At 74.6% G+C, this 56220-nt stretch carries 53 protein-coding genes and 1 riboswitch (1 of these 54 cut by a window edge); of the genes, 28 read left to right on the plus strand and 25 right to left on the minus strand.

Annotation, left to right across the window (positions count from 1 at the left end; all coding sequences use genetic code 11):
- Window positions 1–265: the end of a heme o synthase gene (locus ACF1BH_RS26755; RefSeq protein WP_391646418.1), read on the plus strand. The gene continues 692 nt to the left of window position 1, outside the view; the window shows 265 of its 957 coding nt (coding positions 693–957); its start codon lies off the left edge, out of view; it ends in the stop codon at window positions 263–265.
- Between the two features lie 126 nt (window positions 266–391).
- On the plus strand, window positions 392–769 hold the full coding sequence (locus ACF1BH_RS26760) for a hypothetical protein (protein ID WP_391646420.1): 378 nt from the start codon (window positions 392–394) through the stop codon (window positions 767–769).
- A gap of 93 nt (window positions 770–862) precedes the next feature.
- On the opposite strand, the gene ACF1BH_RS26765 is transcribed toward ACF1BH_RS26760, so the two are convergent.
- The 3 genes from ACF1BH_RS26765 to ACF1BH_RS26775 all read right to left on the minus strand — a co-directional run bounded on the left by ACF1BH_RS26765 (window position 863) and on the right by ACF1BH_RS26775 (window position 3836).
- Window positions 863–1855 carry a heme A synthase gene (locus ACF1BH_RS26765; protein ID WP_391646422.1) on the minus strand — a complete coding sequence of 331 codons (993 nt, stop codon included), beginning with the start codon at window positions 1853–1855 and terminating at the stop codon, window positions 863–865.
- 153 nt (window positions 1856–2008) lie between these two features.
- Window positions 2009–2779 carry an ABC transporter permease gene (locus ACF1BH_RS26770; RefSeq protein ID WP_391646424.1) on the minus strand — a complete coding sequence of 257 codons (771 nt, stop codon included), beginning with the start codon at window positions 2777–2779 and terminating at the stop codon, window positions 2009–2011.
- An 88-nt stretch (window positions 2780–2867) separates the two neighbouring features.
- Window positions 2868–3836, minus strand: a complete 969-nt coding sequence (locus ACF1BH_RS26775) for an ABC transporter ATP-binding protein (protein WP_391646426.1) — start codon at window positions 3834–3836, stop codon at window positions 2868–2870.
- 287 nt (window positions 3837–4123) lie between these two features.
- Here ACF1BH_RS26775 and ACF1BH_RS26780 point away from each other — a divergent pair, with 287 nt between their 5' ends.
- The 12 genes from ACF1BH_RS26780 to ACF1BH_RS26835 all read left to right on the plus strand — a co-directional run bounded on the left by ACF1BH_RS26780 (window position 4124) and on the right by ACF1BH_RS26835 (window position 14007).
- Window positions 4124–4957, plus strand: coding sequence for a helix-turn-helix transcriptional regulator (locus ACF1BH_RS26780; protein ID WP_391646428.1), 834 nt, complete (start codon window positions 4124–4126; stop codon window positions 4955–4957).
- On the plus strand, window positions 4954–6375 hold the full coding sequence (gene sufB / locus ACF1BH_RS26785) for a Fe-S cluster assembly protein SufB (protein WP_030282980.1): 1422 nt from the start codon (window positions 4954–4956) through the stop codon (window positions 6373–6375). Before ACF1BH_RS26780 ends, sufB begins: the two co-directional genes overlap by 4 nt.
- A gap of 86 nt (window positions 6376–6461) precedes the next feature.
- On the plus strand, window positions 6462–7643 hold the full coding sequence (gene sufD / locus ACF1BH_RS26790) for a Fe-S cluster assembly protein SufD (RefSeq protein ID WP_391646430.1): 1182 nt from the start codon (window positions 6462–6464) through the stop codon (window positions 7641–7643).
- Entirely contained in the window at window positions 7640–7969 is a 330-nt protein-coding gene (locus ACF1BH_RS26795; RefSeq protein ID WP_030282983.1) for a non-heme iron oxygenase ferredoxin subunit, read from the plus strand. The genes sufD and ACF1BH_RS26795 overlap by 4 nt, the downstream gene beginning before the upstream one ends.
- A 7-nt stretch (window positions 7970–7976) precedes the next feature.
- Complete coding sequence (gene sufC / locus ACF1BH_RS26800; protein WP_391646431.1) at window positions 7977–8741, plus strand: Fe-S cluster assembly ATPase SufC; 765 nt, start codon at window positions 7977–7979, stop codon at window positions 8739–8741.
- Window positions 8738–9994, plus strand: a complete 1257-nt coding sequence (locus ACF1BH_RS26805) for a cysteine desulfurase (protein WP_391646432.1) — start codon at window positions 8738–8740, stop codon at window positions 9992–9994. The genes sufC and ACF1BH_RS26805 overlap by 4 nt, the downstream gene beginning before the upstream one ends.
- Before the next feature lie 54 nt (window positions 9995–10048).
- On the plus strand, window positions 10049–10507 hold the full coding sequence (gene sufU / locus ACF1BH_RS26810) for a Fe-S cluster assembly sulfur transfer protein SufU (RefSeq protein ID WP_391646434.1): 459 nt from the start codon (window positions 10049–10051) through the stop codon (window positions 10505–10507).
- A complete protein-coding gene (locus ACF1BH_RS26815; protein ID WP_030282991.1) occupies window positions 10504–10845 on the plus strand; it encodes a metal-sulfur cluster assembly factor in 342 nt (113 codons plus the stop codon). The genes sufU and ACF1BH_RS26815 overlap by 4 nt, the downstream gene beginning before the upstream one ends.
- Before the next feature lie 116 nt (window positions 10846–10961).
- Window positions 10962–11282, plus strand: a complete 321-nt coding sequence (locus ACF1BH_RS26820; RefSeq protein WP_391646436.1) for a DMT family transporter — start codon at window positions 10962–10964, stop codon at window positions 11280–11282.
- Window positions 11282–11821 (plus strand): TetR/AcrR family transcriptional regulator, encoded by a 540-nt coding sequence (locus ACF1BH_RS26825; protein WP_391646438.1) that lies wholly within the window; start codon window positions 11282–11284, stop codon window positions 11819–11821. The genes ACF1BH_RS26820 and ACF1BH_RS26825 overlap by 1 nt, the downstream gene beginning before the upstream one ends.
- A gap of 186 nt (window positions 11822–12007) precedes the next feature.
- Window positions 12008–12997, plus strand: a complete 990-nt coding sequence (gene dapD / locus ACF1BH_RS26830; protein WP_391646440.1) for a 2,3,4,5-tetrahydropyridine-2,6-dicarboxylate N-succinyltransferase — start codon at window positions 12008–12010, stop codon at window positions 12995–12997.
- A 119-nt stretch (window positions 12998–13116) separates the two neighbouring features.
- On the plus strand, window positions 13117–14007 hold the full coding sequence (locus ACF1BH_RS26835; RefSeq protein WP_391646442.1) for an EI24 domain-containing protein: 891 nt from the start codon (window positions 13117–13119) through the stop codon (window positions 14005–14007).
- Window positions 14008–14085: 78 nt separating this feature from the next.
- Here the strand turns inward: ACF1BH_RS26835 and ACF1BH_RS26840 are convergent, their stop codons facing one another.
- The gene (locus ACF1BH_RS26840) at window positions 14086–15933 is read right to left on the minus strand and encodes an endonuclease/exonuclease/phosphatase family protein (RefSeq protein WP_391646445.1); all 1848 of its coding nucleotides are present in this window, start codon (window positions 15931–15933) and stop codon (window positions 14086–14088) included.
- Between the two features lie 219 nt (window positions 15934–16152).
- On the opposite strand from ACF1BH_RS26840, the gene ACF1BH_RS26845 reads away from it, so the two are divergent.
- The 3 genes from ACF1BH_RS26845 (at window position 16153) to ACF1BH_RS26855 (ending at window position 20414) form a co-directional block, all read left to right on the plus strand.
- Window positions 16153–17640: a hypothetical protein gene (locus ACF1BH_RS26845; RefSeq protein WP_391646447.1), complete on the plus strand. Its 1488-nt coding sequence runs from the start codon at window positions 16153–16155 to the stop codon at window positions 17638–17640.
- Between the two features lie 375 nt (window positions 17641–18015).
- Window positions 18016–19326 (plus strand): alkaline phosphatase PhoX, encoded by a 1311-nt coding sequence (locus ACF1BH_RS26850; protein WP_391646449.1) that lies wholly within the window; start codon window positions 18016–18018, stop codon window positions 19324–19326.
- Between the two features lie 59 nt (window positions 19327–19385).
- Window positions 19386–20414 (plus strand): MsnO8 family LLM class oxidoreductase, encoded by a 1029-nt coding sequence (locus tag ACF1BH_RS26855; protein ID WP_391646451.1) that lies wholly within the window; start codon window positions 19386–19388, stop codon window positions 20412–20414.
- Window positions 20415–20463: 49 nt separating this feature from the next.
- On the opposite strand, the gene ACF1BH_RS26860 is transcribed toward ACF1BH_RS26855, so the two are convergent.
- The 3 genes from ACF1BH_RS26860 to ACF1BH_RS26870 form a co-directional block, all read right to left on the minus strand.
- Complete coding sequence (locus ACF1BH_RS26860) at window positions 20464–21744, minus strand: TerD family protein (RefSeq protein WP_391646570.1); 1281 nt, start codon at window positions 21742–21744, stop codon at window positions 20464–20466.
- Between the two features lie 116 nt (window positions 21745–21860).
- Window positions 21861–22133 (minus strand): GlsB/YeaQ/YmgE family stress response membrane protein, encoded by a 273-nt coding sequence (locus ACF1BH_RS26865; RefSeq protein ID WP_391646453.1) that lies wholly within the window; start codon window positions 22131–22133, stop codon window positions 21861–21863.
- Window positions 22134–22284: 151 nt separating this feature from the next.
- The gene (locus tag ACF1BH_RS26870) at window positions 22285–23094 is read right to left on the minus strand and encodes an NAD-dependent epimerase/dehydratase family protein (RefSeq protein WP_391646455.1); all 810 of its coding nucleotides are present in this window, start codon (window positions 23092–23094) and stop codon (window positions 22285–22287) included.
- Window positions 23095–23420: 326 nt separating this feature from the next.
- Here ACF1BH_RS26870 and ACF1BH_RS26875 point away from each other — a divergent pair, with 326 nt between their 5' ends.
- Window positions 23421–24416, plus strand: coding sequence for a 5-dehydro-4-deoxyglucarate dehydratase (locus tag ACF1BH_RS26875; protein ID WP_391646457.1), 996 nt, complete (start codon window positions 23421–23423; stop codon window positions 24414–24416).
- A complete protein-coding gene (locus tag ACF1BH_RS26880; RefSeq protein WP_391646459.1) occupies window positions 24416–25624 on the plus strand; it encodes a hypothetical protein in 1209 nt (402 codons plus the stop codon). Before ACF1BH_RS26875 ends, ACF1BH_RS26880 begins: the two co-directional genes overlap by 1 nt.
- A 65-nt stretch (window positions 25625–25689) precedes the next feature.
- Here the strand turns inward: ACF1BH_RS26880 and ACF1BH_RS26885 are convergent, their stop codons facing one another.
- Window positions 25690–26283 carry a hypothetical protein gene (locus tag ACF1BH_RS26885; RefSeq protein WP_391646461.1) on the minus strand — a complete coding sequence of 198 codons (594 nt, stop codon included), beginning with the start codon at window positions 26281–26283 and terminating at the stop codon, window positions 25690–25692.
- Between the two features lie 396 nt (window positions 26284–26679).
- Window positions 26680–27450, minus strand: a complete 771-nt coding sequence (locus ACF1BH_RS26890; RefSeq protein ID WP_391646463.1) for an IclR family transcriptional regulator — start codon at window positions 27448–27450, stop codon at window positions 26680–26682.
- Between the two features lie 120 nt (window positions 27451–27570).
- On the opposite strand from ACF1BH_RS26890, the gene ACF1BH_RS26895 reads away from it, so the two are divergent.
- From ACF1BH_RS26895 to ACF1BH_RS26915, 5 genes are all read left to right on the plus strand, one after another.
- Window positions 27571–29124 (plus strand): aldehyde dehydrogenase (NADP(+)), encoded by a 1554-nt coding sequence (locus tag ACF1BH_RS26895; RefSeq protein ID WP_391646465.1) that lies wholly within the window; start codon window positions 27571–27573, stop codon window positions 29122–29124.
- Between the two features lie 54 nt (window positions 29125–29178).
- Entirely contained in the window at window positions 29179–29697 is a 519-nt protein-coding gene (locus ACF1BH_RS26900; protein ID WP_391646467.1) for a GNAT family N-acetyltransferase, read from the plus strand.
- 123 nt (window positions 29698–29820) lie between these two features.
- Entirely contained in the window at window positions 29821–30417 is a 597-nt protein-coding gene (locus ACF1BH_RS26905) for a GNAT family N-acetyltransferase (RefSeq protein WP_391646469.1), read from the plus strand.
- Window positions 30418–30753: 336 nt separating this feature from the next.
- On the plus strand, window positions 30754–31464 hold the full coding sequence (locus ACF1BH_RS26910; RefSeq protein WP_391646471.1) for a DsbA family oxidoreductase: 711 nt from the start codon (window positions 30754–30756) through the stop codon (window positions 31462–31464).
- A gap of 119 nt (window positions 31465–31583) precedes the next feature.
- Entirely contained in the window at window positions 31584–32648 is a 1065-nt protein-coding gene (locus ACF1BH_RS26915) for an aminotransferase class V-fold PLP-dependent enzyme (protein WP_391646473.1), read from the plus strand.
- 34 nt (window positions 32649–32682) lie between these two features.
- Here ACF1BH_RS26915 and ACF1BH_RS26920 read toward each other — a convergent pair whose 3' ends face one another.
- The 5 genes from ACF1BH_RS26920 to ectA form a co-directional block, all read right to left on the minus strand.
- Entirely contained in the window at window positions 32683–34002 is a 1320-nt protein-coding gene (locus ACF1BH_RS26920; protein ID WP_391646475.1) for an alpha/beta fold hydrolase, read from the minus strand.
- Between the two features lie 181 nt (window positions 34003–34183).
- Window positions 34184–35083: an ectoine hydroxylase gene (gene thpD, locus ACF1BH_RS26925; RefSeq protein WP_391646477.1), complete on the minus strand. Its 900-nt coding sequence runs from the start codon at window positions 35081–35083 to the stop codon at window positions 34184–34186.
- Between the two features lie 81 nt (window positions 35084–35164).
- Window positions 35165–35581: an ectoine synthase gene (locus ACF1BH_RS26930; RefSeq protein ID WP_391646479.1), complete on the minus strand. Its 417-nt coding sequence runs from the start codon at window positions 35579–35581 to the stop codon at window positions 35165–35167.
- Window positions 35582–35639: 58 nt separating this feature from the next.
- Entirely contained in the window at window positions 35640–36908 is a 1269-nt protein-coding gene (gene ectB, locus ACF1BH_RS26935; RefSeq protein ID WP_391646481.1) for a diaminobutyrate--2-oxoglutarate transaminase, read from the minus strand.
- Between the two features lie 110 nt (window positions 36909–37018).
- Window positions 37019–37582: a diaminobutyrate acetyltransferase gene (ectA, locus tag ACF1BH_RS26940; RefSeq protein ID WP_391646483.1), complete on the minus strand. Its 564-nt coding sequence runs from the start codon at window positions 37580–37582 to the stop codon at window positions 37019–37021.
- A gap of 454 nt (window positions 37583–38036) precedes the next feature.
- Between ectA and ACF1BH_RS26945 the strand changes: the two genes are divergently transcribed.
- Window positions 38037–39137 carry an amidohydrolase family protein gene (locus ACF1BH_RS26945; protein WP_391646485.1) on the plus strand — a complete coding sequence of 367 codons (1101 nt, stop codon included), beginning with the start codon at window positions 38037–38039 and terminating at the stop codon, window positions 39135–39137.
- Window positions 39138–39248: 111 nt separating this feature from the next.
- On the opposite strand, the gene ACF1BH_RS26950 is transcribed toward ACF1BH_RS26945, so the two are convergent.
- Window positions 39249–40193 carry a bile acid:sodium symporter family protein gene (locus ACF1BH_RS26950; RefSeq protein WP_391646572.1) on the minus strand — a complete coding sequence of 315 codons (945 nt, stop codon included), beginning with the start codon at window positions 40191–40193 and terminating at the stop codon, window positions 39249–39251.
- Between the two features lie 451 nt (window positions 40194–40644).
- Here ACF1BH_RS26950 and ACF1BH_RS26955 point away from each other — a divergent pair, with 451 nt between their 5' ends.
- The gene (locus tag ACF1BH_RS26955; RefSeq protein ID WP_391646487.1) at window positions 40645–41835 is read left to right on the plus strand and encodes an SCO1860 family LAETG-anchored protein; all 1191 of its coding nucleotides are present in this window, start codon (window positions 40645–40647) and stop codon (window positions 41833–41835) included.
- 292 nt (window positions 41836–42127) lie between these two features.
- Here ACF1BH_RS26955 and cobC read toward each other — a convergent pair whose 3' ends face one another.
- Window positions 42128–43201, minus strand: coding sequence for an Rv2231c family pyridoxal phosphate-dependent protein CobC (gene cobC, locus ACF1BH_RS26960; RefSeq protein ID WP_391646489.1), 1074 nt, complete (start codon window positions 43199–43201; stop codon window positions 42128–42130).
- Window positions 43185–44492, minus strand: coding sequence for a cobalamin biosynthesis protein (locus ACF1BH_RS26965; RefSeq protein ID WP_391646491.1), 1308 nt, complete (start codon window positions 44490–44492; stop codon window positions 43185–43187). The genes cobC and ACF1BH_RS26965 overlap by 17 nt, the downstream gene beginning before the upstream one ends.
- Window positions 44493–44644: 152 nt before the next feature.
- Between ACF1BH_RS26965 and ACF1BH_RS26970 the strand changes: the two genes are divergently transcribed.
- Complete coding sequence (locus ACF1BH_RS26970; RefSeq protein WP_391646574.1) at window positions 44645–45367, plus strand: ZIP family metal transporter; 723 nt, start codon at window positions 44645–44647, stop codon at window positions 45365–45367.
- 20 nt (window positions 45368–45387) lie between these two features.
- Here ACF1BH_RS26970 and ACF1BH_RS26975 read toward each other — a convergent pair whose 3' ends face one another.
- From ACF1BH_RS26975 to ACF1BH_RS27010, 8 genes are all read right to left on the minus strand, one after another.
- Window positions 45388–46059: a VOC family protein gene (locus ACF1BH_RS26975; RefSeq protein WP_391646493.1), complete on the minus strand. Its 672-nt coding sequence runs from the start codon at window positions 46057–46059 to the stop codon at window positions 45388–45390.
- Complete coding sequence (locus ACF1BH_RS26980; RefSeq protein ID WP_391646495.1) at window positions 46056–47435, minus strand: cobyrinate a,c-diamide synthase; 1380 nt, start codon at window positions 47433–47435, stop codon at window positions 46056–46058. The genes ACF1BH_RS26975 and ACF1BH_RS26980 overlap by 4 nt, the downstream gene beginning before the upstream one ends.
- A gap of 7 nt (window positions 47436–47442) precedes the next feature.
- Window positions 47443–48039, minus strand: a complete 597-nt coding sequence (gene cobO / locus ACF1BH_RS26985; protein ID WP_391646497.1) for a cob(I)yrinic acid a,c-diamide adenosyltransferase — start codon at window positions 48037–48039, stop codon at window positions 47443–47445.
- Window positions 48039–50189 (minus strand): putative cobaltochelatase, encoded by a 2151-nt coding sequence (locus ACF1BH_RS26990; protein ID WP_391646500.1) that lies wholly within the window; start codon window positions 50187–50189, stop codon window positions 48039–48041. Before ACF1BH_RS26990 ends, cobO begins: the two co-directional genes overlap by 1 nt.
- Before the next feature lie 112 nt (window positions 50190–50301).
- Complete coding sequence (locus tag ACF1BH_RS26995) at window positions 50302–51858, minus strand: cobyric acid synthase (protein ID WP_391646502.1); 1557 nt, start codon at window positions 51856–51858, stop codon at window positions 50302–50304.
- Window positions 51855–52853, minus strand: coding sequence for a cobalamin biosynthesis protein (locus ACF1BH_RS27000; RefSeq protein WP_391646504.1), 999 nt, complete (start codon window positions 52851–52853; stop codon window positions 51855–51857). The genes ACF1BH_RS26995 and ACF1BH_RS27000 overlap by 4 nt, the downstream gene beginning before the upstream one ends.
- 126 nt (window positions 52854–52979) lie before the next feature.
- Window positions 52980–53133: riboswitch (cobalamin riboswitch) on the minus strand.
- Window positions 53134–53311: 178 nt separating this feature from the next.
- Window positions 53312–53560, minus strand: a complete 249-nt coding sequence (locus tag ACF1BH_RS27005; protein ID WP_391646506.1) for a hypothetical protein — start codon at window positions 53558–53560, stop codon at window positions 53312–53314.
- Between the two features lie 25 nt (window positions 53561–53585).
- Entirely contained in the window at window positions 53586–54833 is a 1248-nt protein-coding gene (locus ACF1BH_RS27010; protein WP_391646508.1) for an anion permease, read from the minus strand.
- 658 nt (window positions 54834–55491) lie between these two features.
- Here ACF1BH_RS27010 and ACF1BH_RS27015 point away from each other — a divergent pair.
- A complete protein-coding gene (locus tag ACF1BH_RS27015) occupies window positions 55492–56193 on the plus strand; it encodes a class II aldolase/adducin family protein (protein ID WP_391646510.1) in 702 nt (233 codons plus the stop codon).
- Window positions 56194–56220: the final 27 nt, after the last annotated feature.

A 56220-nucleotide genomic window follows, 5' to 3' on the forward strand; every position in this document is an offset into this window, starting at 1 on the left:
CGTCGCCCGGCAGATCGTCACCTACAGCTGGGTCATGGTCGCGGTGTCGCTGCTGCTCCAGCCGCTGGGGTACACCGGCTGGTTCTACACGGCGGTCGCGCTGGCCTGCGGCGCCTTCTGGCTCCGGGAGGCGCACGCCCTCCAGGCCCGGGCCAAGGCCGGGATCACCGGGCCGAAGCTCAAGGAGATGCGGCTCTTCCACTGGTCGATCACGTACGTCTCGCTGCTCTTCGTCGCCGTCGCGGTGGACCCCTTCCTCCGCTGACTCCGCTCTTTCGTACCTCCTCGCTCCACGGCCCGCCCGGCACGCTCCGGGCGGGCCGTCGCGCTGCCCGGGGCCGAGGGGCGGGCGCCCCTCCCCAAGAGCCCTACCGGTGGGTAGCATCGGGGTATGGCAGACACCAAGCAGGCGGACGAGCAGCCGGCGGCCGAAGAGCGGACCGACGCGCGGGCGGAGAAACGGACCGGGCGGCACGCGGCGCGGCTCGCCAAGGAGATGCGGGCCTTCGCGGCCGCGCACGGCGGCAGCGCCGAGGGGCAGCTGGCGCACATCGGCCGCGGCCGGATCCGCGTCGCCCTCGTGGGCGCCGACGGCGAGTGGGGCAACCTCGTCGCCGACTCCCGGGAGGAGGCGCAGACGGGCGCCGAGCAGGCCGGGATCGCTCTCCAGGACGACTTCGACGGCGACCTCGCCGCCAAGGTCCGCACCGGCCGCTACGAGTGGACCCGGATGGCCGGTATCCAGGTCGGCGGCCCGGCCAACGGCTGAGCCCGCCGCCGCAGGAACGACGGAGCCCGCCGGGCGCGTGCAGGTCACGCGCCCGGCGGGCTCTTCCCGTACGGGTGCCCCGAGGGGCGCCGGTCAGCCGGCGGCGGCCGGTTCGGCGGGCCGGACCGCCTCGGCGGGGCCGCTCTGCTGCTCCGGCAGCTCCACCAGCGGCCCCCGGTCGCGCATCGCCAGCACCACCCGCAGCGCGGCGATCCACACCAGCGTCGAACCGAGCATGTGCAGCCCGACGACCAGCTCCGGCAGCCCGAAGAAGTACTGGACGTAGCCGATGACGCCCTGGAGGAGCACGCAGACGACGAGGTCGCGGACGGCCCGGCGGGGCGCGGCGGGCGCCTTGACCGCGCGCAGCGTGAACCACAGGGCGACCGTCAGGCCGACGACGATGTAGACGAAGTCGACGTGCAGCTGGGTCACCTCCTGCCAGTTCAGCGGGATGCGGTTGACCTTCCGGGCGTCGCCCGCGTGCGGGCCGGTGCCGGTGACGAGGGTGCCGACCAGCGTCAGAACGGCGGTCGCGCCCAGCAGCACCCACGCCAGCTGACGTACCGGCCGGGCGACCACGTCCCGGGGCGCGTCGTCGCCCTCGCGAGAGCGCCACCAGGTCACCACGGCCACCGTGAGCAGCCCGGTGGAGAGCAGGAAGTGCGCGGCGACGATGTACGGGTTGAGGCCGGTCAGGACGGTGACGCCACCGACGACGGCGTTCCCCATGACGATCCAGAACTGCGCCCAGCCGAGCCGGGTCAGCGACCGGCGGCGCGGGGAGCGGGCCCGGGCCGCGATGATGAACAGGCCGATCACCGCGCACAGCACATACGTCAGCAGGCGGTTGCCGAACTCGATCAGGCCGTTGATGCCCATCGCCGCCGTCGGCGTCAGGCTGTCCGGCGTGCAGCGCGGCCAGGTGGAGCAGCCGAGGCCGGACTGCGACAGTCGCACCGCGCCGCCCGTGACGACGATGATGACGGCCATCACGACGGTGGCCAGCGCGGCCCGCCGCACGAAGCGCGCGGACGGCTGGCAGCTGCGGGCGATCAGCTCTAGGGGGTTCAGCGTTTTCGGCACGGGGGACATCGTAGGCGCCGCCTTGTGCAAAGTTTCACGAGGGGTGCGCGGCGCCCAGGACGGTGCGTAGTGGTCCGGAGCGGCCCGCGCTCCGGAACGGGCCGGTGCCCCGGCGGGCGCGGGGCGCGGCCCCTGGCGCCGCGGGGCCGCCCGCTACTCCCAGCGGAAGAACCGCGCGGCCGCGCCGAGCCCGAGCACCGCCCAGCCGGCGAGGATGCCGAGGTCGCCCCAGGGGAACGCGGCGCCGTGCTGGAGGACGGCGCGCAGCCCGTCGGAGAGCGCGGAGATCGGCAGCAGCCCGAGGACCGTCTGCGCCGCGTCCGGGAACTTCGTCAGCGGCACGATGACGCCGCCGCCCACCAGGAGCAGCAGGAAGACGAGGTTGGCGGCGGCCAGCGTCGCCTCGGCCCGCAGCGTGCCGGCCATCAGCAGCCCGAGCCCGGAGAACGCCGCCGTCCCCAGGACGAGCAGCGCGGCGACCGCGAGCGGGTTGCCCTGCGGCGACCAGCCCAGCGCCAGCGCCACCACGGTCAGCAGCGCGACCTGGAGCACCTCGGTGACCAGCACCGCGCAGGTCTTCGCGGTCATCAGGCCCCACCGCGGCAGCGGCGAGGCGGCGAGCCGCTTGAGGACGCCGTAGCGCCGCTCGAAGCCGGTGGCGATGGCCTGCCCGGTGAAGGCCGTCGACATCACGGCGAGCGCCAGGACGCCGGGCGCCAGGAAGTCGACGGCGCGGCCCGCGCCGGTGTCGATGATGTCGACGGCGGAGAACAGCACCAGCAACAGCGTCGGGATGACGACCGTCAGCAGCAGCTGCTCGCCGTTGCGCAGCAGCATCCGGGTCTCCAGCGCCGCCTGCGCCCGGATCATCCGCCCGAGCGGCGCGGCACCGGGCCGCGGGGTGAAGGTCCCTGTCGCGGTCATCCCCGCAGCTCCTTGCCGGTCAGGTTCAGACGGTGTTCTCCCGGGGGGCGACCCCCGGACCCCCGGCCGGACGGCGTGTGGCACCAGGTCATCCCCGCAGCTCCTTGCCGGTCAGGTCCAGGAAGACGTCTTCAAGGGTGTGGCGTTCGACGGCGATGGCGTCGGGCAGGACGCCGTTCTGGGCGCACCAGGAGGCGACGGTGGCCAGCATCTGGGGGTCGACGGTGCCGGTGACGCGGTAGCTGCCGGGGGCCGGTTCGGCGGTGGTGCTGTCCTCGGGGAGCGCCTTGCGCAGCGACGCCAGGTCGAGTCCGGGGCGCCCGGTGAAGCGCAGGGTGTTCTCCGCGCCGCCCCGGCACAGCTCCTCGGGGGTGCCCTGGGCGATGACCCGGCCGCCGTCGATGATCGCGACATCGTCGGCCAGCTGCTCGGCCTCGTCCATGAAGTGCGTGGTCAGCACCACGGAGACGCCGTCGGCCCGCAGCTCGCGGACGAGGTCCCAGGTGGCGTGGCGGGCCTGCGGGTCGAGGCCGGCGGTCGGCTCGTCCAGGAAGACCAGCTCGGGGCGGCCGACGACGGCCATCGCCAGCGCGAGCCGCTGCTGCTGGCCGCCGGAGAGCCGCCGGTAGGTGGTGCGCCCGCAGCTGCCCAGGCCCAGCCGTTCGATCAGCAGGGCGACGTCGACGGGGTCGGCGTGCAGGGAGGCGGTGTGCCGCAGCATCTCCTCGGCGCGGGCGCCGCTGTAGACGCCGCCGGACTGGAGCATCACACCGATCCGGGGCCGCAGCCGCGCGGCGTCGGCGACCGGGTCCAGGCCCAGCACACGGACCGTTCCGGCGTCCGGGCGGCGGTAGCCCTCGCAGATCTCGACGGTGGTGGTCTTGCCGGCGCCGTTGGGGCCGAGGAGGGCGGTGACGCTGCCGCGCGCGACGGTCAGGTCGAGGCCGTCCACCGCGGTCTTGGGCGACCGGGAGCCGTACCGCTTGACCAGGCCGGCGACCTCTACGGCGGGCGCGCTGCCGGGGGTCCGGGGGCTCCCCGGGGAGGTGCTGGGCATGACCGGCAGTCTACGGAGCGCCCGGCGGAGAGCCGCCGCCGGGCCGGTTCTGCGGAGCGGGGCCGAGGCGGGGGTGGCCTCCCCCGGGCGCTCCGGTCCGGTGAAGATTTTTTCCGCGGATTTCCGGGCGTCCGCGCGGTGATCGCGGTCCGCGCCCGTTCCGCTCAACAGAGGGCTTCCGGGCCTCCGGACCCCCCTCGTTTAGGTAACCCTAAGTGATCGAGGACACCGTTGCGTGGCCCTGTCGAGGGTTGTCGCGGCTCGCGGAATTACGCAACAATGGCGTTGTGAAAAACGCGAGCGAGGAGCGGAAGGGATCCCCGGCCGGTACGGCCGCCGGGGCGCGCCCGGTCGTCTCCGGGCAGCCCGCCCGGGGCGCCGCCCCGCAGGACGAGCAGCAGGGCACGCGTAACCGCGTCGCCCGCTCCATCCTCGATCACGGTCCGTCCACCGCCGCCGAGCTGGCGCTGCGCCTGGAGCTGACCCAGGCGGCCGTCCGCCGGCACCTGGACGCGCTGGCCGCCGACGGCGTCGTCGAGCCTCGCGAGAAGCGGGTCTACGGCACCCGCGGCCGCGGCCGCCCGGCCAAGGCGTTCGCCCTCACCGACTGCGGCCGGGACGCCTTCGACCAGTCCTACGACGAGCTGGCGACCGACGCCCTCCGCTGGATCGCACGGTGCGCCGGTGGCGGCGAGGAGGGCGAGGCGGCGGTCGCCGCGTTCGCCCGCGCCCGCCTGGCCGCACAGGCCGAGGGGTACCGCCGGGCCGTCGAGGCCGCCGGGCCCGAGGGGCGCACCCAGGCCCTGGCCGAGGCATTGACCGCGGACGGGTACGCTGCTACGGCGCGCAGCGCGCCCAATTCCCAGCTCGGTGAACAGCTCTGCCAGCACCACTGCCCGGTCGCCCATGTCGCCGAGCAGTTCCCGCAGCTGTGCGAGGCGGAGACCGAGGTCTTCTCCCGTCTGCTGGGGACCCATGTACAGCGGCTCGCCACCATCGCCCACGGCGACGGGGTGTGCACGACCTTCATCCCGAAGGCGGGCGCGCACGGCACCACCGCGCCCGACACCACGAAGACCACCACAGCATCTGCAAGCACGGCCGGGAGGAACCCCGCATGACGCTCCCCACGGAGACTGCCCACCCCGAGCTCGACGGACTGGGCAAGTACGAATACGGCTGGGCCGACTCCGACGTGGCCGGAGCCTCCGCCAAGCGCGGTCTGTCCGAGGCCGTCGTCCGCGACATCTCGGCCAAGAAGAACGAGCCGGAGTGGATGCTCAAGCTCCGTCTCAAGGGCCTGAAGCTGTTCGGCAAGAAGCCCATGCCCAACTGGGGCTCCGACCTCTCGGGCATCGACTTCGACAACATCAAGTACTTCGTCCGCTCCACCGAGGAGCAGGCCGCCTCCTGGGAGGACCTGCCCGAGGACATCAAGAACACCTACGACAAGCTGGGCATCCCCGAGGCGGAGAAGCAGCGTCTGGTCGCCGGTGTCGCCGCGCAGTACGAGTCCGAGGTCGTCTACCACCAGATCCGTGAGGACCTGGAGGAGCAGGGCGTCATCTTCCTGGACACCGACACCGCGCTCAAGGAGCACCCGGAGCTCTTCCAGGAGTACTTCGGCACGGTCATCCCGGTCGGCGACAACAAGTTCGCGTCGCTGAACACCGCGGTCTGGTCCGGCGGGTCCTTCATCTACGTCCCCAAGGGTGTCCACGTCGACATCCCGCTGCAGGCCTACTTCCGGATCAACACCGAGAACATGGGCCAGTTCGAGCGGACGCTGATCATCGTCGACGAGGGTGCCTACGTGCACTACGTCGAGGGCTGCACCGCCCCGATCTACAAGTCCGACTCCCTGCACTCCGCGGTCGTCGAGATCATCGTGAAGAAGGGCGGCCGCTGCCGCTACACGACGATCCAGAACTGGTCGAACAACGTCTACAACCTCGTCACCAAGCGCGCCGTCGCCTACGAGGGCGCGACGATGGAGTGGATCGACGGCAACCTCGGCTCCAAGGTGACCATGAAGTACCCCGCGGTCTACCTCATGGGCGAGCACGCCAAGGGCGAGACGCTCTCCATCGCCTTCGCGGGCGAGGGCCAGCACCAGGACGCCGGTTCCAAGATGGTCCACATGGCGCCGAACACCTCCTCCAACATCGTCTCCAAGTCGGTGGCGCGGGGCGGCGGCCGCACCTCGTACCGCGGTCTGGTCGAGATCGGTGAGGGCGCGGCGGGCTCCAAGTCCAACGTGCTGTGCGACGCCCTGCTCGTCGACACCATCTCCCGCTCGGACACCTACCCCTACGTCGACGTCCGCGAGGACGACGTGTCGATGGGCCACGAGGCGACCGTCTCCAAGGTGAGCGAGGACCAGCTCTTCTACCTGATGGCCCGTGGCCTGACGGAGTTCGAGGCCATGGCGATGATCGTGCGCGGCTTCGTCGAGCCGATCGCCAAGGAGCTCCCGATGGAGTACGCGCTGGAGCTCAACCGGCTGATCGAGCTGCAGATGGAAGGCGCGGTCGGCTGACGGCCACGGAACACCCCTGACCGACGCGGCGGCCTTCCCCCGGGAAGGCCGAGTATCGCAACGAGAAAGCGAGCACGACGACAGCCATGGCTGAGGCTCAGAACATCCCGGCGGGTTCCACGACCACCGGTTCCATCGCGGTGGCCGCGGAGTCCACCGTCGCCACCCGCATGAGTGCGCCGCCCTCCTACGACGTGGCGGACTTCCCGGTGCCGCACGGCCGGGAGGAGGAGTGGCGGTTCACCCCCCTCGCCCGCCTGAAGGGCCTGCACGACGGCACCGCGGTCACCGAAGGCGGCGTCCTCGTCACCGTCGAGACCCCGGCGGGTGTCACCCAGGAGACCGTGGACCGCGACGACCCGCGGGTTGGCAAGGCGGGCACCCCCGTGGACCGTGTCGCCGCGCAGGCGTACACCTCCTTCGAGAAGGCGCACGTCGTCACCGTCCCCAAGGACACCCAGCTCACCGAGCCGATCCGGATCGGTGTGCAGGGCCAGGGCGGCACCGCCTTCGGCCACCAGGTCATCGAGCTGGGCGCGTTCGCCGAGGCGGTCGTCGTCATCGACCACACCGGCGACGCCACCCTCGCGGCCAACGTCGACTACCTCCTCGGTGACGGCGCCAAGCTGACCGTCGTCTCCGTCCAGGACTGGGACGACACGGCCGTCCACGTCGGCCAGCACAACGCGCTGATCGGCCGCGACGCGAGCTTCAAGTCCGTCGTCGTGACCTTCGGCGGCGACCTCGTCCGGCTGCACCCGCGGGTCAATTACGCGGCGCCCGGCGGCGAGGCCGAGCTGTACGGCCTGTACTTCACCGAGGCCGGCCAGCACCAGGAGCACCGCCTCATGGTCGACCACTCGGTGCCCAACTGCCGCTCGCACGTCACGTACAAGGGCGCCCTGCAGGGCGACGACGCGCACGCGGTGTGGATCGGCGACGTCCTCATCCAGGCGGCCGCCACCGGCACGGACACCTACGAGCTCAACCGCAACCTCGTCCTCACCGACGGCGCGCGGGTCGACTCGGTCCCCAACCTGGAGATCGAGACCGGCGAGATCGTCGGCGCCGGTCACGCCTCGGCGACCGGCCGCTTCGACGACGAGCAGCTCTTCTACCTGATGGCCCGTGGCATCCCGGCCGAGGAGGCCCGCCGCCTGGTCGTGCGCGGCTTCTTCGCCGAGCTGATCCAGCAGATCGGGCTGCCGGACGTCGAAGAGCGTCTGATGGCCAAGATCGAGGCCGAGCTGGAAGCGGCCGCGGCATGAGTTACGTACGTGTGGCGACGCTGGGCGAGCTGGCGGAGGACACCCCGAAGCGGGTGGAAATCGACGGCACGCCGGTCTCCCTCGTCCGCACCGAGGGCGAGGTGTTCGCGATCAACGACATCTGCTCGCACGCGAACGTCTCCCTGTCGGAGGGCGAGGTCGAGGACTGCTCGATCGAGTGCTGGCTGCACGGATCGAGCTTCGACCTGCGCACCGGCAAGCCGTCCGGCCTCCCCGCGACGCGTCCCGTCCCCGTTTACCCCGTCAAGATCGAAGGAGAGGGCCCGGAAGCTTCCGTGCTCGTCTCCGTCACCCAGGAGTCCTGAGTTCCCCATGGCAACGCTTGAGATCCACGACCTGCACGTCTCCGTCGAAGCCGAGAACGGCCCGCGCGAGATCCTGAAGGGCGTCGACCTGACCGTGAAGCAGGGCGAGACGCACGCCATCATGGGCCCCAACGGCTCCGGCAAGTCGACCCTCGCGTACTCCCTCGCCGGTCACCCCAAGTACACGATCACCGGCGGCACCGTCACCCTCGACGGCGAGGACGTCCTGGAGATGTCCGTCGACGAGCGCGCCCGCGCCGGCGTCTTCCTCGCCATGCAGTACCCGGTCGAGGTCCCCGGCGTCTCCGTCTCCAACTTCCTGCGCACCTCCGCCACCGCCGTCCGCGGCGAGGCCCCCAAGCTGCGGCTGTGGGTCAAGGAGGTCAAGGAGGCCATGGAGCGTCTCCAGATGGACCCCGCGTTCGCCGAGCGCAACGTCAACGAGGGCTTCTCCGGCGGTGAGAAGAAGCGCCACGAGATCCTCCAGCTGGAGCTGCTCAAGCCGAAGATCGCGATCCTCGACGAGACCGACTCCGGCCTCGACGTCGACGCGCTGCGCACCGTCTCCGAGGGCGTCAACCGCGTCCGCGAGACCGGCGAGGTCGGCACCCTGCTGATCACCCACTACACGCGCATCCTGCGCTACATCAAGCCCGACCACGTCCACGTCTTCGCGGCCGGCCGCATCGTCGAATCCGGCGGCGCCGAGCTGGCCGACAAGCTGGAGGCCGAGGGCTACGAGGAGTACACGAAGGGCGGCGCGACCCTGTGACACAGATTCCGGGCCTCCTCGACACCGAGGCGATCCGCAAGGACTTCCCCCTCCTGGACCGCCAGGTCCACGAGGGCAAGAAGATCGTGTATCTGGACAACGCGGCGACCTCGCAGAAGCCGCGCCAGGTGCTCGATGCGCTGAACGCCTACTACGAGCGCCACAACGCCAATGTTCACCGCGGTGTCCACGTCCTCGCCGAGGAGGCCACGGAGCTGTACGAAGGCGCCCGCGACAAGGTCGCCGCCTTCATCAACGCGCCGAGCCGCGACGAGGTGATCTTCACCAAGAACGCCTCCGAGTCGCTCAACCTCGTGGCCAACATGCTCGGTTGGGCCGATGAGCCGTACCGCGTGGACCACGAGACCGAGATCGTCATCACGGAGATGGAGCACCACTCCAACATCGTCCCGTGGCAGCTGCTGTCGCAGCGCACCGGCGCGAAGCTGAAGTGGTTCGGTCTCACCGACGACGGCCGGCTCGACCTCTCCCGCGTCGACGAGGTCATCACCGACCGCACCAAGGTCGTCTCCTTCACCCTGGTCTCCAACCTCATGGGCACCATCAACCGGGCGGAAGCGATCATCCGGCGGGCCCAGGAGGTCGGCGCGCTGGTCGTCATCGACGCCTCGCAGGCCGCCCCCCACATGGTGCTCGACGTCCAGGCCCTCCAGGCCGACTTCGTGGCCTTCACCGGCCACAAGATGTGCGGCCCGACCGGCATCGGCGTCCTCTGGGGCCGCCAGGAGTTGCTGGAGGACCTCCCGCCGTTCCTCGGCGGCGGCGAGATGATCGAGACCGTCTCGATGCACTCGTCGACGTACGCGCCCGCGCCGCACAAGTTCGAGGCGGGTACGCCCCCGATCGCGCAGGCCGTCGGCCTCGGCGCGGCCGTGGACTACCTCTCCGCGATCGGCATGGACAAGATCGCCGCGCATGAGCACGCGATCACCGAGTACGCCGTCAAGCGGCTGCTGGAGGTCCCGGACCTGCGGTTCATCGGCCCGTCCACGACCGAGGACCGCGGCGCGACGATCTCCTTCACGCTCGGCGACATCCACCCGCACGACGTCGGCCAGGTGCTCGACGAGCAGGGCATCGCGGTCCGGGTCGGCCACCACTGCGCGCGGCCGGTCTGCCTGCGGTACGGAATTCCTGCGACCACCCGTGCGTCGTTCTATCTGTACTCCACCCCGGCCGAGGTCGACGCCCTGGTCGAGGGCCTGGAGTACGTCCGCAATTTCTTCGGTTAGACAGACAGAGCGGTAGACCACGCACAGCGGATGAGGACGAGGACTGACTGAGCCGTGAAGCTGGATTCGATGTACCAGGACGTCATCCTGGACCACTACAAGCACCCGCACGGGCGCGGTCTTCGGGACGGCGATGCCGAGGTGCACCACACCAACCCCACCTGCGGGGACGAGATCACCCTGCGGGTGCGGCTGGACGGCACGACCGTCGCGGACGTGTCCTACGACGGCCAGGGCTGCTCCATCAGCCAGGCCAGCGCGTCGGTGCTCAACGACCTGCTGGTCGGCAAGGAGCTCGGACAGGCGCAGCAGATCCAGGAGACCTTCCTGGAGCTGATGCAGTCCAAGGGCAAGCTGGAGCCCGACGACGCGATGGAGGAGGTGCTGGAGGACGCCGTGGCGTTCGCCGGCGTCTCGAAGTACCCGGCACGGGTGAAGTGCGCCCTGCTCAGCTGGATGGCGTGGAAGGACGCCACGGCCAAGGCCCTTTCCGAGGAGGCGAAGACCGCATGACCGACACGCCCGAGAACACCCTGACCAAGCCGGCCTCTGAGGAAGAGGTCCGCGAGGCCCTGTACGACGTCGTCGACCCCGAGCTGGGGATCGATGTCGTCAACCTCGGCCTGATCTACGGCATCCACATCGACGACGCCAACATCGCCACCATCGACATGACGCTGACGTCCGCGGCCTGCCCGCTGACCGACGTCATCGAGGACCAGGCGAAGTCCGCCACGGACGGAATCGTCAACGAGCTGAAGATCAACTGGGTCTGGATGCCCCCGTGGGGTCCCGACAAGATCACCGACGACGGCCGCGAGCAGCTGCGCGCCCTGGGCTTCAACGTCTGACCGACGCCCCGTCACCCCGTACGGCCGTGCCCTCCGACACCTCGGAGGGCACGGCCGTCGGCGTGTGCGGCGCCGGGATGTGTACATCTGTACGCATCGCCGGTTAGGCTCCCGCCATGGGCTATCTGACGCTGGCCGGGGCGATCCTCTCGGAGATCCTGGCGACCACCGCGATGAAGTACAGCGACGGCTTCAGCAGGCTGTGGCCCTCGCTCGCCACGCTGGCCGGCTATCTCGTGGCCTTCACCCTGCTCGCCCGGACCCTCCGGACGATGAGCGTCGGCACCGCGTACGCGATCTGGGCCGGCGCCGGTACGGCGGTGATCGCGGCGATCGGCATGGTCTTCCTCGGCGAGAGCGCCGGCCCGCTGAAGATCCTCGGGGTGCTGCTGGTGATCGCGGGCGTCGTGGTGCTCCACATGGGCGGTGCGCACTGATGGCCCGGCGGCACGACCCCGAGCGGCGGCAGCGGATCATCGACGCGGCGATCGGCGTGGTCGCGGCCCGCGGCATCGCCGGGCTCAGCCACCGCGCGGTCGCCGCGGCCGCCGATGTGCCGCTCGGCTCGACGACATACCACTTCGCCACCCTCGACGATCTCCTCGTCGCCGCGTTGGAGCAGGTCAACGCCGGGTGGCTGGCGGACTTCGGCCGCTGGGTGGACGGGCTGGACGGTGACGCGCCGGCCGCCGACGACGTGCTGCGGCTGGTCGCCGACACGCTCGCCGGGGACCGTGCCCGGGTGACGCTGGAGTACGAGCTGTATCTGGCGGCGCTGCGCCACCCCCGGCTGCGGCCGCTGGCCGCCGACTGCCTCGACGAGATGGCCCGGGTGCTCGCCCGCCGCACCGGCGATCTGCCCACCGCCCGCGCGCTGGTGGCCTTCGCCGACGGGCTGATGCTCCAGCACCTGCTGACCGGCCGCCCGTTCGAACCGGAGGCGCTGCGGGCCGGGTTGACGGCGGCGCTGGTCTGAGCGGCGGGCGTCCGGCCGTCCGCGGCCGGCGGCCGGGCGGCGGCGCCGGGCGCGGGTCCGGACCGGGCGGGCGCGGGACCTGCGGTGGGCCGCTTTCCGGGCAGCGGACCGGGCGGGTCCCGGTCGCCGGGCCCGGGCGGTGAGACCGGTTCGCCTCGGCGGGGGCCCTCCGGTTAGGTTTTCGGCATGACCGATGCTGCTACCTCCCGTACGACCGGCGCCGTCGCCGCCGGGCTCGCCACCGTCACGCCCGACGGCACCGTCCTCGACACCTGGTTCCCCGCGCCCACCCTGGACGCCGCGCCCGGCCCGGCCGGTACCGAGCGGCTGACCGCCGAGCAGGCGGCCGAACTGCTGGGCGAGGCCGCGCCGCAGGCCGTCGGGCCGGACCCGGTCCGCGGTGTCGAGGTCGTGGCCGTCCGCACGGTCATCGCCTCGCTCGACGACAAGCCGCTCGACGCACACGACGTCTACCTGCGCCTGCACCTGCTCAGCCACCGGCTCGTCGCACCGCACGGCCTGAGCCTGGAGGGCCAGTTCGGGCTGCTGGCGAACGTCGCCTGGACCTCGCTCGGCCCGGTCGCCGTCGACCAGGTGGAGACGGTCCGCCTCAACGCCCGCGCCGCGGGCAAGCACCTCCAGGTCACCAGCGTCGACAAGTTCCCGCGGATGACCGACTACGTCGCGCCCGCCGGGGTGCGGATCGCCGACGCCGACCGGGTGCGCCTGGGCGCCCACCTCGCGGCCGGCACCACCGTCATGCACGAGGGCTTCGTCAACTTCAACGCCGGTACGCTCGGCACCTCCATGGTCGAGGGCCGCATCAGCGCGGGCGTCGTCATCGGTGACGGCTCCGACATCGGCGGCGGCGCCTCCACGATGGGCACCCTCTCCGGCGGCGGCAAGCAGATCATCGCCATCGGCGAGCGCTGCCTGCTCGGCGCCGAGTCCGGCATCGGCATCGCCCTCGGCGACGAGTGCGTCGTCGAGGCCGGCCTCTACGTCACCGCCGGGACCCGCGTCACGCTCCCCGACGGTCAGGTCGTCAAGGCCCTGGAGCTGTCCGGCGCCGACAACATCCTCTTCCGCCGCAACTCCACCACCGGAGCCGTCGAGGCCCGCCCGAACAAGGCGACGTGGGGCGGCCTCAACGAGGTGCTGCACAGCCACAACTGAGCCGCCGCCGCGTGCCGCGAACGCCCCCGTACCGCCGTGTACGGGGGCGTTCGCGTGTCCGCCGCGCGGTTGTCCACAGCCCTACCGGCCGGGCGCGGGCCGAACGTAGGGTTTGCGACATGCGTGATCTTGCAGCGGGGATGCGGTATCTGGCCAGGGGACAGCGGTGGGTCGCCGGGCACGGGCGGTGGTGGGGGTTCGGGATGATCCCGGCGCTCATCGCGCTGGTGCTCTACGGCGCGGCGCTGACCGTGCTCGCCCTCTTCGCGGGGGATCTCGCCGCGTGGGCCACGCCGTTCGCGGACGGCTGGGGCGCGCCGTGGCAGGGGCTGCTGCGCGGTCTGTTCGTGGCGCTGCTCGTCGCCGGGGGACTGATGCTCTCCGTGCTGACGTTCACGGCCGTGACGCTGCTGATCGGCGACCCGTTCTACGAGTCCCTGTCGGAGCGGGTCGAGGAGTCCGAGGGGCACTGCCCGAGCGCGCCGGACCGGTCGCTGTGGCGGGAGATCTGGATCGCGCTCCGCGACAGCGTCCATGTGCTGCTGCGCGCGGCGCCGTTCGGCATCGCGGTGTTCGTGCTGGGCTTCCTGCCGTTCGTCGGGCAGACCGTCGTCCCGGCCGTCGGCTTCTGCGTCTCCGGCTTCTTCCTCGCCGTGGAGCTGACGTCGGTGGCGATGCAGCGCCGCGACATACCCGTGCGGGAGCGGCTGCGGCTGCTCGGCGGCCGCAAGGCGCTCGCCGTCGGCTTCGGCACCCCCGTCGTCCTGCTGTTCCTCATACCCTTCGCCGCGGTGTTCCTGATGCCGGGCGCGGTGGCCGGGGCGACGCTGCTGGTACGCGATCTGGTGCCGGGGGAGCGGGAGCCGGAGGCGGGTGACGGACCGGGCGCGGAGGTGCCGGTGGGCGCCGGGCCGGCGGGCGCGGGCGCGCCGCCGGCGGCCGGGGCACCCGCCGCGGGAGGTGGCTTCGGGCCGCCGCCCGCGCCGTTCACCCCCGGCCCGGGGGCCTGACGGGGCCCGGGGCGCGGGCGGCGGCGGACGCCTCGCGGCGGCCCGCCGGCCGGTCACCGGCGCCCCGGGTGGGGTGGCTCAGGGGCGGATCCGCAGCACCTGCGGATCGTGGTCGCTGGCCTGGTCGGCGTACTCCGCGTTGAGGTGCACCACGTCGTAGTCGGTGCCGCGCAGCTGCGGGCTGGTGAGCATGTGATCGAGGACCTGGGAGTTGCCGGAGTAGACATAGCCGTAGCGCTCGGCGCGGGGCAGGCCGTTGACCTGGTCGGTGAGGACGCCGCCCGCGGTGAGGGTCTTCAGGGCGGGGGAGAACTGGTAGTCGTTGAGGTCACCGGCGACCACCACCTCGGCCTTGGCGTCCTTTGCCAGCAGGTCCTTGACGAAGCGGTTCACCAGACCGGCCTGGGCGGTGCGCTGCTTCTCGGAGCTGCGGGCGGGCTGCTGGAAACGGCTGTCGAGGCCCTGGTCGCCGCCCTTGGAGTTGAAGTGGTTGGCGACGACGAAGAACCGGCGCTCCGGGCGGCCCTTGACGGCGAACTGGCCCACCAGCGGCTTGCGGCTGTCCTGCCACGCCGGGTCGGTCGGCGCGATCCGCCCGGGCGAGGCGGAGAGCGTCGCCCTGCCGTGGTCGGCGCGGGGTTCGACGGGGGTGGTGGCGTTGCCGCCCGGGATATCGGTGAAGCTCACCGTCGCGGGGTTGTAGAGGAACGCGACGCGGATGTTGCCGCCGGGCTGGCCGCCGTCCTTGTCGTTCTCCGGGTCGATCTGCCGCCACGCGTAGGCGGGGCCGCCGGCCGCTTTGACGGCGTCGGTCAGCTTCTTCAGGGTGCCGTCCGCGGCGACGGTGCCGTCGTCGGTGGGCCCGCTGTTGTCCTGGACCTCCTCCAGGGCCACCACGTCCGGCGCGGCGAGGTTCTTGACCAGGCCCTTGGCCAGCCGGTCGAACTTCGCCTGCCCGGTGGCGGGGGAGAGGTTCTCGACGTTGTACGTCGCGACGGCCACCTCACCGGGCCGGGAGGCGCGGGTCGCCTCGGGCGCCGGGGCCTTGCCGGTGACCTTCCCCAGTGTGGTGGCCTGGAGGGTGTAGCCGCCGAAGTTGTCGTAGTCCAGCGGGCCTTCGGTGGTGCCGCCGAGGGTGGTGCCGACGTCCGCCACCGGGAAGGGGTCCGTGTCGAGCGGCAGCAGCGAACCGATCTTGATGCGGGCCGGGTTGGGGTCGGCGTACGAGCCGTAGAGGACGCCGCCGCGGGCGGTGCGGGAGTGCTTCGGGTCGGCGGTCACCCACAGCTCGTGGTGGGCGTTGGTCGGGCCGACGACGGGTGCGTCGGCGACCGAGACCCGCATGCCCTCCAGGGACTCGTACAGGTCCAGGGCATAGGAGCGGGGGCGCAGCGGCAGCGACTCGATGTTGCCGCCGTCCGCGTCGGGGGCGTAGGCGCCGGGTATCGCGGCGGCGTCCAGGCGGACGGCGGCGGGCAGCGGCCGGCCGGACGCGGTGACCTGCCAGGTGGCGCCGGTCAGCTCGGTGACGGACTGGAGCCCGGCGTCCTTGCCGCCGGGGTAGTACTCCTCGACCGTACCGGCGACGGTGACCGCATCACCGACGGCGACCTGCGGTGTCGTCTTCCCGGTGAAGACGAAGATCGCCTCGCTGGTCGCCGGGTCGTCGTCCGGCTGCGGGTCCTGCACCCAGAAGCCGCGGGCGGAGCCGAAGGTGCGCAGCGCGGTGACGACGCCCGGCACACCGGAGACCTGCTTCCCGGCGAGCGGGGAGACGCGGGTGGTGCCCTGGATGTCGTGGATGCGGGTACCGGCGGCGTGGGCGGTCTGCGGGAGCACCACCAGTCCGGCGGTGAGGGCGGCGGCCACCGCGGCGGCGACGGTGACCGGTCTGCGGAGCGGACGGCGGGACGGCGAGGACGGCATGGTGGTGCCTCCGGAGGGGGGAAGAAGCGGGTGCGGAGTGGGGGGTGGGCGCGTGATCCGCGCCTTCTACGCGCGTCAATCTCTTGTGTGCCCAGGGGAGTTGTCAAGGTGTTCCGGGTGACCGGCAGGGGGCCGCGGGGTGAACCGTCCGGCATGCGGCGAATTCCGTCTACGCTGGGGCGCGCACGAGCCGAAGTCCTCCGAGGAGCTGAGCCCCAGATGTCCGCAGACCGCCCGACCCTGCCGCCGGTGCGGCTGCACTCCGACGCGGAACTGGCCCGGGACGCGCTGAGCGCCCCCTTGATGGCGCGGGCGGCGCAGCTCGCCCGCTGGGCCGAGCGGGGTGTCCCCGTCGGCGTCGGCGGCGAGATCCTGGAGGAGTCGCTGGGCGCCGCCACCGAACACCTGGGCCTCACCGCCGACGAGGACGGCCCCGGGCTCACCGCGGAGGCGTGGCAGCTCGCCGTCGACACCGGCCTCGTCGAGATCGAGGAGACCGAGGAGACCGGCGAGGGGGACGACACGGAGGACGGCGCCGCCGTCGGCCTGGCCACGCCCGGTGAGGAGCTGGCGCAGCTCACCGGCGGCAGCCCGCAGGACGTCCTCGACATCTGGCTCGGCGGCATGGAGACGGTCCTCGCCGACGCGGTCGCCCCGGACCTCGCCGACCTCGCCGATCAGCTCGCCGACGGCGGTGAGCTCGACCTCGACGCCCTCGACTGGAACCCGGAGGAGGAGGCCGAACTCCTCGACGGCATCCTCGGCAACCTCTACCTGCTGACCGCGCTCGGCGACGAGCCCGGCCAGAGCGTGCCGCTGCCCGCGCTCGCCGCCTCCATGATCGTGCCCGACGACATGGACGAGCCGACCGACGACATCCTCGAAGAGGTCTCCGAGGCGATGATGCGCCTGGACGACCAGTTCCGGGTGCTGGAGCCCATCGGTCTGGTGGCGTACCAGCCGGTCGACGAGGCGCTCATCGAGGAGCTGGACGACGCGGGCGACACGGTCCGCGCCGCCGAGCCGCTGACCGACGAGGACGTCACCCGCTACGGCATGGTGCGGCTGACCCCGCTCGGCGTCTACGCGGTCCGCGCCCGGATGCAGGAGGCGGGCGTGTACGCCCCGGCCGTCGGCGATCTGCGGGACGCCGCCGCCGGGACGCTGCTGGAGGAGCTGCCCGACTACCCCGAGGACCTGGCGCGGGAGGAGTCCGAGCAGTGGCTCGCGCCCCGTACGCCGCTGGATGCCGCACGGGAGCTGCTGGTGGCGGCCCGCGGTGACGACGAGCGGGCGCCGCTGCGGCGGCTCGCCGCGCAGCAGACGCTGGCGCTGGTCGACGCGGCGGCGGAGCCCGCGCTCCGGGAGGTGCTGGACGACCGGCAGCTGGGCGGGCTGGCCCGGGTCTGGCTGGCCGAGCGGGGCCTCGCCGACATCCCCGAGCCGTCCCAGGACATGATCTTCTGGCTCACCGTCGACACCATCGCCGCCCAGCTGGGCACCGCGGACGAGGACACCGAGGAGCTGCGCGACCTGGTCGTGGGGCTGACGGGGCAGCACAGCGGCTTCTTCGACGCGGTCTGGCGGGTGGACCACCCGGCGACCGCCGACGTCCTGGAGGCGATGGGCCGGCTGCACCCCGACCGGAAGGCCGCCAAGGAGGCACGTAAGGCCGCCTACAAGGCGCGCTCGCGCGCGGGGAACTGACGCGGACGCCCGGCACAGGGCCCGGCACGGCGGGCGGCGCGGACACGAGGGTGTCGGCGCCGCCCGCCGGCGTGTCGGGGCAGGTGTGGCCCGGCGGCGGGCGCGTCCCGGGACCGTCCCGGACGACGTCATGCCCGGTCGCCCGGCTTCCGCGGCAGGTCGGGCCCGCGCCAGGTCGGGCCCCGGACGGGGCGGGCGGCGGAAGCCGGGGGCGCGGCCGGTTCCCGGGTGAGCGCCGCGGTCCCGGCTGCCGGGGCGCACGCGCCGACGCCCGGATCCCGGCCCGTCGTGCCCCGTTCAACTGCCGTTCGCGGGCGGGCGGGAGCGTGTGCCGGTAGCCGTACGGGACCGAATCCGGCCGTTCAGGAGATGACCATGCCGCTGACCCGGAGAGACCTCGCCGCGGGCGCCGCCACCGGTGCCGGGGGCGCCCCGGCCGGGAGTGCGGGGGTGCCGGTCGCCGGGCCCGAAGCGGGCGCCACGAGTGCCGGGCCCGCCAACGGAGTCGGCGCGCACGGCCCGGGCCACGGTCCGCTCGTCCCCGGCCCGGACGGCATTCTCGCGCTGCCTGCCGGGTTCTCGTACCGCATCGTCCCCCGCACCGGCGTCACCACGCCCGACAGCGGTGCGTCCACGCCCCCGCACCACGACGGCACCGGCGCCTCCGCGGGGCCGCGCGCCGCCACCCCGCCGGTCGACGGCCGCGAGCCGGCCGGCCCCCGGTCCGACCGGCCGCACCCGGTGCCGCCCGCCGAGGGGCCGGCCCACGACGATCATGCCTTCGAGAGCGTCCCGGACGATCTCGCCGCGGGCCGTGCCGCCCGGCCGCTCACGGCGCTGGGCCGCTTCGCCTGCGCGGCCGTCGTCGCCGACCCGCGCCGCGGCCACCTCTACCTCACCGAGAACGCCGGCACCGAGAACGCCGGCACCGAGAACGCCGGCACCGAGAACGCCGGCACCCCCGACGGGCTGCTCTACCGCTGGACCCCGCCGCCCGGCTTCCGGCACGGTCGCGGCCGGCTGCGGGACCTCGCCGACGACGCGGGGGTGCTCGCCGCGGCCCGCTGCTACGACTCCGGCGGCCGGTTCGTCGACGACCTCTCCCGGGCGACCCGGCCCGGCACGGTCCACGGCGTCGACTGGATCGAGGTCCCCGACCGCGCCGCCCGTACGGTCCCGGTGCGCCGGCAGTTCGACGACGGTGAGATCACCCGCGCCCGGAGGCCGGCGGGCATGTGGTGGGCCGACGGCGGCGCGTACCTCGTCTTCTCGTCCCCCTGCGCGCAGAGCCCGGGCCGGCACGCCGGGCAGGTGTGGTTCCTCGATCCGGGCCGCCGGACGCTCACGCTCACGCTGCGGTTCGGCGTCAACCCCGCCCCGGAGCGGGACGGTGCGTACGACGGCCCCGGCACCATCAGCGTCTCGCCGCACACCGGGCCGATCGGCGACGAGGACGGCGAGGGCGTCCGGCACCCCTTCGGTGCCACCGGCGACGGCCGGACCCGCCCGGTCGCCCGCGGCGGCATGGACAGCGGCACCGCCGGGGGGCCGGAGCACGGCGCGTTCACCGGCCCGGTCCTTCCGCCCGACGGGCGCACCCTCGTCGTCAGTCTTCAGGAACCCGGCCTGATGGTTGCCGTCACCGGTCCCTGGCGCCGTCAGGACCGCCCCGGCCACCGGCGGTGACGTCCGGGTGACCCCCGGGCACGGCGGAATCCTGGGCGCCCGCGGGCGTTGAAGGAGAGATGAGCCCGACGACACGGACGACCCGCTTCTCGGTCCTGGACCGCTCCCGCACCCGGCAGGGACACCCCGACGCGGCGGCGCTGCGCGACACGGTGGAGCTGGCGCGCCACGCCGAACGCCTCGGCTACCACCGCTTCTGGGTGTCCGAGCACCACGGCGTGCCGGGCGTCGCCGGTTCCGCGCCGACGGTGTTGGCCGCCGCGGTCGCCGGGGCGACGGACACGATCCGGGTCGGCACGGGCGGGGTGATGCTCCCCAACCACCGGCCGCTGGTGGTGGCCGAGCAGTTCGGGGTGTTGGAGGCGCTGTTCCCCGGGCGGATCGACATGGGGCTCGGCCGCTCGCCCGGGTTCACCGACGGCATCCGCCGCGCCCTGGGCGCGGACAAGGCGGACGGGGCGGGGTTCGCGGCGCAACTGGCCGAGCTGACCGGTTACTTCGACGGCACCCAGCGCGCCCATCCCCAGGTCCACGCCCGGCCCGCCGAGGGGCTCCGCGTCCCCGCGTTCGTCCTGGCGACGGGCGCCGGGGCGCAGGTGGCGGCGGAGGCGGGGCTGGCGCTGGTCATCGGCGAGGTGCGCGGCCGGCGCCGGATGCGGGAGGCGATCGACGGCTACCGCGCGGCGTTCCGGCCCTCGGCGACGTGGCCGCGGCCGTATGTCGTGGTGGCCGCGACGGTCGCGGTGGCCGCCACGACCGCGGCGGCTTACCGGATGCTGCTGCCGGAGGCGTACGCCATGGCCCATGCGCGGACCCACGGGGTCTTCCCGCCGTTGCGGCCGGCGGCCGGACCACCGGCGGAAGCGGCGATGGGCGCGCGCGAACGCGGTTACGCCGAGGAGGAGTTGCACGGCCGGATCCACGGCACGGAGGAGGAGGTCGCCGACGCGCTGGGGACGCTGATCGGGGAGACCGGGGCGGACGAGGTGCTGGTGAGCACCAGTACGTACGAGCGCGGGGCGGTGCTGGAGTCGTACGCCCGGCTGGCCCGGCTGGTGGGGCTGCCGGAGCGGGCGGCGGCGCGCTGACCGGCCCGGCGGCGGGCGGAGCGCCGCCGCCCGCCGCCGGGGTGCCGGCTCAGAGCGCCGCGCCGCCCGGCTTGGTCATCCCGCGGACCGTCCGCGCGTCGACGAACTCACCCAGCGCCGTCATCTCCCACTCGCCGGAGTACTGCCGGATGAGCTTGGCCATCAGGACGCCGGTGCGGGGCTCGGCCGAGGTGAGGTCGAAGCGGACCAGCTCCGCGCCGGTCTGTGCGTCGGTGAGGCGGCAGTACGCCTTGGCGACATCGGTGAACTTCTGGCCGGAGAAGGAGTTCACCGTGAAGACCAGGCCCGTGACCTGCGGCGGGATGCCGCCGAGATGGACGGTGATGGTCTCGTCGTCGCCGGAGCCGTCGCCGGTGAGGTTGTCGCCGGAGTGCTGGATGGCGCCGTCGAGGACGGTCAGCTTGCCGAAGAAGCAGTTGTCGATCTTCTTGCGGTCGGGGCCGTAGGCGATGACCGAGGCGTCCAGGTCGATGGACTTGCCACGGAAAGCGGGCTCCCAGCCCAGGCCCATCCGGACCGAACCGAGCAGCGGGCGGCCGCCCTTGACCAGCGAGACCGTCTCGTTCTTCCGCAGGCTGACCCGGCCCTTGTCCAGATTGACCTTCCCGGCGGCGGGCGGCGCCGGAGGGGCCGGGGGCGTGGCGCCCGGCGGCGGGGCCAGCGGGGCGGGGGCACCGGTCGGCGGCGCCCACTGCCCGGCGGGCGGCGTGGCGGGCGGGGCAGGAGGGGCGGGAGCGGCCTGCGGCGCGGGGGCCGGAGCGGGCGGCGCCGCCGGGGGTGCCGGAGCGGCGGCCGGAGCCGCGGGCGCCGCCGGTTCCTCGACGGTGACGCCGAAGTCGGTGGCGATACCGGCGAGCCCGTTCGCGTATCCCTGGCCGACGGCGCGGACCTTCCAGGCGCCGCCCCTGCGGTAGATCTCGACGACGACCAGCGCGGTCTCCGGGCCGAGCCCGGGCGGGGTGAAGGAGGCGAGAACGGCGCCGGTGTCGGCGTCGCGCACGGTGCCGGTCGGCTCCGTACCGGCGAAGGTGGCGCCGGGGGCGTCCGGGCTCGCGGTGACGACGATCTTCTCGATCTCCGCGGGGATCGCCGCGGTGTCGACGGTGATGGTGTCACCGCCTCCGGCCGCCCCGGCGCCGTGGGTCACCCCGGGGCCGCCGCTGGGCTGGTTGTAGAAGACGAAGTCGTCATCGGAACGCACCTTGCCTGCGGCGGTGAGCAACAGGCCCGAGACGTCCAGCCGCACGGGGGCGGTGACGTCCACCGCCACCCGTGCGGCGCCGAGCGGGAGATTCGAGCCAGGAGTCATTGCGGTCATGCCAGCAGTAACGAACGGCTCGCCTTTGCGGTTCCATTACCCGGGCCCGTCCGGGTGGTCCGGCTCCGCGGGCCCGCCGGACCGGCTCCGGCGGGCGGCCGGGCCGGTCAGCGGCGCTCGGTGGAGTTGCCGAAGAGCAGCCGGTAGAGGATCAGCAGCACGAGGGAGCCGGCGATGGCGGCGACCCAGGTGGAGAGGTCGAAGATGTCCTTCGGTATGGGCCGGTCCAGGACCTTGACGGACAGCCAGCCGCCGACGAACGACCCGACGATGCCGGTGAGCGTGGTGCCCACCAGGCCGCCCGGGTCCCGGCCCGGCAGCAGGATCTTGGCGATGACGCCCGCGATCAGCCCCAGGACGATCCAGCTGACGATACCCATGGTGTGTTTCCTCGTTCCTGCGCGCCGTGGCGCCGGTGTGACGTGCGGTTTCCGTATCTGGCGTGTCGCCCTCAAGGACGCCGTGGAGGGGGTGCGAGTTCCCTCCGCCGGCGGATCGGCGACGGACCGCCCGACCGTACGCGGGCCGGGCTCAGTGCGGCCAGCGGGGCGGGTCGGTGCAGAACGCGCCGCCCAGGTGGGCGTGGGCCGGTTCGTCCGGATCCAGCTCTCCCTGCGCCGCGATCAGCGCCGCCGCGTACGGCTCGGAGTCGTCCTGCGGTGCGTACCCCAGGGCGCGGGCGGTCGACAGGTCCCACCACAGACGGGTGTTGGCGGACGAGGCGTAGGCGACGGTGTGGCCGACGCCCTCGGCGGTGAGGGCGGCGTGCAGCAGCCGGGCGCAGTCCGCCGGGCTCAGCCAGATCGACAGCATCCGCACGCTGGTCGGCTCGGGGAAGCAGGAGCCGATGCGCAGCGAGACCGTCTCGATGCCGTGCCGGTCGTGGTAGAGGGAGGCGAGGTCCTCGCCGAACCCCTTGGACAGGCCGTAGAAGGTGTCGGGGCGGCGCGGGGTGTCGATCCCGATGGCGGCCGAACCGTCGGCCGGGCGCGGGGTGAAGCCGACGGCGTGGTTGGAGGAGGCGAAGACGACGCGGCTCACCCCCTCCTCGCGGGCCGCCTCGTAGAGCTGGTGGACGCCCTCGATGTTGGCCCGCAGGATCTGGTCGAACGAGGACTCCAGGGAGATCCCGGCGAGGTGGATGACCGCGTCGGTTCCGCGGACCGCCGCGCGCAGCGCCTCGCGGTCGGCGAGCGGTGCGGTGATCGCGTCGGGCGCGTCCGGCACCGGCCGCTCGTCGAAGAGGCGCAGCCGGTAGCCGTACGGGGGCAGCAGTTCGCGCATCAGGGTGCCGAGGCCGCCTGCGGCGCCGGTGAGCAGGACGGTGCGGGGTGCGGGCATGGGCGATCCTCCGGCGGAACGGCGCGGCCTCCGAACGCCGACCCACGCGGACGGAGTTCAGAGGTGTGGACAGGGTCGTCAGCACCGTAGGGAGCGTGCTCAGCGGCGGTCAATACGCCGATGAGGGCGGCGTGTTCGGCGGGTGCGCGGGACCCTTGACCGGTGGCGGCGTGCTGCTCTAGCGTGGCGCCGTTCAGAGATGTGGACGCTGGTCAGGCACATGCACGACGGATGGTGACCGCCGCGCGCCCGCGACCGGCCCCGCAGTCCGCCGGTGCCGCGGGAGCCTTCGCGCCGCGGTACGCACCGCACGCCAGGGAGAGCCCGTGACCCCAGCCTCACCGCTCGCCGACCGCCTCGACGGAGTGCTGTTCTTCCCCGTGACCACCTACGCGCCCGACGGCGAGGTGGATCTGGACGCCTACCGCGCCCATGTGCGGCGCGGCGTCGAGGCCGGGGCGGGCGCCGTCTTCGCCTGCTGCGGCACCGGGGAGTTCCACGCCCTGACGCCCGAGGAGTTCGCGGCGTGCGTCGGCGTGGCCGTCGAGGAGACCGCGGGGCGGGTGCCGGTGGTCGCCGGGGCGGGCTACGGCACGGCGCTCGCCGTCCACTTCGCCCGCCTCGCCCGCGAACGCGGCGCCGACGGTCTGCTCGCCATGCCGCCCTATCTCGTCCACGCGGGTCAGCAGGGGCTGCTGCGCCACTACCGGGCGCTGGCCGCCGCCACCGAGCTGCCGGTCGTCGTCTACCAGCGGGACAACGCCGTCTTCACCCCGGAGACCGTCGTCGCGCTCGCCCGCACCCCGGGCGTCATCGGCCTCAAGGACGGGCTGGGCGATCTCGACCTGCTCCAGCGCATCATGAGCGCCGTCCGCACCGAGGCTCCCGGCTCCGGCTTCCTCTACTTCAACGGTCTGCCCACCGCCGAACTCACCGGCCCCGCCTATCTGGGCCTGGGCGTGCGCCTGTACTCCTCCGCCGTCTTCGCCTTCGCCCCCGAGATCGCCCTCGCCTTCCACCGCGCGCTCACCACCGGCGACCGGGCGACCGTCGACCGGCTGACGGACGGCTTCTACCGCCCCCTCGTCGAACTGCGCAACCAGGGCCACGGCTACGCGGTCTCGCTCATCAAGGCGGGCGTCCGGCTGCGCGGACTGGACGCGGGTGAGGTCCGGCCGCCGCTCGCCCCGCCGGACCCCCGGCACGTCGAGGAGCTGCGCACCCTGCTCGCCCACGGACTCACCCTGCTCCCCGACGGCGACGGCGACGGCGACGGCGACGGCGACGGCCCGCACGGCGCGGCGCACGGGGACCGCGCCTGATGCGGGCCGCCGCCTTCCTCTACCCCTGGGACGTGGCCGGCGACCCCGGGGCCGCGCCCCGCCTCGCCGACCTGGGCATCCGCCAGGTCACCCTGGCCGCCGCCTACCACTCCACCCGCGCCCTGACCCCGCGCCACCCGCACCACCGCGTGGTCACCGCCCGCCACTCCGCCGTGCTCTACCCGCCCGACCCGCGGCGCTGGGCGGGCCGGGCGCTGCGCCCCGCCGTCCAGGACTGGATGCCGGGCCCCGACCCGTACGGGGAGGCCGCGGCGGCGCTGGCGGACGCCGGGATCGAGGTGCACAGCTGGGTCGTCCTCGCCCACAACTCCCGCCTGGGCGAGGAGCATCCGGACACCTCCGTCCGCAACGCCTACGGCGACCGCTACCCCTGGGCGCCGTGCATCGCCCGCCCGGAGGTCCGCGACCATCTCGTCACCCTCGCCGGCGAGGCCGCCGTACGGCCCGGGGCGCACGGCACCGAGCTGGAGTCCTGCGGCTGGTACGGCATGGCGCATCTGCACGCCCACGACAAGGTCGGCGGCGTGGAGCTGTCCGGCGCCGCGCAGTACCTGATGTCGCTCTGCTTCTGTACGGAGTGCCGCCGCGGGTACGCCGGACTCGGCCTGGAGGCGGACGAGTTGGGCGGCGCGGTGCGCCGGGCGCTGGAGCCGGTGTGGGCCGGGGCGGCGGCGCCCGTCGCGGCGGACCGGGCGGGGGAGTGGGCGGCCGTCGAGGCGCTGCTCGGCGCCGGCCGGGCCGCCGTGGTGCGGGCCTGGCGTGCGCGGGCGGCCGGGGCGCTGCGGCGCGCCGCCGTCACCGCCGTCCGCGAGGCCGCCGCCCCCGGCTTCCGGGTGCTGCTCCACGCCGACCCGGCCGCCCACCGCTGCGGCGCCGACGCGGGCACCGACCCGGCCGGGGTGTTCGGGTACGCCGACGGTGTGGTGGTGCCGTGCGGCCCGGACCCGGCGCGGCGGGCCGACGCGCTGACGCCGTTCGCCGCGGCCCCGGGCGCGGCCGGTGCCGTCCTCGCCGCCAACTTCACCGTCGTCTCCGGTATGGGCGGCAGCCCCGCCACCCTCGCCGCGGACGCCGCACACGCCGCCGCGCTGGGCGCCGGGGAGCTGCGGCTCTACCACGCGGGGCTGGCGAGCGACCGGGATCTGACGGCCGTCGGCGCCGCCCTGGAGTCCCTGGCCGCGCGCTGACGAACGGCTGGACCGGGGCGGCTCCCGCGGGCCGCCCCGGCCGTCTGTGGCCCCCCTGGGGGTGGCTATCCGGCGCCGGTGAGACGGTCGGGCACGACGCCGAGTCCCGCGTTCCCGCAGGTCAGCAGGGGGAACTCCGGCCGGATGGCCGCGTCGTGGGGGAGGTCGCCGAGGACGGTGTCCCGGTTCCGGGGCCCGGTCGCGTCGACGGTGAGGAGCGTGGTGCGGCCGTCCGCGCGGCGTACCGCGACGGTGCTGCGCGGCGGCAGCGCGGCCGGTCCGGGGGAGGCGGCGGGCCCGGAGACGGCGGCGCCCGGACAGCCGGGCGGGACGCCGTCGCGGAACCGGCCCACCGGTTCCGGCAGCTCGGCGGGCGGCGTCCGGAGCGCGCCCCGGGCGGCGGGGCCGGGGCCGGGCGGCGGGGCGCCGGTCCCGGCCGCCGGTATCCGGAGGCGGACCGGCGGGGAGGGCGGCGGGACGGCGTCCCGGGCCGCGGTGCGCGCCGCCGCGGGTCCCGGGGCGGCGGGCGGACGCTGCGGTGCGGTGGCCCGGGCGCCGACGGCTATCAGCCACCCCCCGGTCCCCACCGCGGCCAGCGCCAGCACCACCGCGCCGTTACCCGCCCCGCGTCGTCGCCTGCCGGGTACGGTCCCGGGCACGCCGGACATCTCAGGCCCGCCCGGCGGCGCGGCGGAGCGGCCCGCGGGTGCCGGCGGGGCGCCGCGGGGCGACGCCTGGGTACGGGCGGGTGGCGCACACGACGAACCTCCGTGAGGTACGGACGCGGCGCCCGTGCGCCGTCGGAAAGTCGGGTCCCGTACCTGCTCACTCCGAGATAAACCGCCCGGCGCGCCGCGAGCCTGCTGACATCATGTCAGAACGCCCCCGGCCGACCCGGCCGCCGCCCGTCACATCCACGATCTTCGCAGGTCGGACGGTGTGTCAACGGCGTGTCGGGGTCGCCGGGGCCGCGCTGGGGTGAACGGGTGAGCCGCCGCGGCCCGCCCACCGCTCCACCCGCAGGTGGCACGGCGTGGCGCGGCCCGTGGCCGGGGTCAGAGCCTGCGGGTCGCCAGCAGCAGCCGGTCGCGGGCGTCGAAGAGGGTGTCCTTGAGCAGCTGCTCGTGATCGGGCGTCAGCCGCGCCACCGGCACCGAGCAGCTGATCGCGTCGCGTGCCGGGGTGCGGTAGGGGATCGCGACGCCGAAGCACCGCAGCCCCAGCGTGTTCTCCTCGCGGTCGACCGCGTACCCCTGCTCGCGGACCGTGTGCAGCTCCTCGATCAGCTGCTCGCGGTCGGTGAGCGTGTGCTCGGTCAGCGCCGTCAGCTTCGCCGGGAGCAGCTCGCGGACCTGCTCGTCGGAGTAGGTGGCCAGCAGCGCCTTGCCCAGCGAGGTGGAGTGCGCGGGCAACCGCCGCCCCACCCGGGTGAAGGGGCGCAGATAGTGCTGGGACTGACGGGTCGCGAGATAGACGACGTTGACGCCGTCCAGCCGCGCGAGGTGGATGGTCTCGGTGGTGTCGTCCGAGAGGCGGTCCAGCGTCGGCCGGGCCGCCGCGACCACGTCGTCACCGTCGATGTACGACGTGCCGACGAGCAGCGCGCGCACCCCGATGCCGTACCGCGTGCCGGTCGCGTCGGTCTCCACCCAGCCCAGCTCGACGAGGGTGCGCAGCAGCATGTAGAGGCTGGACTTGGGGTAGCCGACGGCTTCCTGGACGGAGGCGAGGCTGTGCATACCGGGGCGGCCCGCGAAGTACTCCAGCAGCTCCACCGTCCGCACCGCGGACTTGACCTGCGCTCCACCCGTCTCCGCAGCTGACATCGCCCTTGACCCCTCTGATCGGCCCGCCCTAGAGTCCCAGGGATTCAGCATCCGGGACGCCGTTCACCATATCGAACAGCGTCCGGCCTGCGGCAAGAGCGCGCTCGGGAGGAATGCACGGTGGTCACAGCGGCGGCAGCACCAGTCTGGAGTGTCGACCCACGAACCGGGAAGCGGCGCGAACAGGTCGCGGTGGAGGCCACCGCCGCCGAGGTGGACGCGGCGGTCCGCGCCGCCCACGCCGCCCGCCCGGCCCTCGCCGACCGCACCGCCCGCGCCGCGCTGCTGCGCCGCGCCGCCGAACTGCTGGACGCCGCCGGGGCCCGCGTCATCGAGGCCGCCGACGCCGAGACCGCGCTCGGCCCCGGCCGCCTCACCGGCGAACTCGCCCGCACCACCCACCAGCTGCGGGCCTGCGCCGACGCCGTCGACGAGGGCGCCTTCCTCGACGTACGGATCGACCACGCCGACCCCTCGCTCACCCCGCCCCGCCCCGATCTGCGCCGCCACAAGATCCCGCTGGGCCCGGTCGCCGTCTACGCGGCCAGCAACTTCCCGCTCGCCTTCTCGGTGCCCGGCGGCGACACCGCCAGCGCCCTGGCCGCCGGCTGCCCCGTCGTCGTCAAGGCCCACCCCGACCACCCGGCCACCTCCGAACTGGCCGCCGCGCTGCTGCGCCGCGCCGCCGCCGACACCGGTCTGCCGGAGGGCGTCGTCGGTCTGGTCCACGGCTTCGACGCCGGGGTGGAGCTGGTCCGTCATCCGCTGATCGCCGCCGCCGGGTTCACCGGCTCGGTCCGCGGCGGGCGCGCCCTCTTCGACGCGGCGGCCGCCCGCCCGCACCCCATCCCCTTCCACGGCGAGCTGGGCAGCCTCAACCCCGTCGTCGTCACCGAGGCCGCGGCCGCCGAACGCGCCGCGGAGATCGGCGCCGGGCTCGCCGCCTCGATGACGCTCGGCGTCGGGCAGTTCTGCGTCAAGCCCGGCCTCGTCCTCGTCCCCGAGGGGCCGGACGGGGACCGGCTGCTGACCGCGCTCACCGCGGCCGTCAGCGACACCGAGGCGGGCGTCCTCCTCGACCACCGGATGCGCGACGCGTTCGTCGACGGCGTCCGCGCCCGCGCCCAACTCCCCGGCGTCGAGGCGCCGGTGACCCCCGGCGCGGGCGGTGACCACACCGTCGCCGCCGGCTTCCTGACCTTGCCCGCGGCCCGCCTCCTCGACGACCCGGACGGCTACGCCCTGCTGCTGGAGGAGTGCTTCGGCCCGGTGACCGTCGTCCTGCGCCACGCCGGGGACGACGCGGTCGGCGCGGTCCTCGCCCACCTGCCCGGCAACCTCACCGCCACCCTCCACCTCTCCGCCGAGGAGGGCGCGGGGGCGGACCCGGCGGGCCGCGGCGCCCATCTGCTCACCGAGGCCACCGCGCTCGCCGGACGCGTCGTCGTCAACGGCTGGCCCACCGGCGTCGCGGTCGCCCCCGCCCAGCACCACGGCGGCCCCTACCCGGCCACCACCTCCACCGCCACCTCGGTCGGCGCCACCGCGGTCGAACGCTGGCTGCGCCCGGTGGCGTACCAGGACACCCCGCCCGCGCTCCTCCCGCCGGAACTGCGCGAGGAGAACCCGCTCGGCCTGCCCCGCCGGGTGGACGGGCGGCCCGAACCGGCGTGAGGGGACGTCCTCGTGAGCGTTGACGGAGGAGCGCACCCCGGGAGGGCCCGGCCGGTGACCCCCGCCGGGCCCCGCGCCCTGACCATCCGCCCGGGCGGCGCCGCGGACCTGGCGCCCGCCACCGCGCTGCACGCCCGGGCCCGCGCCGCCTACGACCGGGCCCGCCACCCCGGCGCCGCCCCCGACCCGGACGCCCACCGGTCCGCGGCCCGGAACGCCTGGGACCGCGCTCTGGCCGGGCCGGACGTCCGGATGCTCTGCGCCGAGCGGGACGGCACGGTCGTCGGCGCCGCCTGCCACGGCCCGGCCGCCGCGCCCGGCACCGTCACCCTCCACCAGCTCCAGGTCGACCCCGCCCACTGGGGCACCGGCGTCGGCCACGCCCTGCACGCCGCCTGCCTGCGGGCCTGGCGGGCGGCCGGGCACACCGCGGCCACCCTCGACGTCCTGTGGCACAACCGCCGCGCCCGCACCTTCTACACCGCCCGCGGCTGGCATACCGACCCGTCCCGGGGGCCCGCGCCGGACGCCACCCACCTCACGCTCACGCTGCGGCTCGGCGGCGACGGCTGAACGGCGCCGGACCGGTCCGGCGCCGCCCGCCCGGACGCGCCTGCACGGGGCGGGAGTTCACGCTCCGCGGCGGTACCGGACCCCGCCGTTCCGTCCGGGACCACCCCGTGCAGAATGGCCCGTATGGCGATATCTCACGTGCCGTTGGCGGCCACCCTCGACGATGCCGCGCTGGTCAGCCGGACCCTGGTCCGCGCCTTCGACGACGACCCGATGATGTGCTGGTTCTTCCCCGACGACGCCACCCGGGAGGCGTCGCTGGGCCGGTACTTCACCACGCTCTTCACCCGGCAGTACGCCCACGCCGGGATGTGCGAGCGGACCGGCGCGGCGGTGTCGTTCTGGGTCCCGCCGGAGGCGCAGGACCGGGCGGTGCCCGACGCGGAGACCATCCAGGAGCTGACGGAGATCCTCGGCGACCGGGCGGGCCTCTTCGGCGAGGCGGTCGAGGCCGCCGCCGCGCACACCCCCGCCGAGCCGCACTGGTCCCTGGCGCTCCTCGGCGCCGACCCGGCCGTCCAGGGCCAGGGCCACGGCGCCGCCCTGCTCCGCTCCGGCCTGGCCAAGGCCGACGCGGCAGGTCAGCCCGCCTACCTGGAGTCCTCCAAGCCGGCCAACCTCCCCGTCTACGAGCACTTCGGCTTCACCGTCCGCGACGAGCTGAGCCTCCCGGGCGGCGGCCCGACGCTCTGGACGATGTGGCGGGAGCCGGCCGCGTAGCGCGGGCCTGCGCCCCGACCGCACCGCTCCGTCCGTACGGCCCTTCCCGCGGGAGGGGCCGTACGCGTTCCGTCCGCCGTCGGCGCGGGCGGTCGCGCCGGTGGCTCCGCACGTAAGCGCCGGGACTGCTGGGCACGCTGGGGAGAACCGTCCGGAAAACCGGGCGGACACGCCCCCCCCGCACCGGTGAACCGGCTCATGGAGAAGGCGCCCGGCGACCCGGCGCCGGGCCCCGCTGCCCGGCGCTCCGCCGTACGGCCCCCGCCCGACCGCGGAATAACCCACCGTTCCTCCCGGTTGTCCCGAGTCCGGTCCCCGTACGAGGAAAGTCACCCCATGCGCGTCGAAATCTGGTCCGACATCGCCTGCCCCTGGTGCTACATCGGCAAGGCCCGCTTCGAAGCGGGGCTCGCCGGCTTCGCGCACCGGGACGGGGTCGAAGTGGTGCACCGCTCCTTCGAGCTGGACCCGGCCGCGCCCGCGCCCACCGACGTCCCGGTGCTGGAGATGCTCGCCACCAAGTACGGCGTCAGCCGGGAGCAGGCCGAGGCGATGGAGGCGCGGGTCGCCGAGGCGGCGCGCGGCGAAGGTCTCGGGTACCGCTCGGACCGGGTCCACGGCAACACCTTCGACCTCCACCGGCTGCTCCACCTCGCCAAGGCGCACGGGGCGCAGGACGCGCTGCTCGGCGTGTTCTACCGCGCCAACTTCGCCGAGGCGCGCCCGCTCGGCGACCGGGACACCCTGGTGGCCCTCGCCACCGAGGCCGGGGTGCCCGCCGAGGAGGCCGCCCGGGTGCTGGCCGACCCGGACGCCTACGCCGACGCGGTGCGCGCCGATGAGCGCGAGGCGGCCGAACTGGGCGCCACCGGCGTCCCGTTCTTCGTCATCGACCGCCGCTACGGCATCTCCGGCGGCCAGCCCGCCGAGGTCTTCCGGCAGGCCCTGGAGCGCGCCCACCAGGAGAGCGCGCTCCAGCCGCTGCCGACGGCCGGCGACGCCGGGATCTGCGGCGACGACGGCTGCGCGGTGCCGCCGACGGCATAGCGCCCGCCGGCGGGCTCGTGGCGCCGCCCGGGGGGAGCCACACGGAACGCCCCGCCGGACGGGCCGCGCCGCCCGGAACCGCCATGGACGTGGCGATCCGGGCGGCGCACAGTGGTGTCATGCAGCGACTCACGTCACTCGGCGGAGCCGAGTTCGCGCCCGGTGCCCCGTATCTCAACACCGCCTCCGGCGGGCTGCTCCCGGCCCGCTCACGCGCCGCCGTCTGCGAGGCCGTCGCGGACGCCGCCACGTACGGCACGATGGGGCGCGACTACTTCGGCCCCGCGGAGGAGGCCCGGCGGGGCTTCGCCCGGTTGCTGGGGGTGCCGGCCGAGCGGGTCGCCGTCGGCAGCTCGGTGGCGGTGCTCTCCGCGTTCGTCGCCACCACGCTGGAGCCGGGCGCGGAGGTCCTGGTCCCGGAGGGCGACTTCAGCTCGCTGGTCAACCCCCTCGCCGCCACCCCCGGCATCACCTTCCGCACCGCCCCGCTCGACGCGCTCGCCGACGCCGTACGGCCCACCACCTCACTGGTCGCCTGCAGCGCGGTGCAGTCGCTCGACGGGCGGATCGCCGACCTCGACGAGGTCTGCGAGGCCGCCCGGGTGCACGGCGCCCGCACCTTCGTCGACGTCACCCAGGCCGCCGGCTGGCTGCCGCTGCGCCCCACCGGCTTCGACTACCTCGCCTGCGGCGCCTTCAAATGGCTGCTCTGCCCGCGCGGCACCACCTTCCTGGCGTTCGGTGAGGCCGCCCTCGCCGACGACGGTCCGCGGCCCCGGCACGCCGGATGGGTCACCGGCGAGGACCCGGGCGCCTCCTGCTACGGCCCGGTCGACCGGCCCGCCACCACCGCCCGCCGCTACGACGAACCGCACGCCCTGCTCCCCTACGTGGGCGCCGCCGCCTCCCTCGCGCTGCTCGGCGAGATCGGCGTGCCCGCGGTGCACGCCCACAACACCGCGCTGGCCGACCGCTTCCGCGCCGGGCTGACCGCCCGCGGGCTCGCCCCCCGCCCGGCGCCCGGCTCCGCGATCGTCTCCGTGGCGGGCCCGCCCGGCGCCGCGGAGCGGCTGGCCGCCGCGGGCATCCGGGTCGCGGTCCGCGGCGGTCTGCTGCGCGCCGCCTTCCACCTCTACAACGACGCCGACGACGTCGACCGCGCCTTGGCGGCCATCGCTCCCTGAGCGGACGGGGCGGGCCCGGCCCGTCCGCCCCGCCTCACACCTCCCCGCGCACCATCCGCAACAGCCGGTCCAGCACCGCCCCGTCGCTCACCCGCAGCCCGTCGTGCTCCCACTCGTTGGTCACCCACACCCGCATCCCGCGGATGCGCCCGGCGGTAGCCAGGGAGTGCGCGGTGTCGACGTACATGTCGTCGAAGTAGACCGCCGCGGCGGCCGGTACGGCGTTGGCCGCCAGCGCCCCGGCGTCGTACAGATCCGGCCAGTCCCCCCGTTCGGCCAGCTCCTGCGCGGTCTCCTTGAGCGGGCGCAGCGCCGGGTCGGTGTCGAAGAGCCACGGGTACATCATCTCGCCGGTGAAGTAGAGCGGCCCGGCGCCGTCCAGCACGGCGTCGACGTCGAACTGCGGATACGCCGTCAGCCCGTCCCGCACCCGCTGCGCCGCCCACGCCGTCGGGCCCGGATCCACCGACCGCTGCCCGTAGATCGCCTCGTGCACCACCGCGAAGAGCGGCGCCGCCGCATGCGACACCTGCGCCCGGACACCCTCCAGGAACGCATCGCCCAACTCCCGTCCGGCCGGGCCGGTGACCCAGGCGTCGGCGAGCAGATGGTGCAGGACGTGCGAGCCGTTGCCGGTGCCCAGCAGCATGCCCAGCGCCTGGAACGCCCGCGGCGTCAGCGTCCCGCCGCCCGGCAGCCGCACCTCCTTCTCGCACAGATGCGCCGCGATCTCCCGTACCGCCGCCACGTCCTGCGGATACCGGGCGTAGTGTGCGGCGTTCTTCCGGGCCACCCGGGGATACGCCGCCCGGTAGACGTCCTCGGCGCTCGCGTCGAGACCGGGCAGCCCGCCGGTCACCAGCGCCTCGCGCAGCCCCTCGGGCGCCTGCGAGAGATAGGCGACGGTGCAGAAGCCGCCGAAGCTCTGCCCCAGCACACTCCACGGGGTGTCCGCCCCCGCCAGCCGCCGCCGGAACAGTTCGGCGTCCCGCACGATCGCGTCGGCGCGGAAGTGTGCCAGGTACCCGGCCTGTTCCCGGGGACCGCCGCGCAGCGGCAGCGTCTGCCGGTTGGCGGGGGTGGAGCGTCCGGTGCCGCGCTGGTCGAGGAGGAGCACCCGGTAGTCCTCCAGCGCCCGGCCCAGCCACGACTCCCGGCCCAGCGGGCGCGGCGCGGCGTTGCCGGGGCCGCCCTGGAGGAACACCAGCCACGGCAGCGCGGCGCTCTCGCGGCCCGCGGCCACCACCTCCCGGCCGTACACCGCGATCCGTTCGCCGCCCGGGTCGTCGTGGTCCAGCGGTACGTCCAGCACATGGTCGGTCAGGGTCACCCCGGGCAGCCGGTCGATGGTCATGAACCCGTCCTCACTTCCCTCACGGCGGTGCGCCCGTCACTGCCCGACGAGCCCGAACACCCCGGTCAGGCTAGGGGGTGGGGCGACGGCCCGGCAGCGGGTGGGCGTCCCGGGAACGCGACGGCGCGGCCGCCGCACAGACCAGGCTGTGCGGCGGCCGCGCGCGTACTGCGGTGCCGGGTCACCGCACCGGTGTGAACTCCCGCGCCCCGATGTAGTCCGGGCGCGGCACGGGTGCCGCGAACGGCTCCACCGCGGCGTTCTCCACGCTGTTGAAGACGATGAAGACGTTGCTGCGGGGGTACGGCGTGATGTTGTCACCGCTGCCGTGCATCGCGTTGCAGTCGAACCACGTCGCGGAGCCCGCCTTGCCGGTGAAGAGCCGGATGCCGTGCTCGTCCGCCATCTTCGTCAGCGCCTCGTCCGACGGGATGCCGGCGTCCTGCATCTGGAGCGACCGCTTGTAGTTGTCCTTCGGCGTCTCTCCCTCGCACCCCACGAAGTGCCGGTGCGAACCGGGCATGATCATGAGACCGCCGTTGGTGTCGAAGTTCTCGGTGAGCGCGATCGACACCGAAACGGTCCGCATGTGCGGCAGCCCGTCCTCGGCGTGCCAGGTCTCGAAGTCGGAGTGCCAGTAGAAACCGGACGCGCCGAAACCGGGCTTGACGTTGATCCGCGACTGGTGGACGTAGACGTCGGAGCCGAGGATCTGACGGGCCCGGCCCACCACCCGCGGATCGGAGACCAGCCGGGCGAACACCTCGCTGATCTTGTGCACCTCGAACACGGACCGGATGCTCTGCGACTTCGGTTCGACGATGGAGCGCGGGTTCGCGCGCATCTCCGGGTCGCCCACCAGCCGGTCCAGTTCGGCGCGGTACACCGCGACTTCTTCCGCCGTCAGCAGCTCCCCGATGGCGAAGAAACCGTCGCGGTCGAAGTCGCTCAGCTCGGACGGCTGGAACGGGCCTGCCGTGCCGGGCTGCGACCACACCACCGGGTCCTTCCGCGGAGTGATCACCTCGGAGGTGCCGCGGGTCGGGTACAGGTCGGCGGTGCGCTCGGGTGCGATGGTCATGGTGTTGCCTTCCTCTCCTCTCGTACGTGCTCCGTGGATGCCGGGTTGCCGTCCGTCAACTACCGGACGCGGAGGAGGCGTTCACGCCTGGGGCGCGTCGGTGCCGTCCTCGGTGAGCAGGGGGTAGACGCCGTTCTCGTCGTGGTCCTCGCGGCCGGTGACCGGCGGGTTGAAGACACAGACGCAGCGGAAGTCCGTCTTGGGCCGCATGGTGTGCTTCTCGTGGCCGTTGAGCAGGTACATCGTGCCCGGCGAGATCCAGTGCTTCTCCCCGGTCTCGTCGTTGGTCAGCTCGGCCTCGCCCTCCACGCACAGGACCGCCTCGATGTGGTTGGCGTACCACATCGACGTCTCGGTACCCGCGTAGAGCGTGGTCTCGTGGAGGGAGAAGCCGACGCGCTCCTTGGCGAGCACGATGCGCTTGCTCTCCCAGGTACCGGAAGCCGCCTTGACGTGGCGGTCGGTGCCCTCGATGTCCTTGAACGAGCGAACGATCACGGTGAGTCGGTGCCTTTCTGTGGAACGGTGACGAAGGGGTGCCGGACGCGCGGCGCGTTCAGACGCGGTCGCGGACGGCGCGGGCGAGGATCCGCAGACCCTCGTCCAGCTCTTCGGGGGTGGTCGTCAGCGCCGGGAGCAGCTTGACGACCTCGCTCTCCGGCCCGGAGGTCTCGATCAGCAGACCCAGGTCGAAGGCGCGCTTGGCGATCTTGTTGGCGAGGCTCTTGTCGTGGAACTCCAGACCCCACACCAGTCCGCGCCCGCGGTACTCGGCGACGGCGTCCGGGTGCTCCTCGGCGATGGCCTTCAGGTGCGACTCGACGATCTCACCGCGGGCCAGCGTCTGCTTCTCCATCTGCCCGTCGGCCCAGTACGTGTCGAGCGTCGCGGCGGCGGTGACGAACGCCGGGTTGTTGCCGCGGAAGGTGCCGTTGTGCTCACCCGGCTCCCACACGTCCAGTTCCGGCTTGAAGAGCGTGAGCGCGAGCGGCAGCCCGTAGCCGCTGATGGACTTCGAGACGGTGACGATGTCCGGCACGATGCCCGACTCCTCGAAGGAGAAGAACGCGCCGGTGCGGCCGCAGCCCATCTGGATGTCGTCGACGATCAGCAGCATGTCCTGCCGGTCGCACAGGGCGCGCAGCTCGCGCAGCCACTCCGGGCGGGCGACGTTGATGCCGCCCTCGCCCTGGACCGTCTCGACGATGACCGCGGCGGGCTTGTTCAGGCCGGAGCCCGAGTCCTCCAGCAGCCGCTCGAACCAGAGGAAGTCCGGGGTGGCGCCGTCGAGGTAGTGGTCGAACGGCATCGGGGTGCCGTGCACCAGCGGGATGCCGGCGCCCGCCCGCTTGAAGGCGTTGCCGGTCACCGCGAGCGAGCCGAGCGACATGCCGTGGAAGGCGTTGGTGAAGGAGACGATCGACTCGCGGCCCTTGACCTTACGGGCGAGCTTCAGCGCCGCCTCGACGGCGTTGGTGCCCGTCGGGCCCGGGAACATGACCTTGTAGGGCAGGTCACGCGGGCGCAGGATGATGTTCTGGAACGATTCCAGGAACGCCCGCTTCGCGGTCGTCGACATGTCCAGGCCGTGGGTGACGCCGTCCCGCTCGATGTAGTCGATCAGGGCGCGTTTGAGGACGGGGTTGTTGTGGCCGTAGTTGAGCGAACCGGCCCCGGCGAAGAAGTCCAGGTAGGTGTGGCCGTCCTCGTCGGTCATACGGCTGCCCTGCGCCCGGTCGAACACGGTCGGCCAGCTGCGGCAGTAGCTTCGCACCTCCGACTCGACGGTCTCGAAGACGCTGAGGTCGGGCTGGGTGATGGTCACAGCATGCTCCTGGGAGATGAGTGGCGTGGGGTCTTGCGAAGTCCGGGGTGCGGGCGCCTCCGGGCGGTGGCACCGGGTGCCGCCGCGGGGCCCGCGGGTCGGTGGTGCGGTCAGAGACAGGGGGCGGGTGCGGCGAACGGGCCTATGAGGTGCAGGACCTCCGGCTCGTGTCCCTGCTCCGGGAAGAGCGCCGCGTCGAAGAGCGCCTCGCGGCGGTGGGGGGCGCCGTGGCGCTCGGCGAACGAGGAGAAGAGCCGGTTGGACGCGGTGTTGTCCGTGGTGATCGTCGTCTCCAGGCGGTTCACGCCCAACTCCCGCGCGGTACGGGTGGTCAGCCCGTCCAGCAGGGCGGCGGCGAGGCCGCGCCCGCGATGCGCGTCGTCGACGGCCACCTGCCACACGAGCAGGGTGTCCGGACGGTCGGGGCGGATGTAGCCGGTGACGAAGGCGGCCGGCTCACCCTCGGTGTCGCGGGCGACAACGGAGGTGGCGGCGAAGTCACGGCACCACAGCAGGTAGCTGTAGGAGGAGTTCAGGTCCAGTGTCCGGGAGTCGCGGGCGATTCGCCAGATCGCGGCTCCGTCCTCCACACGCGGGGTGTCGAGCTTGAAACCCTCCGGCAATTCCCTGATTTCGCTTCGGGCACGTGCATGGTCTGCTTGTGCGGCGGTCATGGAAATTAAATTTACCGAGGGAAAAAGCAAATTGCATCGCGGGCAGGGGTTACGCAGTCGAGGGCTTTTGTGTTATCGCGCGGGGGCGCCCGAGCGCGCGGAACCCCGAAGAGATGTATGCTTTTGTACCGGAAATCTCGGACGAAGCGGGCAAGGTGTGGAGTCGGTCACAGGTCCGTAACGTCCCTGAGATCGCTTCGAATTCTCGCTTCCGGCGCTAGCGGAATCTTGGCGTTTGAGGTCGGGAAAAGCGGGAAGGAGAATACGGGAAGCTGACATCCAAAGAATTGGAAATGTGCCTGCGGAAGGTTCTCCGCAAAGTTGCCTCAGGCATCACGCGAGAGGCTGCCGGGAAAACACGCGAGGCACTTCCGTTTACGGAAATCCGCCGGCGTGCGCCGTTTCGCGCGGGCGCGCGGCGGAGGGATCGTACGCCTGCGCATAAAGTGCCGTCATGACGTCGAAGAGTGAAGGTGCGGCGCTGCACCTCAAGGGGCGGATCCTGGTCGGGCCGGACGACGTGCGCGACGAGATGTGGGTCGTCGGCGGCCGCGTCACCCATGAACGCCCGCGTTTCACCGGTGAGTTCACCACCGTCGAGGGCTGGGTGCTGCCCGGTCTCGTCGACGCCCACTGCCACGTCGGGCTCGACGCCCACGGCCCCGTCGACGCGGCCACCGCCGAGAAGCAGGCGCTCACCGACCGCGACGGCGGCGCGCTGCTGCTGCGCGACGCGGGCTCGCCGTCCGACACCCGCTGGATCGACGACCGCGCCGACCTGCCCCGGATCATCCGCGCCGGCCGCCACATCGCCCGCACCCGCCGCTACATCCGCAACTACGCCCACGAGATCGAACCGGCGGATCTCGTGGCCTATGTGGCGCAGGAGGCGCGGCGCGGCGACGGCTGGGTCAAGCTCGTCGGCGACTGGATCGACCGCTCCACCGGTGACCTGGAGTCCTGCTGGCCGCCGGGCGAGGTCGCCGCCGCCATCGCCGAGGCGCACCGGCTGGGCGCCCGGGTCACCGCGCACTGCTTCGCCGAGGACACCCTCGCGCCGCTGGTCGAGGCGGGTATCGACTGCATCGAGCACGCCACCGGGCTGACCGAGGAGACCATCCCGCTCTTCGCCGAACGGGGCGTCGCGATCGTCCCGACCCTCGTCAACATCGCCACCTTCCCGGACCTGGCGGCGGGCGGCGAGAAGAAGTTCCCGCGCTGGGCCGACCACATGCGCCGTCTGCACGCCCGCCGCTACGACACCGTCCGCGCCGCCTACGACGCCGGGGTCCCGGTCTTCGCCGGGACGGATGCGGGCGGCTCACTGGCGCACGGCCTGGTCGCGCAGGAGGTCGCCGAGCTGCGCAGGGCCGGACTGCCGGCGGTGGCCGCGCTCTCCGCCACCACCTGGGGCGCACGCGACTGGCTGGGCCGCCCCGGACTCACCGAGGGAGCCCCGGCCGACCTGGTCGTCTACCCCGAGGATCCGCGCGCGGACGTCCGGGTGCTGGCGGCGCCGCGCCGGGTGGTGCTGCGCGGGCAGGTCATCGGCTGAGGGGTGGCACCGGGTGCCGCGTCCGGGCGCCGGGCGCGGCCGGCGGAGGACGGCGCGGGGCCGGGCGCGCTCCGCGCCGCCCGGCCCCGCGGTCGTGGTCGTCCCGCGTCCCTACGCGCGCTGTGCGTCGCGGCGCCCCGTACGCGCCATCCACGCGGCGACCAGCGCGCCCGAGACGTTGTGCCACACGGAGAACACCGCGGCGGGCAGCGCGGCCGCCGGGCTGAAGTGCGCGGTGGCGAGCGACGCGGCCAGACCGGAGTTCTGCATGCCGACCTCGAAGGCCATCGCCCGGCTCGCCGGACGGCCCAGCCGGGCCAGCTTGCCCGCGCCGTAACCGAGCGCCAGGCCGAGGCCGTTGTGGAGCAGCACGGCGACGATCACCAGGAGCGCCGCGTCCTTGATCGCGGCGGCGCTGCCGGAGACCACGGTGAGCACGATGGCGGCGATGGTCACCGCGGAGACCCAGGGCAGCGCCCGCAGCACCTTGCCGACGTGGCGCCCGGCGATCAGCCGCACCACGAGCCCGGCCACCACCGGCAGCAGCACCGTCTTCAGGATGTCGGTGACCATCACCCCGGCGTCGACGTTCAGGAACTGCCCGGCCAGCAGCAGCGTCAGCGGCGGGGTGATCAGCGGCGCCAGGACGGTGGAGACGGTGGCGACGGAGACCGACAGCGCGACGTCGCCGCGGGCCAGGAACGTCACGACGTTGGAGGCGGTGCCGCTGGGCGCGCAGCCGACCAGGATCACCCCGGCCGCCAGCTGCGGCGGCAGGTCCAGCGCGGTGGCGATCAGCCAACCGAGCCCCGGCATGATCACGTAGTGCGCCACCAGCCCGAGGCCGACCGCCCAGGGCCGCTTGGCGACGGCCGTGAAGTCCGGTGGCGTCAGCGTCAGCCCCATCGAGAACATCACCACGCCGAGCAGCCACGGCACCGCGGGCGCCCAGCCGGTGAAGTGCGACGGCCACAGCAGCCCGATCGCACCGGCGGCGATCACCAGCAGCGGGAAGACCGTGACGGCGCGCCGGGCCGCCCGGTCGGACGCGGGCAGATCGCCGTGGGCCGGAGCGGAGCCGCCGTCCGGTGACGGGGCGACGGTGTCCGCGGTGGGCCGCTCGTCCGGTTCGCCGGAGGGTTCTCTCGGGGGGTTCGTCTGCTCGTTCGACACGGCGGCACTGTAGCCGTCACCTGCATGTATCGGACAACGAATCCGGATGGTGGACGCCGGGGCGCCGTCGCGTCCGTGTCGCCGGTGTGTGCGGGGCGTGGCGGTGGTGTGGTGCGGCTGCGGATGTCCTGTGGGGGTGGTCGCGGCGCCGAACCCCTGGTGCCAAAGAATTCGAATGAAGGTTCTAAAACCACTCATAAGAATGAACTCACCATTCGTGGCTGACTGTTCACCCTCCGTGCGTACAGTATGGACGGGTCGAGGTCACCGGCCGTCGCGATGTCCCCCATTGGCGCGGGCGGTGGCTCCATTCCTCCGTGGGGGTTCCACACACGTGTCCACCAGCTCCATCAGCCCGTCCGGCCTGTCCGCCTCCCCGCGGACCGGTCCCGAGTCCCCGGCGCGCCGTCCCGCGCGCCACCTCGCCGCCGTCGCGGCCGCCACCGCGCTCGCCGCCGGTCCCACGCTCCTCCTCGGCGCCGCCCCGGCCCACGCCGCCGACCACGGCACCGCCGGCGCCGCCGTGCTCCGCACCGGCCTGGACGTCAGCCTGCTCAACAAGGCCGTCACGCTCCCGCTGCACGTCACCCTCAACGACGTGCACGCCCCGGCCGACGCGAAGAAGACGGCGCTCAGCGCCGACCTGGACGGCGTCGACGGCGGCAAGCCCTTCTCGGTGCTGCGCGCCGACGTCGCCACCGCGCGGGCCACCGCCGACGCGGCGAAGGCCGAGGGGTACAGCAACCTCGCGCACGCCAAGGTCAACGTCCCCGGTCTGCCGCTGCTCTCCCTCATCGAGGTCGAGAAGGTCACCTCCCGCGCCGTCTGCACCGCGGGTGAGCGGCCCACGGCAAGCTCCAACGTCCTCGGCACCGTCAAGGTCCTCGGCAAGACCGTCACGCTCACCGCGGGCGGCACCACCGAGGTCAAGGTCCCGGGCGTGGGTGAGGTCCGTCTCGACCTCTCCAAGAAGCAGACCACCTCCAAGAGCGCCGCGGCCACCGCGCTCGACCTCCAGGTCTCCGTCAACCCCCTGAAGCTGAACGTCGCCGAGGTCAACGGCCGCGTGCGGCTCGCCGAGGCAAGCTGCACCGCCCCCGGCGCCCCGGACCCGGGCCAGGGCACCGCGGGCGGTTCGACGACCGGCGGCTCGGGCGGCTCGACGGACGGCGGCGCCTCGGACGGCGGGGCGACGACCGGCGGTTCGGACTCCGGCGGCCAGAACGGCGGCGCGACGACCGGCGGTTCCACCACGGGCGGCAGCGGCGGGGCCACCGGCGGCTCCGGTGGCCACGGCGGCGGCGCCTCCGGCTCGGGCGGCCACGACGGCGGCGCCTCGGGTTCCGGCGGCTCCGGCTCCGGCGGTTCCGACCCGCGGCCGCAGGGCGGCAGCGACGGCAACCTCGCCGAGACGGGCAGCAGTTCCACCACCCCCTACCTCGCGGGCGGCGCCGCGGTGCTGGTCGCCGCGGGCGCCGGTTCGGTGGTCTACTCCCGCAGGCGCAAGGCCGCGGTGAGCGGCTGACACGACCCCGTGTGCCGGGCCGGTGCCGTGGGGGCGCCGTCCCGGTGTGCGGTCCGGGCGCGGTCCGCAACCCCGTGTCCGTCCTGGCCCGTCTCCCGGTCTCCCGCCCGCAGCCCGGGCGGGAGACCGGGGGCGGCGCCCGGACGGGACGGACGGCGCCCTGTGCGGGGCCGGCCAGGTGGCGGCCGGCCCCGCACCCTCTCCCGGCGGCGCGCCCTGTACTGAGGGGCGATGTCCGCATCCCGCGGAGGAGCGCGCCACACCACCCTCCTCGGCGCCCGGCACCCGCCCTTCAGTACAGGGCGCGCCCCGCCGCCACCTTCCCCATGGCCTCCGTGAGCGCGGCCGTGAAGCGGTCCGTGGTCTCCCGGTCGCGGACCGCCAGCCGGAGCCAGTCGGGGCCCAGGCCCGGGAACGTGTCACCGCGGCGCACCGCGAAACCGCTCGCCCGCAGCGCCTCCCGTACCGCCGCCGCGTCCGCCAGACGGAGCAGCACGAACGGGGCCTCGGCCGGTCCGACGACGGTCACACCCGGGAGGGCGGACAGCCGCGCCACCAGATGGGCCCGGTCCACCGCCGTCCGCTCGGCGGCGGCCGCCGCCTCCGCCAGAGCCGCGGGTCCCGAGCACGCTATGGCCGCCGCCAGCGCCGGCGACGACACCGGCCACAGCGGCTGCGCCCGCTCCAGCTCCGCCACCGTCCCCGGCTCCGCCAGCAGATAGCCGATCCGCAGCCCGGCCAGCCCCCATGTCTTCGTCAGGCTGCGCAGCACCACCAGACCGGGCAGATCCGTCCGCCCGGCCAGCGACTCCCGCTCCCCGGGCACCGCGTCCATGAACGCCTCGTCCACCACCAGCGTCCGCCCCGGCCGCGCCAACCGCGCCAGGACGCCCGCCGGGTGCAGCACCGACGTCGGGTTGGTCGGATTGCCGACGACGACCAGATCCGCGTCGTCCGGCACCGCCGCGGGATCCAGCCGGAAGCCGTCCCGCTCGGTGAGGACCACCCGCTCCACCGTGTGCCCGGCGTCCCGCAGCGCCGCCTCCGGCTCGGTGAACTGCGGATGCACCACCACCGGACGGCGCGCCCGGACCGCCCGCGCCAGCAGCACGAACGCCTCCGCCGCACCCGACGTCAGCAACGTCCGCGCCACCGGCAGCCCGTGGCGCGCCGCGACCGCACACCGCGCCGCCGTCCCGTCCGGGTACGCGGCGAGCCCGTCCAGCGAGGCGACGAGCTCCGCCTTCAGCCACGCCGGGGGCGTCCCCGTACGGACGTTGACCGCCAGGTCCGTCAACGCGGCGGCACCGCCCCGCACTTCGGCGTCGCCGTGGTGGCGCAGATCGGGCTCAGCGGACGGCGACACGGTGTTCCTCCTCCGCCCGGGCCGCCTCCCGGTAGCGCGCCACCACCGCGTCGGCCACCTCCGGTGCCGCGCCGACCGGTTCGGCGCACGCCACCTCGGACTCCGGGTGCGCCGCGCCCCAGCCCTCGGTCTGCAGTTGCAGCCGCTCCTGCTCGTCGCCGGGCAGCGGGAAGCAGGGGAGTACCACGATCCGGCCCGGCGCGTCCGGCTCGGGCACCGCCGCGCCCAGTACCCGGCAGCGCTCAAGACCCGCCGGCACGTCCGGCGCCGCGTACGACAGGAACGCGGTCTCCACCCCGGCCAGGCCCCGGCCCTCCCACAGCAGCCGGGCGGCCCGCGCCACCTCGGCGTTGGCGTACGGATCGCCGGAGCCGCCGCCCACCAGCAACACCGTCGTCCGGGCCCGGTCGCGGGGGCGCCGCGCCCCGCCGCCGCCCAGCGCCGCGTCCAACTGCCGCTCCCACGCGCCCAGCAGCAGCGGATGGCCGTCCGGGGCCTGCCCGCGGACGAACGACAGCCCCGCGTGGCGCCCGGCGGCCGCGGTCAGCTCGGCGGCCAGTCCGCGCCGCGCCGCGCCCTCGGGCATCAGCGGCACCGTGACGATCTCCGTGGCGCCCCGGGCGGCGAGGTCGTCGACCGCCTCGGCGAGCGGCGGCGCCGACGGGGCCCGCCCGGTGGAACCGGCCGCCACCGGCACCTCGGGGCAGCGCTCGGCGACCGCGTCGAGGAGCGCGCGCAGGGCCTGCGCCCCGCCGTCGTCGCGGTCGCCGTGACCGGCGATGAGCAGGGCGGGAGGGGTGGTCACAAGATCTCCTTGAGGGGCCGTGCAGCGGCGGGGCCGGGCCGGGACCGGGCCGGATGCGGAAGGGACGACGATAACCGAGGGGCGGGCCCGCGCAGTGCCGTGGTGGCCGGTCGCCGACGCCACCGCGCAGGTGGCCCGGGAGGGTCCGCCGGGCGGCGCCGACTTCCGTTTCCCGACGAGCAGTTGGGCGCCCGGCCCGGCCGCCAGCAGCGCCGCCGCCTCCGCCACGCTCGGCGTCCCGACGGCCTCCCGCACCACCGCCGAACCACCGCCCGGCACCCGTACCGCGGACAGCTCCCTGGCCGAAAACGTATGCAGCGCCACGCCCAGCCGCCGGGCCGCGCCGACCAGCCCCGGCTCGGCCGCCTTCGCCTCGACGGTCGCCAGCGCCGCCACCGTCCCGCCCGACTCCGCCACCGCGGCCCGGACCAGCGCCAGCACCTCGTCCGCCGCGACGCCCCGGCGCGCGCCGACGCCCACGTGCACGGCGGGCCCCGGGGCCGTCACCGGGCACCCGCCGGGCGCCGCGCGAAGGTGCGGGCGCGGCGGCGCGTCAGTAGGAAGGGGGCAGGGCCGGCGGTGGACCGGCGGGAAGGGGTGCGGCGGTGCCGGTCCTCATCGCGTGCGGCGCGGTCCTGATGACGCTGCTGGGCGGCTGGGTCGCCCAGCGCGTCACCGACCGCCGCCACCTCGTGCTGGGGCTGGCCGGCGGGCTGATGCTCGGCGTCGTCGGGCTCGATCTGCTGCCCGAGGCGCTGGACGCCGCCGGACACCCGGTCTTCGGCGCCCCGCTCGCGCTGCTCTGCTTCGTCCTCGGCTTCCTCGCCGCGCACGCCCTCGAACGGCTCCTCGCGGTGCGCCGCGCCGCCCGCGGCAGCGGACCGCCGGGCGCCGCCGGAGCCGTCGCGCCCAACGGCGGCCGCGTCCCGCAGGTGGGGCTGACCGCCGCCACCGCGATGGTGCTCCACAGCGTCATGGACGGCTTCGCCATCGGCCTCGCCTTCCAGGCGGGGCAGGGCATGGCCACGGCGGTGGCGATCGCCGTCATCGCCCATGACTTCGCCGACGGCTTCAACACGTACACGATCACCAGCCTGTACGGGAACGCCCGGCGCCGGGCGCTGCTGATGCTCGGGGCGGACGCGGTGGCGCCGCTGGTGGGGGCCGCCGCGACGCTGGTGGTCACCCTTCCGGAGCAGTGGCTCGGCGGCTATCTCGGGTTCTTCGGCGGCGTCCTGCTCTACCTGGCGACCTCCGGCATCCTGCCCGAGGCGCACCACGCCCACCCGGCGCTGCCCACCCTGGCCTGCACGGTCGCCGGGGCGGGCGCCATCTGGCTGGTCGTCGGCCTCGCGGGCTGAGCGGCCCGCCGCCACCGCGCTCATACCGCGACGGCCCCGCGCCCCAGCCGCACCGCACCGCGCGGGCCCCGCACCACGGCGGTGAGCCCGGCCGGTCCGGCGGTCGCCGGGGCGTCCGGCCACCGCCCGCCGAGCGCCGTCAGCCGCGCGGTGGCCGCCGCCGGATCGGGGCCGGTCACCGCGAACGCCTCCAGCACCAGCGCGGGCAGCCCGGCGGCCGTCGGGTGCGGGGTCGCGCCCCAGTCCAGGAGGAACGGGGTGCCGCCGCCGCCCGCGCACGGCGGCGTCAGCTCCCAGGAGATCCGGCGGCCGTCCGGCGTGCTCCGGCCCATCGCCGCCGCGTCGCCCGGGTCGTACCCGGCCGCCCGCGCCCGCGCGACCCGCTCCGCCAGACCCGTCGCCCGTACCGCCCAGGTGACCAGCCGCGGGCCGGTCAGCGCATCGATGCCGAACCAGCGGGGGCCGTCCGGCTCCGGCTGCTCCGGGTCCGGGCCGATCAGCTCCAGATACGCCCCGGCGCCGAGCGGACCGGCCAGCCCCAGCAGGCAGTTGCGGGTACCGCGGCCCGGGTGGCTGCCGCCGGCCACCGGCCGCACCCCGGTCAGCTCCGCCAACTCCTCGGCGGCAGCCGCCGGATCGGGCGCGGCGTACACCAGGTGGTCGAGGACGGCCGGTGCCGTGGCGGCGCTCATCGCGCGCCCGCCACGCCCGCCGCGGCGCTCACGAGGCGCGTGGCCACCGACGGCGTCGCCGCCCAGTGGACGTGCAGATACGAGGCGTGCACCCCGTCCGCGGTGAAGCCCTCGACCCGGCGCGCGGGGTGGGTGACGCCCCACGCCGGGGCGGTGCCCGCGCCCGGCTCCACGGTGGTGCGGTGGAACTCGTGGCCGCGCACCCGGGTGCCGGCCGCGGCCAGCGCGTTGTCCGTCAGCGCCACCGCCTCCCGGTAGCCGAGCGTCAGCCGGTCCGTCATCCGGGCGTCGGCGGGCAGCACCCCGCACATCGGCCGCCCGTCCAGCGACCGGGACAGATACAGCAGCCCGGCGCACTCCGCCGAGACCGGCGCGCCCGACGCCGCCAACGTGGCCACCGCCGCCCGCAGAGGCGCGTTGGCCGACAGGTCCGGGGCGTGCACCTCCGGGAAGCCGCCGCCGATCACCAGGCCCCGGGTGCCCTCCGGCAGCCGCTCGTCGTGCAGCGGGTCGAACGGCACGACCTCCGCGCCCGCCGCCCGCAGCAGTTCGGTGTGTTCCGCGTACGAGAAGGTGAACGCGGCGCCGCCGGCCACCGCGATCACCGGGCGGCCGCCGGCCGGCCCGCCGGCCGCGGCGACCTCCCCGGCCGGGTCCCAGACCTCGTCCGGCAGCTCGCCCGCGCTCCGGGCCAGCGCCAGCAGCGCCTCCAGGTCGCAGCCCTCGCGCACCCGCGCCGCCAGCTCCCGTACCGAATCCACCGCCTCCGCGCGGCGTTCGGCGACCGGTATCAGGCCCAGGTGGCGGGAGGGTGCGTGCACCGCGCCGGTGCGGCGCAGCGCGCCCAGCACCGGGACGCCGGACGACTCCATCGCCTCCCGCAGCAGCGCCTCGTGCCGGTCCGAGCCGACCTTGTTGAGGATCACCCCGGCCAGCCGCACCCCGGGATCCCAGGACGCGAAGCCGTGCACCAGCGCGGCCACCGACCGGGACTGCGAGGACGCGTCGACGACCAGCACCACCGGCGCCCGCAGCACCTTGGCGATCTGTGCCGTCGACGCCAGCTCACCCTGCCCGGACGCGCCGTCGAACAGCCCCATCACCCCCTCGACGACGGCGAGATCGCAGCCCCGCGCCCCGTGCCGGAACAGCGGCGCGATCCGCCCCGTCCCGCACAGATAGGCGTCGAGGTTGCGGCCCGGGCGGCCGGTGGCCAGCGCGTGGTAGCCGGGGTCGATGTAGTCCGGGCCGACCTTGTGCGGCGAGACCGCGAGGCCCGCCTCGGCGAACGCGGCCATCAGGCCCGTCGCCACCGTCGTCTTGCCCGCCCCGGAGGAGGGCGCGGCGATCACCAGCCGGGGGATCGTCCCGCTCATGCCGCGCTCACCATTCGATGCCCCGCTGGCCCTTCTGGCCGGTGTCCATCGGGTGCTTCACCTTCGACATGTCGGTGACCAGATCCGCGAAGTCCACCAGCGCCTGCGGCGCGTTCCGCCCGGTGATCACCACGTGCTGGGTGCCGGGCCGCTCCCGCAGCGCCGTGATCACGTCCTCGGTGTCGATCCACCCCCAGTGCAGCGGGTACGCGAACTCGTCCAGCACCAGCAGCTTGTACGTCTCGGTGGCCAGATCCCGCTTGACCTGCTCCCAGCCCTCGCGCGCCGCCTCCTCGCTGGAGGCCGGGTCGCGCTGGACCCAGGACCAGCCCTCGCCCATCTTGTGCCAGGCGACGGTGCCGCCCTCGCCGGTCTCACCGAGCACCTTCAGTGCCCGCTCCTCGCCGACCTTCCACTTCGCCGACTTCACGAACTGGAACACCCCGACCGGCCAGCCCTGGTTCCAGGCCCGCAGCGCGAGCCCGAACGCCGCCGTCGACTTCCCCTTGCCGACGCCGGTGTGGACGAAGACCAGCGGCCGGTTGCGGCGCTGGCGGGTGGTGAGCCCGTCGTTCGGTACGACGGATGGCTGTCCCTGCGGCATTACGCGACCTTCCCGGAGTACTGGATGTGGTGTGCGGCGGACGCGCCGCGCCCGCCGCGGAGATTCCGTACGAGCCCCGAGACGCTGTCCGCGCGCAGCTCGTCGAGGGTGACGGCGGCGCCGCCCAACTCCCGGGCGAGCGCCCCGGCGAGCCCCAGCCGCACCGGACCGCTCTCGCAGTCGACGACGACGGAGGCGACGCCCCCGGCGCCCAGCAACCGCCCGGCGCGCGCCGCCCGCTCCAGCGGCGACGGCGCCCCGGACCCGGTCGCCCGGCCGTCCGTGACGACCACCAGCAGCGGCCGCCGCGAGGCGTCCCGCATCCGCTCCACCCGCAGCACTTCGTGCGCCTTGAGCAGCCCCTCGGCGAGCGGGGTGCGGCCACCGGTCGGCAGCGACGCCAGCCGCGCCGCCCCGGCCTCCACCGACGACGTCGGCGGCAGCGCCAGCTCCGCCTCCCGCCCCCGGAACGTGATCATGCCGATCTTGTCGCGCCGCTGGTACGCGTCGAGCAGCAGCGACAGCACCGCGCCCTTGACCGCGCTCATCCGCTTGCGCGCCGCCATCGACCCGGAGGCGTCCACCACGAACAGCACGAGGTTGCCCTCCCGCCCCTCGCGGACCGCCTCCCGCAGATCGTCCCGGCGCACCACCAGACCCGGACCGCGCCGGCCGCGTGCCCGCTGGTGCGGCGCGGCCGCCTGCAGCGTCGCCGCCAGATGCAGCTTGCCGAGCGCGCCGCGCGGGCGCCGGGACCCGGTGGTCCGGCCGTGCGCGGTCCGCGCCCGCGAGCGGCGGCCGTCCGCGCCCTCGCCCAGACCGGGGACGTCCAGGCGCCGGGTGGCGAACGGTTCGCCCGCGGCGACCGCCGCCTGCTGCGCCGCCGGCGCCCCGGCCGGACGCTCCGCGGGCTCACCGCCCGGCTCCGCGCCGTCGCCGTCCCGGCCCGGCGCGGGCTCGTGCTCCTGCTCCCGCGGCCCCGGCACGGTCTCCTCCCGGGGCGGCGGTGCGCCGCCCCCGTCGGGACCGCCGCCGTCCGGGCCACCGCCGTCCGGGCCGCCCTCGGGACCGCCCTCCGGCCCCTCAGGCCCGCCCTCGGGGCCGTCGTCCTGCGGACCGTCCGGCTCCGGATCGTCCTCGGGGGCCGACTCCTCCAGGATCCGGTCGAGCTTCTCCTCGTCCAGGCCCGGCGCGTCGAACGGCGCCCGGCGCCTGCGGTGCGGCAGCGCCAGCAGCGCCGCCTGCCGTACGTCCTCGGTGACCACGTCCGTGCGCCCGGCCCAGGCGGCCAGCGCCGTCGCGGTCCGCGCCATGACGAGGTCCGCGCGCATCCCGTCGACCTCGAACCCCGCACAGACCGACGCGATCTGCCGCAGCGCCCCGTCGCCGAGCCGCACCGACGGCAGCAGCGCCCGCGCGGCGGTGATCCGCTCCCGCAGCGCCGTCTCCTCCGCCGCCCAGCGCGCCGCGAACGCCGCCGGGTCGTCGTCGAACGCCAGCCGCCGCCGGACCACCTCCACCCGGCGCTCCGGATCCCGGTCCGCGGCGACCTCCACGGTCAGCCCGAACCGGTCGAGCAACTGCGGCCGCAGCTCGCCCTCCTCCGGGTTCATCGTGCCGACCAGCAGGAACCGCGCCGCATGCCGGACCGAGACGCCCTCCCGCTCCACGTAGGACGCGCCCATCGCGGCGGCGTCCAGCAGCAGGTCGATCAGGTGGTCGTGGAGGAGGTTGACCTCGTCGACGTAGAGCAGACCGCGGTGCGCCCGGGCGAGCAGGCCCGGTTCGAAGGACTTCACACCCTCGGCCAGCGCCCGTTCGATGTCCAACGCGCCGACCAGCCGGTCCTCGGAGGCGCCCACCGGCAGCTCCACCATGCGGGCGGGCCGCCGCGCGCCCCCGTCCGCACCGTGCGGGCCGTCCGGGCACCCGGGGTCCGGCGCGGCCGGGTCGCAGCTGAACCGGCAGCCGCCGACGACCGCCACCTCGGGCAGCAGATCGGCCAGCGCCCGGACCGCGGTGCTCTTGGCGGTGCCCTTCTCGCCGCGGACGAGGACGCCGCCCACCGCCGGGCTGACGGCGTTCAGCAGCAGCGCCAGCCGCAGGTCGTCCATTCCGACGACGGCGGTGAACGGGTAGCGGGCGCTCATGTCGCGATCACTCCTTCGTAACGACCCAGGTCATCAAGGTTGCGGCCGGCGCCGGCCGGCCGGTGGGCGCCGCCGGGCACCCGTGCGGGGCGGGCCGCGGGCCCGCGCGTGCTCACGGCGCCCCCGGCGGGACGAACGGCAGCCCCGGCGGGACGCCCTTCTCGATCAGCCGCAGCAGCGCCCCGGTGTCGGCGTGCTCCTCGATCAGATCGCCGAGCCGGTCCAACTGCTCCTCGCGCAGCGCGCCGAAGCTGGTGTCCGGCGCGGGGACGAACGCGCGCCCCGCCTCGGCCGCCACCCGCGTGAGGAACGCCCGCCGGAACGCATCGCTCTCCAGCGAACCGTGCCAGTGCGTCCCCCACACCGCGCCCGACCGGCAGCCGTCCAGCGGCCGCCCGCCGTCGTCGGTGAAGAACGGCTCCCCGCCGAGGGTCTCGGCCACGCCGTGGTGGATCTCGTACCCCTCGGCGGCCGCGCCCAGCGCCGTACCGACCGGCCGGGCCAGCGTCTTCTCCTGCGCGAACCGCACCCGTACGGGCAGCAGCCCCAGGCCAGGCACGGTGCCCGCCCGGGACTCCACCTCGTCGTCGATCACCTCGCCGAGCATCTGGTAGCCGCCGCAGATGCCCAGCACCGGACGGCCCTCGGCGGCGCGCCGGGCGATCGCGTCCGCCAGCCCCCGCTCGCGCAGCCAGGCCAGCGCCCGCACCGTGCCGCGGGTGCCCGGCAGCACCACCAGGTCCGCGTCGGCCAGCTCCTCGGCGCGGTCCACGAACCGCACCACCACGCCCGGTTCGGCGGCCAGCGCGTCCACGTCCGTGAAGTTCGACATCAGCGGCACCGCCGCGACCGCCACCCGCAGCACATCGGCGCCGTGCGGCGGCGCCACCACGCTCTCGCGGACCGCGCCGCGCAGCGACACCCGCAGCCCGTCCTCCTCGTCGATGCCCAGCCCGTGCGCGAACGGCAGCACGCCCAGCGACGGACGCCCCGTCAGGTCCCGCAGCATGTCGAGGCCCGGCTCCAGCAGCGTCACATCGCCGCGGAACTTGTTGACGAGATACCCGGCGACCAGCGCCTGGTCCTCCTCGGACAGCAGCGCCGTCGTCCCGAAGAACGAGGCGAACACCCCGCCGCGGTCGATGTCGCCGACCACCACCACCGGCAGCCGCCCGGCGCGTGCGATGCCCATGTTGACGATGTCGGTGCGCCGCAGATTGATCTCCGCCGGGGAGCCCGCGCCCTCGCAGATCACCACGTCGTGGGTGCGCCGCAACTCGGCCAGGCAGTCGGTGACGGTCGCCAGCAGCTCCGCGCGTCCACCGGGCCGCGCGCCGCTGCCGGGGCGCCCGAAGTACCCCTGCGCGCTCATCTCGCCGACCGGTTTGCCGAGCAGCACCACCTGGCTGCTGCGGTCCCCGCCCGGCTTGAGCAGCACCGGGTTCATCAGCGCCGACGGCTCCACCCGGGCGGCCGCCGCCTGCATCGCCTGCGCCCGGCCGATCTCCGCGCCGTCCCGCGTCACGAACGAGTTCAGCGACATGTTCTGCGCCTTGAACGGGGCGACGTCCACGCCCTGCCGCACCAGCCAGCGGCAGATCCCCGCGGTCACCACGCTCTTGCCCGCGTCGGAGGTGGTCCCCGCGATCAGCAACCCGCCGCCGGTCATCCGCTCCTGCCCTTCCGCCGGGCGAGGGCCGGACGCGCCGCGCCCGCCAGCAGCCGCCCGGCCACCGTCACCGTCAACGCCAGCGCGCTCACCCGGCGCGAGAGCCGCACCGCCCGCGCGATGTCCTCGGTCGCGACGGGACGGCCCCCGCCGTTCAGCCGCGGCCGGTGCTCGACCCGTCCGCCGTACGCCAGCGTCCCGCCGAGCCGTACGCCGAGCGCACCCGCGAACGACGCCTCCACCGGGCCCGCGTTGGGGCTCGGATGGGCCCCGCCGTCGCGGCGCCAGGCCCGTGCGGCGCCGCGCCGGTCGGGGGCGGCGAGCACGGTGAGCGCGGCGGTCAGCCGTGAGCCGGGCCACCCGGCGACGTCGTCCAGCCGCGCCGAGGCCCAGCCGAACCGGCGGTGGCGGGGCGACTTGTGACCCACCATCGCGTCCAGGGTGTTCACCGCCCGGAACGCCACCAGGCCCGGGACGCCGCCGACGGCGCCCCACACCAGCGCGCCCACCACCGCGTCCGAGGTGTTCTCCGCGACGGACTCGACGACCGCCCGCGCCATCTGCGGCCCGTCCAGCGCCTGCGGATCGCGGCCGCACAGATGCGGCAGCCGCCGCCGTGCCCGGTCGAGGTCCCCGGCGGCCAGCGCGTCGCCGACGGCCCGCGCCTCCCGGCCCAGCGAGGTGCCGCCCAGCACCGACCAGACGGTGGCGGCGGTCAGCGCGGTGGTGGCGGCGGTCCGGGCGGGGGAGGGGACGGGCGCCGCGCCGCGTACCGCGCGCGTCAGCAGCGCGGCGCCGGCGGTCGCGCCGCCCGCGCAGAGCAGGGTGTGGAGGGCGCCACGGCCGCGGTGGTCGCGCCAGAGCCGGGCCTCGACGGCTGCCGCACCGCGCCCGAAGGCGGCCACCGGGTGGCCGCGCCGCGGGTCGGCGGCGAGCAGATCGCCGAGAAAGCCCAGGGCCGCACCGCACGCGTAGGTGGCGTGTTCGGCACGCATCGGATCAGACCGCCGTCACGCCTCGACGGAACTCCGACGGCACACGGAAGGATCTGCACGGGCGGCCAGGCATGGCGGTATGTCCTCACTCAGGGTCCGCGCCCTGGTTCGACGTGACGGCGACAGGAGTCTCCTGGCTCCCCGGATCGGCGCTTCCCCCGGCCTTCCGGCCCTGGCGCGCGCCCGTCGGGCGTGCACGAGGCGGACCGTGACCTTCGTCGGAGGAACGCTCCCCGGTGACAGTGGCGGGACCGCGCCGGATTCACACCGGACTTCCTCTGCTGTCGCCGATTGGCGTGGGAAGTCCACCATGCCCCGCCAACCCCGTCAACTCGCCCGTGACCTGCGACGCCGTGGTACCGCGGGGCTTGTGGCGGAGGCCACAGACCCCGTACGACGCACGGCGCCCGGCCACCGCGGGTTGCGGTGACCGGGCGCCGTGCGGGCCGCCGGACGGATCAGGCGGCGACGATCAGATAGATGCCGTACGCCACCGCGGCCGCGCAGACCGCGTAGGCGGCGAGGCCACCGATCCGCGCGCCGGTGCCCGGGGCGTCGGTGCCCGCGGCACCCGCCGTGGCGGCCGCGCCCTCGGTCCGGGTGCGGGCCGTGCCGACGATGCCGACCGTGAACAGGCCCACGATCCCGACCGTCACCACCAGGGTGACGCCGAAGACCTGGCCGAGAGCTGCCCAGTCGATGCTCATGCTGTGGTTCCTCAGGTTCGGGCGGTCAGCCGGCGGCTGTCGCGGTCGTGGCGCGCGGGGCGCTCGCGGCGGGGGCGGCCTCCTCGCCCTCGATGGGCGTGAGCGACCCGGCCGGGGGAGGGGTGACCGTCTGGAGGGCCGCGGTGACCACACCGGGCGGCTCCGTGACCTCGGACGCGTTGACGTTGGTGTGGTCGATGGGCTTGCGGCGGGACGCGGCCCAGATGGCGCCGCAGATGCCGAGCGCGAGGATCGCGACGGCGGTCACGCCCCAGTCGCCCTGGTCGGCCAGGAGCGCGGCACCGGCGGAGACCAGGCCCGCGGCCGGCAGCGTCAGGCACCAGGCCACGACCATCCGCACCGCCGTCGACCAGCGCACCACACCGCCCTTGCGGCCCAGACCCGAACCCATCACCGAGCCCGAGCAGACCTGGGTGGTGGAGAGCGCGAAGCCGAGGTGGGAGGAGGCCAGGATGGTGGCCGCGGCGCCGGTCTGGGCGGCGAAGCCCTGCGGCGGCTGGATGTCGGTGATGCCCTTGCCCATCGTGCGGATGATCCGCCAGCCGCCCAGGTAGGTGCCGAGGGCGATGGCCATACCGGCCGACGCGATGACCCACAGCGGCGGGTCGGCGTGCGGGGCGACCACACCGCCGGTGATCAGCGCGAGCGTGATCACACCCATCGTCTTCTGGGCGTCGTTCGTGCCGTGCGCCAGCGAGACCAGCGCCGCCGAGGCGATCTGCCCGGCGCGGTAGCCCTTGGCGGTCTCCTGCTCGTCGCGGCCCCGGGCCAGCCGGTACGTCAGCCGGGTCGCGGCCATCGACGCGATACCGGCGACCACCGGGGCGGCCACGGCCGGGATGAGGACCTTCATCACGACGGCGCCGCCGTGCACACCGTTGGTGCCCACGGACACCAGCGTGGCGCCGATCAGACCACCGAACAGGGCGTGGGAGGAGCTGGAGGGGAGGCCGGCGAGCCAGGTGAGGAGGTTCCAGACGATCGCGCCGACCAGACCGGCGAAGATCACTTCAGGTCTGATGCCGGCGCTTTCGTCGATGATCCCGCCGGAGATGGTCTTGGCGACCTCCACGGACAGGAACGCGCCGACGAGGTTGAGGACCGCCGACATCGCCACCGCGATCTTGGGCTGCAGCGCGCCGGTGGAGATGGTGGTGGCCATGGCGTTGGCCGTGTCGTGGAAGCCGTTCGTAAAGTCGAACACCAAGGCCGTGACGATCACGATCCCGATGAGAAGCGTGATGTGTTCCATTCACCCAGGCAATCAGTTCGATGGTCAGTGACGCCGGAAACGTACGAAGGGTGGGTGAACGGGAGGTGAACGTGGCCGGGCCCGGCAATGACACCACCGCAGTGTTCGGGAGGAGGTATCTCACACGTCACTTCCACACCATCCGTATGTGGCGCGAATGTGCTGCCGCACGGCCCGAATCCGGCTTGATCCCCGGCGCGTGCACGGCATCCGAACGACCCCGTCGCAGTGCGTCACCCCGCTGGTGAACGGCGTGCCCGCACCCCGCGCCCGCCCGGACCCGGTGCGATCCCCCGGCTCCCGCCCGACCCGCGCACCTGGCCGGAACACCCGGCCCCGCGCCTGCCTCCGTGGGCACCCCGTTGTTCGAGCGCGGCGCACGCCGCGGCGCTCCCCGAGCTTCCGTACGCCCGACCCGCACCACGCCGGCCCACCGCGGGAACCGGCTCCCCGGAACGGTCGCGCCGACCGGCCCGTACGGTGGCGCCCCCCCGCTGACGAACCCCCGGAGCGCCCGCACCTCCCCGGCCCGGCCCGTACGGTGACGGACCCGCGCCCGGACCGACCGGCCTCCGGGACGGCCGCCCGCCCCCGGCCCGGCCCGTACGGTGACGGCATCCCGCCCGCTCGCCCGTCCACGCACCCGGAGGAAGAAACCGTGCCCCGTACCGGCGCTCCCGCCCCGCACCCGGACCGGCCCGGCGCCGACGCGCTCGCCGCCGCCTGGGCGGACATCGTCGCCACCGCCCGCCGCACCGTCGCCGACGGCCTCGTCGTCGGCACCTCCGGCAACGTCTCGGCCCGCGTCGGCGACACCGTTCTCGTCACCCCCAGCGGCGTCCCCTACGACCGCCTCGGCCCCGGCGACCTCACCGCCGTCGACCTCGACGGCCGGCAGTGCGCGGGCACCCTCCCGCCCACCAGCGAACTCCCCCTGCACCTCGCCGTCTACCGCGCCACCGACGCCACCGCGCTCGTCCACACCCACGCCCCGCACGCCACCGCCGTCTCCGTCCTCGTCGACGAACTCCCGCCGGTCCACTACATGACCGCCGCCCTCGGCGGGCCCGTCCGCGTCGCCCCCTACGCCCCCTACGGCAGCGACGAACTGGCCGCCCACGCCCTCACGGCGCTGCGTGACCGCACCGCCTGCCTCCTCGCCCACCACGGCACGCTCGCCCACGGCGCCACCCTCGGCCAGGCGCTGGACCGCACCGCCCAACTGGAGTGGATGTGCCGGGTCTGGCTCCTCGCCTCCTCCGTCCCCGGCCGTACTCCCTCCCTCCTGACCGCCACCGACCTCGCCGAGACCGCCACCCGCCTCCGCGGTTACGGCCGCCACCCGGAGGACACCCCGTAGACCGGACCGGACCGGACCGGGCCCCGC

Source organism: Streptomyces sp. NPDC014733, from assembly GCF_043083385.1.
In the GTDB taxonomy this organism is placed as follows: Bacteria; Actinomycetota; Actinomycetes; order Streptomycetales; family Streptomycetaceae; genus Streptomyces.

Coding starts and splice junctions, on each gene's coding strand:
- ACF1BH_RS26975 (WP_391646493.1), bottom strand. CDS start 46,059: ATGAGCGCCGCCACGGCACCGGCCGTCCTCGACCACCTGGTGTACGCC.
- ACF1BH_RS26970 (WP_391646574.1), top strand. CDS start 44,645: ATGACGCTGCTGGGCGGCTGGGTCGCCCAGCGCGTCACCGACCGCCGC.
- ACF1BH_RS26870 (WP_391646455.1), bottom strand. CDS start 23,094: ATGCCCGCACCCCGCACCGTCCTGCTCACCGGCGCCGCAGGCGGCCTC.
- ACF1BH_RS26845 (WP_391646447.1), top strand. CDS start 16,153: ATGTCCGCAGACCGCCCGACCCTGCCGCCGGTGCGGCTGCACTCCGAC.
- sufB (WP_030282980.1), top strand. CDS start 4,954: ATGACGCTCCCCACGGAGACTGCCCACCCCGAGCTCGACGGACTGGGC.
- dapD (WP_391646440.1), top strand. CDS start 12,008: ATGACCGATGCTGCTACCTCCCGTACGACCGGCGCCGTCGCCGCCGGG.
- ACF1BH_RS26795 (WP_030282983.1), top strand. CDS start 7,640: ATGAGTTACGTACGTGTGGCGACGCTGGGCGAGCTGGCGGAGGACACC.
- ACF1BH_RS27010 (WP_391646508.1), bottom strand. CDS start 54,833: ATGGAACACATCACGCTTCTCATCGGGATCGTGATCGTCACGGCCTTG.
- ACF1BH_RS26920 (WP_391646475.1), bottom strand. CDS start 34,002: ATGACCATCGACCGGCTGCCCGGGGTGACCCTGACCGACCATGTGCTG.
- ACF1BH_RS27005 (WP_391646506.1), bottom strand. CDS start 53,560: ATGAGCATCGACTGGGCAGCTCTCGGCCAGGTCTTCGGCGTCACCCTG.
- ACF1BH_RS26815 (WP_030282991.1), top strand. CDS start 10,504: ATGACCGACACGCCCGAGAACACCCTGACCAAGCCGGCCTCTGAGGAA.
- ACF1BH_RS26905 (WP_391646469.1), top strand. CDS start 29,821: ATGGCGATATCTCACGTGCCGTTGGCGGCCACCCTCGACGATGCCGCG.
- ACF1BH_RS26820 (WP_391646436.1), top strand. CDS start 10,962: ATGGGCTATCTGACGCTGGCCGGGGCGATCCTCTCGGAGATCCTGGCG.
- ACF1BH_RS26915 (WP_391646473.1), top strand. CDS start 31,584: ATGCAGCGACTCACGTCACTCGGCGGAGCCGAGTTCGCGCCCGGTGCC.
- ACF1BH_RS26865 (WP_391646453.1), bottom strand. CDS start 22,133: ATGGGTATCGTCAGCTGGATCGTCCTGGGGCTGATCGCGGGCGTCATC.
- sufD (WP_391646430.1), top strand. CDS start 6,462: ATGGCTGAGGCTCAGAACATCCCGGCGGGTTCCACGACCACCGGTTCC.
- ACF1BH_RS26775 (WP_391646426.1), bottom strand. CDS start 3,836: ATGCCCAGCACCTCCCCGGGGAGCCCCCGGACCCCCGGCAGCGCGCCC.
- thpD (WP_391646477.1), bottom strand. CDS start 35,083: ATGACCATCGCACCCGAGCGCACCGCCGACCTGTACCCGACCCGCGGC.
- ACF1BH_RS26825 (WP_391646438.1), top strand. CDS start 11,282: ATGGCCCGGCGGCACGACCCCGAGCGGCGGCAGCGGATCATCGACGCG.
- ACF1BH_RS27000 (WP_391646504.1), bottom strand. CDS start 52,853: ATGCGTGCCGAACACGCCACCTACGCGTGCGGTGCGGCCCTGGGCTTT.
- ACF1BH_RS26945 (WP_391646485.1), top strand. CDS start 38,037: ATGACGTCGAAGAGTGAAGGTGCGGCGCTGCACCTCAAGGGGCGGATC.
- ACF1BH_RS26860 (WP_391646570.1), bottom strand. CDS start 21,744: ATGACTCCTGGCTCGAATCTCCCGCTCGGCGCCGCACGGGTGGCGGTG.
- ACF1BH_RS26880 (WP_391646459.1), top strand. CDS start 24,416: ATGCGGGCCGCCGCCTTCCTCTACCCCTGGGACGTGGCCGGCGACCCC.
- ACF1BH_RS26850 (WP_391646449.1), top strand. CDS start 18,016: ATGCCGCTGACCCGGAGAGACCTCGCCGCGGGCGCCGCCACCGGTGCC.
- ACF1BH_RS26980 (WP_391646495.1), bottom strand. CDS start 47,435: ATGAGCGGGACGATCCCCCGGCTGGTGATCGCCGCGCCCTCCTCCGGG.
- ACF1BH_RS26910 (WP_391646471.1), top strand. CDS start 30,754: ATGCGCGTCGAAATCTGGTCCGACATCGCCTGCCCCTGGTGCTACATC.
- ACF1BH_RS26995 (WP_391646502.1), bottom strand. CDS start 51,858: ATGACCGGCGGCGGGTTGCTGATCGCGGGGACCACCTCCGACGCGGGC.
- ACF1BH_RS26770 (WP_391646424.1), bottom strand. CDS start 2,779: ATGACCGCGACAGGGACCTTCACCCCGCGGCCCGGTGCCGCGCCGCTC.
- ACF1BH_RS26835 (WP_391646442.1), top strand. CDS start 13,117: ATGCGTGATCTTGCAGCGGGGATGCGGTATCTGGCCAGGGGACAGCGG.
- ACF1BH_RS26760 (WP_391646420.1), top strand. CDS start 392: ATGGCAGACACCAAGCAGGCGGACGAGCAGCCGGCGGCCGAAGAGCGG.
- ACF1BH_RS26990 (WP_391646500.1), bottom strand. CDS start 50,189: ATGAGCGCCCGCTACCCGTTCACCGCCGTCGTCGGAATGGACGACCTG.
- ACF1BH_RS26840 (WP_391646445.1), bottom strand. CDS start 15,933: ATGCCGTCCTCGCCGTCCCGCCGTCCGCTCCGCAGACCGGTCACCGTC.
- sufC (WP_391646431.1), top strand. CDS start 7,977: ATGGCAACGCTTGAGATCCACGACCTGCACGTCTCCGTCGAAGCCGAG.
- ACF1BH_RS26855 (WP_391646451.1), top strand. CDS start 19,386: ATGAGCCCGACGACACGGACGACCCGCTTCTCGGTCCTGGACCGCTCC.
- cobO (WP_391646497.1), bottom strand. CDS start 48,039: ATGCCGCAGGGACAGCCATCCGTCGTACCGAACGACGGGCTCACCACC.
- ectA (WP_391646483.1), bottom strand. CDS start 37,582: ATGACCGCCGCACAAGCAGACCATGCACGTGCCCGAAGCGAAATCAGG.
- ACF1BH_RS26890 (WP_391646463.1), bottom strand. CDS start 27,450: ATGTCAGCTGCGGAGACGGGTGGAGCGCAGGTCAAGTCCGCGGTGCGG.